Annotated in this window: 52 protein-coding genes (2 of these 52 running past the window's edge); 22 read left to right on the top strand and 30 right to left on the bottom strand. The window is 58.2% G+C overall.

Annotated elements, in window-relative coordinates; genetic code table 11:
- The 3 genes from udk to AB5Y71_RS11675 form a co-directional block, all read left to right on the top strand.
- A protein-coding gene (gene udk, locus AB5Y71_RS11685; RefSeq protein ID WP_005345570.1) for a uridine kinase crosses the window boundary here: on the top strand, positions 1-461 show its 3' portion. 184 nt of this gene lie to the left of the window's left edge; the window shows 461 of its 645 coding nt (coding positions 185-645); its start codon lies off the left edge, out of view; its stop codon occupies positions 459-461.
- A gap of 63 nt (positions 462-524) precedes the next feature.
- Complete coding sequence (gene dcd, locus AB5Y71_RS11680; protein WP_005336719.1) at positions 525-1,106, top strand: dCTP deaminase; 582 nt, start codon at positions 525-527, stop codon at positions 1,104-1,106.
- Between the two features lie 377 nt (positions 1,107-1,483).
- Complete coding sequence (locus AB5Y71_RS11675) at positions 1,484-2,953, top strand: inorganic phosphate transporter (RefSeq protein ID WP_005336717.1); 1,470 nt, start codon at positions 1,484-1,486, stop codon at positions 2,951-2,953.
- 131 nt (positions 2,954-3,084) lie between these two features.
- On the opposite strand, the gene AB5Y71_RS11670 is transcribed toward AB5Y71_RS11675, so the two are convergent.
- Positions 3,085-3,336: a DUF1289 domain-containing protein gene (locus AB5Y71_RS11670; protein ID WP_005336715.1), complete on the bottom strand. Its 252-nt coding sequence runs from the start codon at positions 3,334-3,336 to the stop codon at positions 3,085-3,087.
- 150 nt (positions 3,337-3,486) lie between these two features.
- Here AB5Y71_RS11670 and mltA point away from each other — a divergent pair, with 150 nt between their 5' ends.
- Positions 3,487-4,638: a murein transglycosylase A gene (gene mltA / locus AB5Y71_RS11665; RefSeq protein ID WP_019445143.1), complete on the top strand. Its 1,152-nt coding sequence runs from the start codon at positions 3,487-3,489 to the stop codon at positions 4,636-4,638.
- Positions 4,639-4,755: 117 nt separating this feature from the next.
- On the opposite strand, the gene yfaE is transcribed toward mltA, so the two are convergent.
- From yfaE to ubiG, 5 genes are all read right to left on the bottom strand, one after another.
- Positions 4,756-5,079, bottom strand: coding sequence for a class I ribonucleotide reductase maintenance protein YfaE (yfaE, locus tag AB5Y71_RS11660; protein WP_005345363.1), 324 nt, complete (start codon positions 5,077-5,079; stop codon positions 4,756-4,758).
- Positions 5,076-6,209: a class Ia ribonucleoside-diphosphate reductase subunit beta gene (nrdB, locus tag AB5Y71_RS11655; protein WP_005336708.1), complete on the bottom strand. Its 1,134-nt coding sequence runs from the start codon at positions 6,207-6,209 to the stop codon at positions 5,076-5,078. The genes yfaE and nrdB overlap by 4 nt, the downstream gene beginning before the upstream one ends.
- An 80-nt stretch (positions 6,210-6,289) precedes the next feature.
- Complete coding sequence (gene nrdA / locus AB5Y71_RS11650) at positions 6,290-8,557, bottom strand: class 1a ribonucleoside-diphosphate reductase subunit alpha (protein ID WP_005352124.1); 2,268 nt, start codon at positions 8,555-8,557, stop codon at positions 6,290-6,292.
- A gap of 622 nt (positions 8,558-9,179) precedes the next feature.
- Positions 9,180-9,875, bottom strand: coding sequence for an HAD family hydrolase (locus AB5Y71_RS11645; RefSeq protein WP_103252038.1), 696 nt, complete (start codon positions 9,873-9,875; stop codon positions 9,180-9,182).
- Positions 9,875-10,591: a bifunctional 2-polyprenyl-6-hydroxyphenol methylase/3-demethylubiquinol 3-O-methyltransferase UbiG gene (gene ubiG / locus AB5Y71_RS11640; RefSeq protein ID WP_100645821.1), complete on the bottom strand. Its 717-nt coding sequence runs from the start codon at positions 10,589-10,591 to the stop codon at positions 9,875-9,877. Before ubiG ends, AB5Y71_RS11645 begins: the two co-directional genes overlap by 1 nt.
- A gap of 198 nt (positions 10,592-10,789) precedes the next feature.
- Here ubiG and gyrA point away from each other — a divergent pair, with 198 nt between their 5' ends.
- Positions 10,790-13,537 (top strand): DNA topoisomerase (ATP-hydrolyzing) subunit A, encoded by a 2,748-nt coding sequence (gene gyrA / locus AB5Y71_RS11635; protein WP_307894915.1) that lies wholly within the window; start codon positions 10,790-10,792, stop codon positions 13,535-13,537.
- Between the two features lie 107 nt (positions 13,538-13,644).
- Here gyrA and AB5Y71_RS11630 read toward each other — a convergent pair whose 3' ends face one another.
- Positions 13,645-15,042 (bottom strand): alpha-amylase family protein, encoded by a 1,398-nt coding sequence (locus tag AB5Y71_RS11630; protein WP_368171625.1) that lies wholly within the window; start codon positions 15,040-15,042, stop codon positions 13,645-13,647.
- Between the two features lie 262 nt (positions 15,043-15,304).
- On the opposite strand from AB5Y71_RS11630, the gene AB5Y71_RS11625 reads away from it, so the two are divergent.
- A complete protein-coding gene (locus tag AB5Y71_RS11625; protein WP_005336695.1) occupies positions 15,305-15,460 on the top strand; it encodes a hypothetical protein in 156 nt (51 codons plus the stop codon).
- 171 nt (positions 15,461-15,631) lie between these two features.
- Here AB5Y71_RS11625 and AB5Y71_RS11620 read toward each other — a convergent pair whose 3' ends face one another.
- On the bottom strand, positions 15,632-16,687 hold the full coding sequence (locus AB5Y71_RS11620; RefSeq protein WP_368171624.1) for a PA0069 family radical SAM protein: 1,056 nt from the start codon (positions 16,685-16,687) through the stop codon (positions 15,632-15,634).
- A gap of 173 nt (positions 16,688-16,860) precedes the next feature.
- Here AB5Y71_RS11620 and AB5Y71_RS11615 point away from each other — a divergent pair, with 173 nt between their 5' ends.
- The 14 genes from AB5Y71_RS11615 to AB5Y71_RS11550 all read left to right on the top strand — a co-directional run bounded on the left by AB5Y71_RS11615 (position 16,861) and on the right by AB5Y71_RS11550 (position 33,819).
- Positions 16,861-17,448, top strand: coding sequence for a tetratricopeptide repeat protein (locus tag AB5Y71_RS11615; protein WP_368171623.1), 588 nt, complete (start codon positions 16,861-16,863; stop codon positions 17,446-17,448).
- A gap of 232 nt (positions 17,449-17,680) precedes the next feature.
- A complete protein-coding gene (gene thrS, locus AB5Y71_RS11610; RefSeq protein ID WP_005336690.1) occupies positions 17,681-19,609 on the top strand; it encodes a threonine--tRNA ligase in 1,929 nt (642 codons plus the stop codon).
- Positions 19,610-19,630: 21 nt separating this feature from the next.
- Positions 19,631-20,161, top strand: coding sequence for a translation initiation factor IF-3 (gene infC / locus AB5Y71_RS11605; protein WP_196783562.1), 531 nt, complete (start codon positions 19,631-19,633; stop codon positions 20,159-20,161).
- Positions 20,162-20,247: 86 nt separating this feature from the next.
- Positions 20,248-20,445, top strand: coding sequence for a 50S ribosomal protein L35 (gene rpmI / locus AB5Y71_RS11600; RefSeq protein ID WP_005336688.1), 198 nt, complete (start codon positions 20,248-20,250; stop codon positions 20,443-20,445).
- A 15-nt stretch (positions 20,446-20,460) separates the two neighbouring features.
- Positions 20,461-20,817 carry a 50S ribosomal protein L20 gene (gene rplT, locus AB5Y71_RS11595; protein WP_005336687.1) on the top strand — a complete coding sequence of 119 codons (357 nt, stop codon included), beginning with the start codon at positions 20,461-20,463 and terminating at the stop codon, positions 20,815-20,817.
- Positions 20,818-21,197: 380 nt separating this feature from the next.
- The gene (gene pheS, locus AB5Y71_RS11590) at positions 21,198-22,181 is read left to right on the top strand and encodes a phenylalanine--tRNA ligase subunit alpha (protein ID WP_005336686.1); all 984 of its coding nucleotides are present in this window, start codon (positions 21,198-21,200) and stop codon (positions 22,179-22,181) included.
- 12 nt (positions 22,182-22,193) lie between these two features.
- The gene (gene pheT / locus AB5Y71_RS11585) at positions 22,194-24,581 is read left to right on the top strand and encodes a phenylalanine--tRNA ligase subunit beta (protein WP_368171622.1); all 2,388 of its coding nucleotides are present in this window, start codon (positions 22,194-22,196) and stop codon (positions 24,579-24,581) included.
- Between the two features lie 3 nt (positions 24,582-24,584).
- Complete coding sequence (gene ihfA / locus AB5Y71_RS11580; RefSeq protein WP_005300715.1) at positions 24,585-24,881, top strand: integration host factor subunit alpha; 297 nt, start codon at positions 24,585-24,587, stop codon at positions 24,879-24,881.
- 15 nt (positions 24,882-24,896) lie between these two features.
- Entirely contained in the window at positions 24,897-28,886 is a 3,990-nt protein-coding gene (locus AB5Y71_RS11575) for a transporter substrate-binding domain-containing protein (protein ID WP_368171621.1), read from the top strand.
- Positions 28,873-30,117 (top strand): response regulator, encoded by a 1,245-nt coding sequence (locus tag AB5Y71_RS11570; protein WP_368171620.1) that lies wholly within the window; start codon positions 28,873-28,875, stop codon positions 30,115-30,117. Before AB5Y71_RS11575 ends, AB5Y71_RS11570 begins: the two co-directional genes overlap by 14 nt.
- A 3-nt stretch (positions 30,118-30,120) precedes the next feature.
- Positions 30,121-30,762 (top strand): GNAT family N-acetyltransferase, encoded by a 642-nt coding sequence (locus AB5Y71_RS11565; RefSeq protein WP_368171619.1) that lies wholly within the window; start codon positions 30,121-30,123, stop codon positions 30,760-30,762.
- Positions 30,763-30,822: 60 nt separating this feature from the next.
- Positions 30,823-31,596, top strand: coding sequence for a Sir2 family NAD+-dependent deacetylase (gene cobB, locus AB5Y71_RS11560; RefSeq protein ID WP_005336680.1), 774 nt, complete (start codon positions 30,823-30,825; stop codon positions 31,594-31,596).
- A gap of 91 nt (positions 31,597-31,687) precedes the next feature.
- A complete protein-coding gene (locus tag AB5Y71_RS11555) occupies positions 31,688-32,170 on the top strand; it encodes a hypothetical protein (protein ID WP_368171618.1) in 483 nt (160 codons plus the stop codon).
- Positions 32,170-33,819 (top strand): diguanylate cyclase, encoded by a 1,650-nt coding sequence (locus tag AB5Y71_RS11550; RefSeq protein WP_368171617.1) that lies wholly within the window; start codon positions 32,170-32,172, stop codon positions 33,817-33,819. The genes AB5Y71_RS11555 and AB5Y71_RS11550 overlap by 1 nt, the downstream gene beginning before the upstream one ends.
- Before the next feature lie 83 nt (positions 33,820-33,902).
- Here AB5Y71_RS11550 and AB5Y71_RS11545 read toward each other — a convergent pair whose 3' ends face one another.
- The 13 genes from AB5Y71_RS11545 to potA form a co-directional block, all read right to left on the bottom strand.
- Positions 33,903-34,907, bottom strand: coding sequence for a substrate-binding domain-containing protein (locus tag AB5Y71_RS11545; protein ID WP_368171616.1), 1,005 nt, complete (start codon positions 34,905-34,907; stop codon positions 33,903-33,905).
- The gene (rbsK, locus tag AB5Y71_RS11540; protein WP_368171615.1) at positions 34,907-35,839 is read right to left on the bottom strand and encodes a ribokinase; all 933 of its coding nucleotides are present in this window, start codon (positions 35,837-35,839) and stop codon (positions 34,907-34,909) included. The genes AB5Y71_RS11545 and rbsK overlap by 1 nt, the downstream gene beginning before the upstream one ends.
- 108 nt (positions 35,840-35,947) lie before the next feature.
- Positions 35,948-36,823: a ribose ABC transporter substrate-binding protein RbsB gene (gene rbsB, locus AB5Y71_RS11535; RefSeq protein ID WP_368171701.1), complete on the bottom strand. Its 876-nt coding sequence runs from the start codon at positions 36,821-36,823 to the stop codon at positions 35,948-35,950.
- Positions 36,824-36,853: 30 nt separating this feature from the next.
- Positions 36,854-37,822, bottom strand: coding sequence for a ribose ABC transporter permease (gene rbsC / locus AB5Y71_RS11530; protein WP_005336670.1), 969 nt, complete (start codon positions 37,820-37,822; stop codon positions 36,854-36,856).
- On the bottom strand, positions 37,819-39,348 hold the full coding sequence (gene rbsA, locus AB5Y71_RS11525) for a ribose ABC transporter ATP-binding protein RbsA (protein ID WP_368171614.1): 1,530 nt from the start codon (positions 39,346-39,348) through the stop codon (positions 37,819-37,821). The genes rbsC and rbsA overlap by 4 nt, the downstream gene beginning before the upstream one ends.
- A 36-nt stretch (positions 39,349-39,384) precedes the next feature.
- A complete protein-coding gene (rbsD, locus tag AB5Y71_RS11520; RefSeq protein WP_021230086.1) occupies positions 39,385-39,804 on the bottom strand; it encodes a D-ribose pyranase in 420 nt (139 codons plus the stop codon).
- 233 nt (positions 39,805-40,037) lie between these two features.
- The gene (locus AB5Y71_RS11515; protein WP_368171613.1) at positions 40,038-40,655 is read right to left on the bottom strand and encodes a glutathione S-transferase family protein; all 618 of its coding nucleotides are present in this window, start codon (positions 40,653-40,655) and stop codon (positions 40,038-40,040) included.
- Between the two features lie 180 nt (positions 40,656-40,835).
- The gene (locus AB5Y71_RS11510; protein ID WP_368171612.1) at positions 40,836-42,200 is read right to left on the bottom strand and encodes a reverse transcriptase domain-containing protein; all 1,365 of its coding nucleotides are present in this window, start codon (positions 42,198-42,200) and stop codon (positions 40,836-40,838) included.
- Entirely contained in the window at positions 42,197-42,739 is a 543-nt protein-coding gene (locus AB5Y71_RS11505) for an SLATT domain-containing protein (RefSeq protein WP_368171611.1), read from the bottom strand. Before AB5Y71_RS11505 ends, AB5Y71_RS11510 begins: the two co-directional genes overlap by 4 nt.
- Before the next feature lie 551 nt (positions 42,740-43,290).
- Positions 43,291-44,358 carry an extracellular solute-binding protein gene (locus tag AB5Y71_RS11500; protein WP_005345409.1) on the bottom strand — a complete coding sequence of 356 codons (1,068 nt, stop codon included), beginning with the start codon at positions 44,356-44,358 and terminating at the stop codon, positions 43,291-43,293.
- Between the two features lie 81 nt (positions 44,359-44,439).
- A complete protein-coding gene (gene potC, locus AB5Y71_RS11495; protein ID WP_005336644.1) occupies positions 44,440-45,210 on the bottom strand; it encodes a spermidine/putrescine ABC transporter permease PotC in 771 nt (256 codons plus the stop codon).
- Positions 45,207-46,094: a spermidine/putrescine ABC transporter permease PotB gene (potB, locus tag AB5Y71_RS11490; RefSeq protein ID WP_368171610.1), complete on the bottom strand. Its 888-nt coding sequence runs from the start codon at positions 46,092-46,094 to the stop codon at positions 45,207-45,209. The genes potC and potB overlap by 4 nt, the downstream gene beginning before the upstream one ends.
- Complete coding sequence (gene potA / locus AB5Y71_RS11485; protein WP_236322098.1) at positions 46,081-47,184, bottom strand: spermidine/putrescine ABC transporter ATP-binding protein PotA; 1,104 nt, start codon at positions 47,182-47,184, stop codon at positions 46,081-46,083. The genes potB and potA overlap by 14 nt, the downstream gene beginning before the upstream one ends.
- A 201-nt stretch (positions 47,185-47,385) precedes the next feature.
- On the opposite strand from potA, the gene AB5Y71_RS11480 reads away from it, so the two are divergent.
- The gene (locus AB5Y71_RS11480; protein WP_005351939.1) at positions 47,386-48,123 is read left to right on the top strand and encodes a hypothetical protein; all 738 of its coding nucleotides are present in this window, start codon (positions 47,386-47,388) and stop codon (positions 48,121-48,123) included.
- Positions 48,124-48,139: 16 nt separating this feature from the next.
- Positions 48,140-48,826 (top strand): DUF2987 domain-containing protein, encoded by a 687-nt coding sequence (locus AB5Y71_RS11475; protein WP_368171609.1) that lies wholly within the window; start codon positions 48,140-48,142, stop codon positions 48,824-48,826.
- A 91-nt stretch (positions 48,827-48,917) separates the two neighbouring features.
- Here AB5Y71_RS11475 and ttcA read toward each other — a convergent pair whose 3' ends face one another.
- From ttcA to AB5Y71_RS11430, 9 genes are all read right to left on the bottom strand, one after another.
- Entirely contained in the window at positions 48,918-49,826 is a 909-nt protein-coding gene (ttcA, locus tag AB5Y71_RS11470) for a tRNA 2-thiocytidine(32) synthetase TtcA (RefSeq protein ID WP_005336634.1), read from the bottom strand.
- A gap of 74 nt (positions 49,827-49,900) precedes the next feature.
- The gene (gene uspE, locus AB5Y71_RS11465; protein WP_005345417.1) at positions 49,901-50,848 is read right to left on the bottom strand and encodes a universal stress protein UspE; all 948 of its coding nucleotides are present in this window, start codon (positions 50,846-50,848) and stop codon (positions 49,901-49,903) included.
- Between the two features lie 151 nt (positions 50,849-50,999).
- Positions 51,000-51,755 (bottom strand): FNR family transcription factor, encoded by a 756-nt coding sequence (locus AB5Y71_RS11460; protein WP_005351934.1) that lies wholly within the window; start codon positions 51,753-51,755, stop codon positions 51,000-51,002.
- A gap of 68 nt (positions 51,756-51,823) precedes the next feature.
- A complete protein-coding gene (locus AB5Y71_RS11455) occupies positions 51,824-52,510 on the bottom strand; it encodes a sulfite exporter TauE/SafE family protein (RefSeq protein WP_368171608.1) in 687 nt (228 codons plus the stop codon).
- A complete protein-coding gene (gene ccoS, locus AB5Y71_RS11450; RefSeq protein WP_005336630.1) occupies positions 52,494-52,682 on the bottom strand; it encodes a cbb3-type cytochrome oxidase assembly protein CcoS in 189 nt (62 codons plus the stop codon). The genes AB5Y71_RS11455 and ccoS overlap by 17 nt, the downstream gene beginning before the upstream one ends.
- 138 nt (positions 52,683-52,820) lie before the next feature.
- Positions 52,821-55,205 carry a heavy metal translocating P-type ATPase gene (locus AB5Y71_RS11445; RefSeq protein ID WP_368171607.1) on the bottom strand — a complete coding sequence of 795 codons (2,385 nt, stop codon included), beginning with the start codon at positions 55,203-55,205 and terminating at the stop codon, positions 52,821-52,823.
- Positions 55,206-55,291: 86 nt separating this feature from the next.
- A complete protein-coding gene (locus AB5Y71_RS11440; RefSeq protein ID WP_043820362.1) occupies positions 55,292-55,792 on the bottom strand; it encodes a FixH family protein in 501 nt (166 codons plus the stop codon).
- Between the two features lie 140 nt (positions 55,793-55,932).
- Positions 55,933-56,916 (bottom strand): cytochrome-c oxidase, cbb3-type subunit III, encoded by a 984-nt coding sequence (ccoP, locus tag AB5Y71_RS11435; RefSeq protein ID WP_005336622.1) that lies wholly within the window; start codon positions 56,914-56,916, stop codon positions 55,933-55,935.
- Positions 56,916-56,937, bottom strand: partial view of a CcoQ/FixQ family Cbb3-type cytochrome c oxidase assembly chaperone gene (locus AB5Y71_RS11430; protein WP_005336620.1) — the final stretch only. It continues 158 nt past the right edge of the window; only the last 22 of its 180 coding nucleotides appear in the window; its start codon lies beyond the right edge, outside the window — the gene reads right to left on this strand; its stop codon occupies positions 56,916-56,918. The genes ccoP and AB5Y71_RS11430 overlap by 1 nt, the downstream gene beginning before the upstream one ends.

Here is a 56,937-nt window from a genome sequence, read left to right as displayed (position 1 = left end):
TCAAGACCAACTATGACCACCCCAACGCGCTGGATCACGACCTGCTGGTACAGCACCTTAGCCAGCTGGTCAAAGGTGACGCGGTTGCCATTCCCCAGTACTCCTACACCGAACACACCCGGATGAGCGAAGTGACCCCGTTTGCGCCGCGCCGAGTGATCATTCTGGAAGGGATCCTGCTGCTGACCGACAGCCGTCTGCGGGATCTGATGGATGCCTCCATCTTTATGGATACCCCGCTCGACATCTGTCTGCTTCGCCGTCTGGTGCGTGATGTGCAGGAGCGTGGCCGGACTATGGATTCCGTGCTCAAGCAGTACCAGAAGACGGTACGTCCGATGTTCCTGCAGTTTATCGAGCCGTCCAAACAGTATGCCGATGTGATCGTGCCCCGTGGTGGCAAGAACCGCATCGCCATCGACATGCTCAAGGCGCGTATCCGCCACATGTTGATCGGTTAAGATGAAACAAGCCGGGTGATGCCCGGCTTTTTTAAAAGCACAATTTGTCAGGAGAGTCGCCCAATGCGTCTGTGTGATACCGATATTGAACGCCATCTGGATGAAGGCAAGATCGTCATTGAGCCACGGCCCGGGGTAGAGCGGATCAGTGGTGTCAGTGTCGATGTGCTGCTGGGTAACGAGTTTCGGGTGTTTCGCGATCATACCGCGCCCTATATCGACCTGAGCGGCCCGAGCAGCGAGATGGCCGATGCCATCGATCGGGTTATGAGTGACGAGATCCACATCCCCGATGGTGAAGCCTTCTACCTGCACCCGGGTCAGCTAGCGCTGGCGGTGACCTACGAGTCCGTCACCTTGCCTGCCGATATCGTTGGCTGGCTGGATGGCCGCTCTTCACTGGCGCGCCTGGGTCTGATGGTGCACGTGACCGCGCACCGGATCGATCCGGGTTGGTCCGGTCGTATCGTGCTGGAGTTCTACAACGGCGGCAAACTGCCGCTGGCGTTGCGTCCGAAGATGAAGATCGGCGCCTTGAACTTCGAGATGCTCTCGGGCGTCGCGGCCCGTCCCTACAACAAGCGGGAAAATGCCAAGTACAAGAGCCAGCAGGGCGCCGTTGCCAGTCGCATCAATCAGGACTGATAACTGGCAACACGGCAACGATTCAAGGGAGCACAAGGTGCTCCCTTTTTGCATCTGGAATCAAACGGATATGGGGTTGATGGTGCTGGTCGGATGAGATTGGCGGGGTAGGGACGTTTTATCACCACTTTCGCCCTTTTTTCTGTCATAAAAGCGTCATAAAAATGAAATTATTGGCTTAATTGTCAGCTATTTTTGCCCTTTCCCGCAATCATTGGTGGCTTTAATTAATCGATGGCAAGCCGCATGAAGACTGGCTCTAGGATATTTTTTTCCAAAAAGCTCTTTTTTTTTATGGCTGAAATATTTCAATGGTGGCTATGGTGTTGGCCGCCATCTGGCATAATCCGCCGCAACTCATAAACAGGCTTTTTTTTATGTTTGAAATGTTTAGTGGTTTGGGTTTGTGGTGGTCAATCGGTTTGGTATTGGCCGTTTTTTTTGTGCTTGCCTATGAATTTATCAACGGCTTTCACGATACCGCCAACGCGGTAGCAACGGTTATCTATACCAAGGCGATGCCAGCTCACCTGGCGGTCGTTGCATCGGGGATCTTCAACTTTTTTGGCGTCATGTTCGGCGGTCTGGGTGTGGCCTATGCCATTGTCCATCTGCTGCCCATCGACCTGCTGCTTGGGATGGACTCCACCCAAGGGTTGATCATGGTCTTCTCCTTGTTGTTTTCCGCCATCGTGTGGAACCTGGGCACCTGGTTCTTCGGGATCCCGGCCTCCAGTTCACATACCTTGATCGGTTCCATTCTGGGGGTAGGCGGTGCCTATGCCTGGATCACCCATAAACCGGTGACAGAAGGGATTAACGTGGGCAAAGCAATCGACATCATGCTTTCCCTCATCATCTCTCCCACCATCGGCTTCATCATCGCGGCGCTGCTGCTGCTGGCGATGAAGCGCATCTGGACCAGCAACAAGATCCACAAAACGCCGGAAGAGCGCCAGCTGGTGGATGGCAAGAAACACCCGCCGTTCTGGGCGCGTCTGACCCTAGTGGCCTCGGCCATGGGCGTCAGCTTCGTGCACGGCTCCAACGATGGCCAGAAGGGTATCGGTCTGGTGATGCTGGTGCTGATCTGTATGGCGCCTGCCTATTTCGCACTGGACATGAACAGCCGTGCCTATGATCTGGACCGGACCCAGGATGCCAACCAGCGCATCATGGAGATCTACCAGCGCAACCAGTCCGCTCTCTCTGGCGTTATCAACTTCTCTGCACCGGCAACGGCTCAGGAAGAGCTGATGACCCACTGCTCCGCCGATGGCGTGCTGCAGGCGATGGCCACCCTGGATGCCCGTCTGGGTGCCGTGCGTACTTATGACCAGATGAGCCTGACCGACCGCCGCGAAGTGCGTCGTCTGCTGCTCTGTATCGATGACACCGCCCGCAAGGCTGCCAAGCTGCCGCTGCCCGCCAAGGAGCTGACCGATCTGGCCAAATGGCGCAAGGATCTGACCGCGACCGCTGAATACGCACCGACTTGGGTGATCGTTTCCATCGCGCTGGCGCTGGGTTGCGGCACCATGGTGGGCTGGCGTCGTATCGTTCATACCGTGGGCGAGAAGATCGGCACCACCGGCATGACCTACAGCCAGGGCATTGCGGCCCAGATCACGGCAGCAACCTCCATCGGGGTCGCTAGTCTGACCGGTATGCCAGTGTCCACCACCCACATCCTCTCTTCTGCGGTGGCGGGGACCATGGTAGCCAACAAATCCGGCCTGCAGAGCCAGACCATCAAGACCATCCTGATGGCCTGGGTGCTGACCCTGCCGCTGACCATGTTGCTCTCCGGCGGCCTGTTCATCGTCAGCCACCATCTGTTTGGTTGATCTGCCGCGCTCATAACGCGCATCACAATGACAATGCCGTTCGGTCGAAAGATCGGGCGGCATTTTTATATTCGGGATAGGTCGTGTCTTGTGAGCGCAGGAATATGGCTTGCAGGGATGTTAGGAGCGGGTCAGAAATCCCAGCCAGATTGCGGTATTGGTTCGGGTTGATCGCCTTCGCGAGCCTTGCGCCGCGCAGCCTCGACCCGGCGTTTGCGATCCCGGCACAGGCGCATCACCTCTTGTTGCTGGGCAGGGGTCATGGTGAGCCAGTTGAAACGCTCTTCGCGATTGCGCAGGCACCCCTTACAGTAGCCTTTGTTGTTCACTTCGCAGACCCCGATGCAGGGGCTCTGCAGCGGGAAGATTTCGAGCTGTTCCATCCATCACCTCGCACATCCTGTCACCTTGTTATAACCCAGCGGATCCCCTTTGGAGAAATCCTGCTTCAAGTGATTGATGTCATTTGCTTTCCCCCTGCAAATTTGGCATCTTCCCCGCCGAGCATGGCTCTTGGCGTTATATGAGGACATATGAACAAACACGCGTACTGGCTGACCGCCGCAGTGCTGGGACTGGCCGGTTGTGCGGGCAACTCTGACAAAGCAGAAGTGCCCAAAAAACAGACCGACAACAGATGCTTTCTTAACTGCGAGGTGCCGGAAAATCTGGGCAAGCAGTATCTGGACGGGACCTTGCCAGAGGATCTGGTGAGGGTGGAGCGGGTCAATAGCCGTGCGCGTGCCGACTACAGCAAGTTTGGCCCGCAAAGCAGACTGGTATTGGAGCGCTCCGGCAAGATGACCCGCCGTTATGGCGAGCTCTATCACCAGCTCTCCCGCTGGGTCGCGGGCGGCGGCAATCCTGCCGACATCACCCGTTACGGTATCAGTCTGGCCCAGTTGGGCGGTGCTGATCGCATGGGTAACGTGCTCTTTACCGGTTACTACTCGCCGGTGCTGGAGGTGCGCCACCGCCCGGATGCCAAGTACAAATATCCCATCTATGCCATGCCCAAATGTGGCGGTCGCTGTCCGACCCGGGCCGAGATCCATCAGGGGGCCCTGGCCAACCGCGGGCTGGAGCTGGGTTACAGCAAATCCCTTATCGACAACTTCCTGATGGATGTGCAGGGCTCCGGCTTTGTCCATTACGGAGATGACGATCGGCTGCAATATCTGGGCTACAGCGGCAAGAACGGCCACGGTTACGTGAGTATCGGTCGGGTACTGATCGACCGCGGTGAAGTGCCCAAAGAGCAGATGTCGATGAAGGCCATCAAGGAGTGGGCCAACCGTCAACCGGAGGAGAGCGTCAAGGAGCTGGTGGAGCAGAACCCCTCCTATGTCTTCTTCGAGCGCCGCCCTACTAATGATGTGATCGGCGCGGCCGGTATCCCGCTGCTGCCGCTGGCGGCCGTCGCTGCCGACAAGACCCTGTTGCCGATGGGTACCCCGATCCTTGCTGAAGTTCCCTTGCTCGACAAAGAGGGTAACTGGACCGGCAAGCACCAGCTGCGGCTGTTGATTGCGCTGGATGTGGGCGGGGCGGTGAAGAAGGGGCACCTCGATCTCTACCACGGTATGGGTGAGAAGGCCGGTGTCGCGGCCGGTCACTACAAGCACTTTGGCCGGGTCTGGAAGCTGGGTCTGCACCATGGGCCGACTGCCGCCCCCTGGTTGTAATCCTCTGAGGGGGTGGGCGTCTGTCATCGGGCGCCCGAGCAATGTGAAGAGACAAAAAAAGCCGTCGGATTGCTCCGGCGGCTTTCTATTTTGTGCGAGTGGCAGCTGGTGGTTGCGTCAGCTTTTCTGGATATCCAGCCGGATGGCGCCGACCGGTTTGCAGCAGCAGGGGAGGCACTCCCCTTGGGCGACAAATGCCAAGGGCACCGCAGGATAGTGCACCTTGCCAGCCATCAGCGGAGTGCGGCAGGCGCCGCAATAGCCGCTGCGACACTGGAACTCCACATGATGACCGTGGCGCTCCAGGGTCTCCAACACGCTTTCGCCGGGATGGGCGTGCAGCACGGCACCATCCCGGGTATGTACCCGTGGTGCCACGACCGCATGCTGTTCGGCAGGTGCGTGCGGGGCAGGGGTCAGCGTGTTGGTGGCGTCACTCACAGCTCGAAATCACCCAGGTCATCGGCATTGACTTCGCTGTCGATCTGACCGACCAGATAGGAGCTGACCTCTACCTCTTGCGGGGCGACCTGCACGTTATCGGATGACAGCCACGTGTTGATCCAGGGGATCGGGTTTTGCTTGGTGCCGGCAAAGGCTGGCTGCAGGCCGACTGCGCTCATGCGCAGGTTGGTGATGTACTCCACATACTGGCAGAGGATGTCCTTGTTCAGGCCGATCATGGAGCCGTCCTGGAACAGGTACTCGGCCCACTCTTTCTCCTGAATGGCCGCTTCCTTGAAGATCTCGAAGCAGGCCTGTTCGCACTCGGCGGCGATCTCGGCCATCTCCGGGTCATCCTGGCCGGTGCGCATCAGGTTCAGCATGTGTTGGGTGCCGGTGAGATGCAGCGCTTCGTCGCGGGCGATCATCTTGATGATCTTGGCGTTGCCTTCCATCAGTTCACGCTCGGCGAAGGCAAAGGAGCAGGCGAAGCTGACGTAGAAGCGGATTGCTTCCAGCGCGTTGACACTCATCAGGCACAGATAGAGCTTCTTCTTGAGCTCGCGCAAGGTGATGGTCACCTCGCGGCCCGCGACGGTGTGGGTCCCTTCACCATGCAGGTTGTAGAGGGCGGTCGCTTCGATCAGGTCGTCGTAGAAGTGGCTGATGGAGCCGGCGCGCTTCAAGATCTGCTCATTGGTCACGATGTCGTCGAACACCTGGGCGGGGGTGTTGACGATATTGCGGATGATATGGGTGTAGGAGCGAGAGTGGATGGTCTCCGAGAACGCCCAGGTCTCAATCCAGGTTTCCAGCTCCGGAATGGAGACCAGCGGCAGCAGGGCCACGTTGGGGCTGCGACCCTGAATGGAGTCCAGCAGGGTCTGGTACTTCAGGTTAGAGATGAAGATGTGCTGCTCGTGGGGCGGCAGGGCCTGATAGTCGATGCGATCACGGGAGACATCCACCTCTTCCGGGCGCCAGAAGAAGGAGAGCTGCTTCTCGATCAGCCGCTCGAACACTTCGTGCTTTTGTTGATCATAACGGGCTACGTTGACCGATTGGCCAAAAAACATCGGCTCTTTGAGCTGGTCGTTTTGGGTTTGGCAGAAAGTTGAATAGGCCATGGTTACCAGAATATGTGAATAGAGAAAACAGGAGAGCGGGAGCTTCATGCTCCCGCCCGGTTATCAGTTCTTGCCGTGACTTAGATTTTGCAAGCCCCGCCAGCGCAACCGTCATCTTGCAGATCGGTCTGGGCATCGTCTGCACCATCACGGGTGTTGTGATAGTACAGGGTCTTGAGGCCGTATTTGTAGGCGGTCAGCAAGTCCTTGAGCAGCTGTTTCATCGGGACCTTGTTGCCTTCGAAACGGGCAGGGTCGTAGTTGGTGTTGGCGGAGATCGCCTGATCCACAAACTTCTGCATGATCCCGACCAGCTGCAGGTAGCCGTCAACGCTCGGTTGCTTCCAGAGCAATTCGTATTGATCTTTCAGGCGATCATACTCGGGCACCACCTGTTTGAGAATGCCGTCTTTGGAGGCCTTGACCGACACCAGACCGCGTGGCGGCTCGATGCCGTTGGTGGCGTTGGAGATCTGGCTGGAGGTCTCGCTCGGCATCAGGGCGGTCAGGGTTGAGTTGCGCAAGCCCACGGACTTGATCTCTTCACGCAGACTTTCCCAATCCAGATGCAGCGGCTCGTTGCACAGCGCATCCAGATCCTTCTTGTAGGTGTCGATGGGCAGGATGCCCTGGGCATAGGTGGTCTCGCCAAACAGCGGGCAGGGGCCGAACTCGCGGGCCAGCTGCACGGAGGCTTTCAGCAGGTAGTACTGGATGGCCTCGAAGGTGCGGTGAGTCAGCGCCAGACCGGAGCCGTCGGAGTAACGGGCACCGTTTTTGGCCAGGTAGTAGGCGTAGTTGATGACGCCGATCCCCAGGGTGCGACGACCCATGCTGCCCTTCTTGGCGGCGGCAATCGGGTAGTCCTGATAGTCGAGCAGGGCATCGAGGGCACGCACGGCCAGATCGGCCATCTCTTCCAGATCTTCCAGCTTCTCGATGGCACCGAGGTTGAAGGCGGAGAGGGTGCACAGGGCGATCTCGCCACTCTCGTCGTCGATGTTGTTGAGCGGCTTGGTCGGCAGCGCAATCTCGAGGCAGAGGTTGGACTGGCGTACCGGCGCCACGCTCGGGTCGAACGGGCTGTGGGTGTTGCAGTGATCCACGTTCTGGATGTAGATGCGACCGGTACCGGCACGCTCTTGCATCATCAGGGAGAAGAGGTCTACCGCTTTCAGGGTCTTCTTGCGAATGGCCGGATCCTGCTCGTACTTGACGTAGAGCTCTTCGAACTTGTCCTGATCGGCGAAGAAGGCATCGTACAGACCCGGTGCATCGGACGGGGAGAACAGTGTGATGTCACCGCCCTTGATGAGGCGCTGGTACATCAGCTTGTTGATCTGCACGCCGTAGTCCATGTGACGAACACGGTTCTCTTCCACGCCGCGGTTGTTCTTCAGTACCAGCAGGCTTTCCACTTCAGTGTGCCACAGCGGGTAGAAGAGAGTGGCCGCACCGCCGCGCACGCCGCCCTGGGAGCAGCACTTCACGGCAGTCTGGAAGTATTTGTAGAAGGGGATGCAACCGGTGTGGAACGCTTCGCCGCCACGGATGGGGCTGCCCAGACCGCGGATGCGCCCCGCGTTGATGCCGATACCGGCGCGCTGGGAAACGTAACGCACGATGGAGCTGGCGGTGGCGTTGATGGAGTCCAGGCTGTCGTCGCATTCGATCAGTACGCAGGAGCTGAACTGACGGGTCGGGGTGCGCACGCCGCTCATGATCGGGGTCGGCAGGGAGATCTTGAAGGTCGATACCGCGTCATAGAAGCGCTTGATGTAGTCCAGACGGGTATCTTTCGGATACTTGGAGAAGAGGCAGGCCGCTACCAAGATGTAGAGGAACTGCGGACTCTCGTAGATCTCACCGGTGACGCGGTTCTGGACCAGATATTTGCCTTCCAGCTGTTTGACTGCCGCGTAGGAGAAATCCATGTCGCGCCAGTGATCCAGATGGGTGTTCAGCTCTTCGAATTCGGCCTGGGTGTAGTCTTCCAGCAGGTGCTTGTCGTACTTGCCCATGTCCACCAGACGAGCCACGTGCTGGTAGAGGTGGGGCGGTTCGAACTGGCCGTAGGCCTTCTTGCGCAGGTGGAAGATGGCCAGACGGGCTGCCATGTACTGGTAGTCCGGGGTCTGCTCGGAGATGAGGTCAGCCGTTGCCTTGATGATGGTTTCGTGAATGTCGGCGGTACGGATACCGTCATAGAACTGGATGTGGGATTTGAGCTCTACCTGGGAGACCGACACGTTGTCGAGCCCTTCGGCGGCCCAGTCCAGCACGCGGTGAATTTTATCCAGATCGATGGGTTCTTTGTGTCCGTTACGCTTCGTCACAAACAAGTTCATTGGCTGATGACCTTCAGTTGATTCCCGAAAAACCATCGCACAATGGCGCTACTCAGGCTCCGGCGGTGTGCGGGAGTTGGGTAGAGATTGTGCGATGAATCACAAGATGTAGTGTTATTTTAAGTTCGAGCTACAAGATAGTGAGGTCAGCCCGCCATTGCAATGTGTGGATAAGTGACGAGCTGTGGATAAATTGTGAGTCTTGCCCCATCAGTTAGTGACCGCTCACAGTGAGCGGGTTTTCATTCGTCCGCTCCGCTAAATGCAAGTCTCCTGATCGAAGATGGAAAATTTAAATAACTTTTTTTGCTTGCGAAACGGGGGGCTTTTTACTAGCAAACGGCGGCTGATTATCCCTTATGCAACAAGGGTCAAAAGCTGTCCAGTTGTCGTAGCCGCGGGCTCAGCGTGGCAAGGGCTTTGCATCAGATGACGGTGGTTTGTGGCCGCTTTGTGACGGCTGCGAGCTTGTCAAATGGGTATCCAACAGGCAGAAAGCTGCCTTTATTATCCATGAATAGACGAGTAATGGTGGCGCAGGACGCAGGAGCGTAAAGGAAAGATGCAAGGGGCGGAGAGTTTCTTCGCCCCGTTATCGCATATCAGCCGGTAAGGCTGCGCGTTACGCTTTGGCCGTCAACTCATAGCGCAGCCAGTGGTGCAGGGCCTGCACGGTGTCGAATTGCAGATCGGCGCCCCACTGGGCGGGATCTTCCTCATCATTGAGATAGCCCCAGCCAGCGACGGCCGTACGCATGCCAGCATTGCGGCCCGCTTCGATGTCCCGCACATGATCCCCCACATAGAGGCAGTGAGCTGCTTCGACCCCCAGCTTCTCACAAGCAAAGAACATGGGGGCGGGGTCGGGCTTGCGCACCGGCAGGGTATCGGCACTGACCGTCACGCCGCAGCTGGCAAGCTCTGGCAGGGCTGCCAGCAGTGGCTCGGTGAGAAAGCCCGGCTTGTTGGTGACGATACCCCAGGGGAGCTGTTTCTCGTCGAGCCACTCGATAAGGTCCACCATTCCCTCATAGGGGCGGGTACCGACGCAGAGATTGGCCGCGTAGTAGTCGAGCAGGGCATTGCGCAGGCGGGTGGCCCCCAGCTCTTCAAGCAGTTCGTCGCCGAGGCCCGCTTTCAGCAGCCCGAGCGCTCCGTGAGAGGTGGTCTGACGAATAATATCGTCAGAGAGCGGCGCAAAGCCTTCGCTGATCAGTACATGGTTGACGGCGGCACCCAGATCCGGGGCGGTGTCGAGCAGGGTGCCGTCCAGATCGAACAGCACACCGCGCAGGGGCAGAGGGTGAGAGGCGCTCATCAACCTTGCTCCGGGCGGACAAACTCCACCATATAGTTGACGTCGACATTCTTGCCGAGCTTGAACTGGTTGGTGAGGGGGGCGTAGTGGACGCCGCTCATGTCCCGAACCAGTAGGCCCGCCGCTTCACCCATGCGACACAGTTCGGCCGGGGTGATGAATTTTTTGTGATCGTGGGTACCCTTGGGCACCATCTTCATCAGGTATTCGGCCCCGATGATCATCATCAGATAGGATTTGGGGTTGCGGTTGATGGTGGAGACGAACACCCGGCCGCCCGGGCGCACCAGGGTAGCGATGGCGCGCAGCACGGAGGCGGGGTCCGGCACATGCTCCAGCATCTCCATGCAGGTGACTACGTCATACTGGCCTGGCACTTCGGCGGCATGGGCTTCGGCGGTGATCTGGCGATATTCGAGCTCAACACCCTGCTCAAGGGCGTGCAGGCGGGCGACGCCGAGGGGTTCCTTGCCCATGTCGATGCCGGTGACCTTGGCACCACGGCGGGCCATGCTTTCGGAGAGAATGCCGCCACCACATCCGATATCGAGAATGCGCTTGCCAAACAGACCGCCACTTTTGTCGGTGATCCAGTCAAGGCGTACCGGATTGATTTGATGCAGGGGTTTGAATTCACCTTCCATGTCCCACCAGCGGGAGGCGATGGCTTCAAACTTGGCGATTTCTGTCAGATCGACATTGGCATCACTGTTCATTTTTCGAAGATCCTGTGGCAGGGCGCCCGCTTCTGAGTCATGGGCGCAATCTATTGTCCTGGCGGGCATTATAACGGACGGACTTTGTCACACCAGCCCGATCTGATACCCGATTTGTGGCTTAAGGTATTTGGCTCAGTGTGTTACCATGTCGCGCTGTTTAAGCCAAAGAACAACTAATTAGGGATAAGGCTTTCTATGAGCGATCTGGCCAGAGAGATCACGCCGGTCAACATCGAAGAAGAGCTCAAGAGTTCCTATCTTGATTACGCCATGAGCGTGATCGTAGGACGAGCTCTGCCGGATGTGCGTGATGGCTTGAAACCGGTTCACCGCCGCGTTCTGTTTGCTATGAACGAGTTGGGGAACGACTGGAACAAGCCCTATAAAAAATCGGCCCGTGTGGTCGGTGACGTAATCGGTAAATATCACCCGCACGGCGATATCGCTGTGTATGACACCATTGTCCGGATGGCGCAGGATTTCTCCATGCGTTACATGCTGGTCGATGGTCAGGGCAACTTCGGTTCAGTCGACGGCGACAGCGCCGCGGCGATGCGTTATACCGAAGTGCGGATGGCCCGCATCTCCCACGAGCTGCTGGCTGATCTGGACAAAGAGACCGTGGACTGGGTGCCGAACTATGACGGCACCGAGATGATCCCGGCGGTCATGCCTACCAAGGTTCCCAACCTGCTGGTCAACGGTTCCTCCGGTATCGCGGTGGGCATGGCGACCAACATTCCGCCTCACAACCTCACCGAGATTGTCAATGGCTGCCTGGCGCTGATCGAAAACGGCGACCTCACCATTGACGAGCTGATGACCTACATCACCGGCCCGGATTTCCCCACCGGCGGCATTATCAACGGTCGTTCCGGCATCGTGCAGGCGTACCGTACCGGTCGTGGCTCCATCTATGTGCGGGCCAAAGCTGAAGTGGAAGTGGACGAGAAGACCAGTCGCGAGACCATCATCGTTCACGAGATCCCCTATCAGGTGAACAAGGCTCGACTGATCGAGAAGATCGCCGAGCTGGTCAAAGAGAAGAAGATCGAGGGCATCAGTGCCCTGCGCGATGAGTCTGACAAAGACGGCATGCGCATCGTTATCGAGATCAAGCGCGGCGAGTCCGGCGAGATTGTGCTGAACAATCTCTACAAGCACACCCAGATGCAGACCACGTTCGGCATCAACATGGTGGCGCTCGATAACAACCAGCCCAAGGTGATGAACCTTAAAGAGATCCTGGATGCGTTCCTGCTGCACCGCCGTGAAGTGGTGACTCGCCGGACCGTGTTCGAATTGCGCAAGGCGCGGGATCGGGCGCACATTTTGGAAGGTCTGGCGGTTGCGCTGGCCAACATTGATCCCATCATCGAGCTGATCCGCCACAGCGCGACCCCGGCCGACGCGAAAGCGGGCCTGGTTGCCAAGGGCTGGGAACTCGGCAACGTGGCCGCCATGCTGGAAAAAGCGGGCGACGACGCGGCACGGCCAGAGTGGCTGGAGCCGGAGTTCGGTATCCGTGAAGGTCAATACTTCCTGACCGAACAGCAAGCCCAGGCCATCCTTGACCTGCGTCTGCACAAGCTGACTGGCCTCGAGCACGAGAAGATCCTGGAAGAGTACCAGTCTCTTCTGGATCTGATTGCCGAGTTGCTGCACATCTTGGCGAGCCCGGCTCGTCTGATGGAAGTGATCCGCGATGAACTGCTGGCCGTGCGCGAGCAGTATGGTGACGAGCGTCGCACCGAGATCAGCATGTCCAGTGCCGAGATCAACATCGAAGATTTGATCACCCCGGAAGATGTGGTGGTTACCCTGTCTCACCAGGGTTATGTGAAGTATCAGCCGCTCTCCGACTACGAGGCCCAGCGCCGTGGTGGTCGTGGCAAGTCGGCCACCCGGATCAAGGAAGAGGACTTTGTGGAGCGTCTGCTGGTGGCCAACACCCACGACACCATTCTGTGCTTCTCCACCCGTGGCAAGGTCTACTGGCTCAAGGTTTACCAGCTGCCGGAAGCCTCCCGTGGCGCCCGTGGTCGTCCGATCATCAACCTGCTGCCGCTGGAAGAGGGTGAGCGTATCACCGCTATCCTGCCGGTGAAGGAGTATGACGCCGAGAAGTATGTGTTCTTCGCCACCGCCAACGGTACCGTGAAGAAGACCAGCCTCTCTGACTTCAGCCGTCCGCTCTCCTCCGGTATTCGTGCCATCAACCTCAAAGAGGGTGATGAGCTGATCGGGGTGGATATCACCGATGGCAGCAACGAGATCATGCTCTTCTCCGATGCGGGTAAAGTCGTTCGCTTCGCGGAAGGCAGCGGTCGCGCCGATGCCGATGTCAGCGATGACGTTGAAACCGACGACGATGCCGGCAATGACGATGATGGCAGCGACAACGGCGAAGGTACCGAAAGCAAGGGCACCTTCAAGGGCGTGCGTCCCATGGGTCGTACCGCCGCCGGTGTCCGTGGCATCAAGCTGGGCGCCGGTGACAAGGTGGTTTCCCTCATCGTTCCGCGCGGCGAAGGTGCCATCCTCACCGCCACCGAGAACGGTTACGGCAAGCGGACTGCGTTGGCCGAATACCCGACCAAGAGCCGTGGTACCCAGGGCGTTATCTCCATCAAGGTGGATGAGCGTAATGGCAAGGTGATCGATGCGATCCAGGTCGAAGATACCGACCAGATCATGCTGATCACCAACGGCGGTACCCTGGTGCGTACCCGTGTTGCCGAGGTGAGCGTCATTGGCCGTAACACCGGCGGTGTCCGTCTGATCCGTACCGGTGAAGACGAGACCGTAGTCGGTCTGCAGCGCATCGCCGAGAGCGACGAAGACGAGAACGAGGCGCTGGCCGTTGACGGTGAGGTATCTGAAGGTACCGATACCGCGACCGGCACTGATGCGGTCGATGCTGGGGAAGCGGGCGACGAGTAATCGTCACCGGTTACCCGAGCAACGTCTCTGAGCAAAAAGAGCGACCCTGGTGGTCGCTCTTTTTATTTGTCTGCTTTTTATGACTCTCCGCTGATCTTACGGCTGGGTCACTCCTGCAACCACATTCTGGCGCTGCGGGCGGGAATGGTAACCCGTACCCACTGGCTCTGCACGTTGACTACGGCCCCTTGGTCGAGCACGTCACGATAGTTGCGATACCAGTTCATCTCGAATTTGGCGGTATCGAGCCAATACTCCTGCTCATAGTCGCACTTGTTGATGCCGACCAGCCCCTGCTTGCCCCGTTTGAACAGCACAAAGCAGTCACCGCTGCCGACCAACTGCATGGGTTGACCCTGCACCGCATTGTGGAAGCGGATCATCCCCTTGAGATCGGCGCGCTGGTAGTAATCCTGCCAGCGCAGTCCATCCTTGGCCTGGGTCTCGCCGTGATCCGAATAGACCAGCGGCGAGCCACCATCGCGGCCGAGCAGGTAGGCGTAGGCCAGCTTCTCGTCAGTCTGGCTTAAGATCTGATAGCGGAAGCCGTCGTTGGTGGGGATGTCGTGGGTCACGGCAAAGGTGACGGCGCGACTGCCCGGCAGCGCCTGACCATAGGCGCCCGGATCCGCCAGCAGGTTCATGCTGCCACCGTAACTGAAGGCACCGCGCAGGGAGGCAAACAGCGGAAAGTCATAGGCACCCTGGCCGCTGCTGTCGAGGTAGGGTTTGAGAAAGCGCTCGTAATCGGTGCTGCCTGAGCCCCCAGTGGTGATCACCTCGCCAAACACGTGCATCCCCTGTTTGATTTCGGGGGTGAACACGGCATTGATCTGGTAATCGCTCATGTGTTTGACCGCATCGACCCGAAAACCCTTGATCCCCATCCCCTTGAGCGCCTTGAGATAGGCCTGTTGCTGGCTCACCACCCAGTTGTTGGGATCCAGGTCCGGCAGTCCCTTGTCACCGGCACCGCCACAGAGTCGCCAATACTGGACATGACCCGGATCGCTCCAGTCATTGATGCACCCTTCGGGATGAAAATCCTGACCGGAGAGGAGGTTTTGCCCCAGATCGCCAAACAGTTTCTGGCGCTCGAAATAGGCCGGGTTGCTGGCGTAGCTTTGCAGCAGCTCGTTGCCGGGATAGTTGAGATCGCTGCGTTTCCAGCTTTCGTTGGCCATGTGGTTGAGCACCACATCGGCATAGACGGCGATGCCACGCGCCTTCATGGCGGCGATCAGCTGCTCGAGATCCTGCTTGTTGCCAAGAGGGGAGTCGACAAGGCGCAGATCCTGCGGCTGGTAACGGGCCCACCACTCGTTGCCTGATGACTTGAGAGGCGGCGAGATGAGTACCTGTTTGTAACCGGCCGACTTGATAAGGTCGGCTTTGGCGGTCACTTCACTGTACTTCCAGTTGAAGGCGTGCAGTATGACGTCGGCGTGCGCCAAGGGGGCGATCAGCATGCCTGCGATCGCCCATATTCCCGCTGTGTGTTTCATTATTGTGTCCCTGTTTTTATAGATGCCTGAATGGGCAAGCTAGCTTTGGCGGGAACAGGGTGGGCTGCAATCCACAACCTGCAGATTTGTGACCGCTTTCAGAGTGATTTCGCCGATTATGTGAGCTATTTCGGCTTTTCCCTGTCACGGCCAGTTGCCTTTTTACAAGTGATTTTTTTGTCATTTCCCTGTCATTCCCAGCCGCTATCCTGCCGGGCGAGTGGTGCGTTGTTGCCATCACCTTCACCGTCAGGAGCTGCATATGACCAGTTGGATCACGTGGGAAATTTGGTGGAGCCGGGTATGGGGCGAGTCAGAGGTGCCGCAGTATGAAGAGGATGAGCACGAAGTGGCCCATGAACCCTCGCGGCTGCCGGTTGAAATGGTGCAGCAGGGTCGGGATCAGCGCGCAGGATAATGCGTTAGCCCTCTCTTTACCGTGTAGCGCTTTCTTGTCGCGACATGGCTACTTCGTTGGAAAATTCTGAAAAGCGGGGTTTCCACAGGATGTGTTGCGGCAGGCCTTCCTCTCGACCTCTTGGCAGGCAAGGGCTCTGTGCCTGATGTGTGAAGGGCGTGAGCAGGGGGATTAGAAGAGCGACAGCTGCTCCCCGGGGCGGATAAACCCATCCAGCCTGAGCTGAATATGACGTTTGCCCAGATCGAGGCGCTTGCTGATGAGGCGAAAGCGCTGGGCCAGCAGATCGGCAAAGTGCCCCTCACCGCGCATGCGGGTACCGAAGGCGGTACTGTTGAGCCCGCCACCGCGGCTGGCTCGCAACTGATTCAAAATAGCCTCCTTCTGGCCCGGATAGTGGGTATCGAGCCAGTCCCCAAATAGCGGAGCCAACTCGTGGGGTAACCGCAGCAGGATGTAATCGGCGCAACTGGCGCCAGCCTCGGCGGCCGATTTGATGATCTGCTCCAGCTCCGGTTCATTGAGCCGCGGGATCATGGGGGCGGCCAGTACCCCCACCTGCACGCCAGCGTTGGCCAGCTTCTCGATCACTTTCAACCGGCCGGCGCCCGTGCTGGCGCGGGGCTCCAGCTGTCGCCGCAGGGTTTCGTTCAAGGTCGTCACCGACACCATTACCTGACACAGTCCCTCTCTGGCCAGCTCGGTCAACAGATCGAGGTCGCGCAAGATCATGGCGCTCTTGGTAATGAGCCCGACCGGATGGCGGTGGGCCAACATCACTTCCAGCAACTGCCGGGTGAGGCGATAGCGCTGCTCGATGGGTTGATAGGGGTCGGTATTGGCGCCAATGAAGATGGTCTGTGGCTGATAGGCCGGTTTGGCAAACTCCAGGCGAAGCAGGTCGGCGGCATTGCGTTTGGCAAACAGCTTGCTCTCGAAATCGAGGCCGGGGGAGAGCTCCAGATAGGCGTGGCTGGGTCTGGCATAGCAGTAGATGCAGCCGTGTTCGCACCCCTGATAGGGGTTGATGGAGCGACCAAAGGGGACATCCGGCGAGCTGTTGTAGCTGATGATGCTGCGTGCATCGATCTCCCGCACCTCGGTGCCAGGCACAGAAGGAGTAAAGGCGGCATCCCAATCGGACGATTGCCAGCCGTCATCAACCGCTTCGACAAGGGGGCCGCTAAAACGGTGATCGATATTGTGGGGGCTGCCTCGTCCTGCCATGGTGTGCACTGATACTGTTTATAAATACAGTTATTTTGCAGGTGCACCGGATAAATGACAACTACTGCTGAGCGACCGGGTGCAAAAAGGGTTGTCGCAGGGATCTCTTGCTTGATCGCAACGCTACATTTCGTTTACATAGACGAAATGAGAACTGGATCACGGAAATCATCATGAGCCCCACCACTTCCCGTTGGCTATTTATCGGTCTGATTGCGCTGGTTATCTGGCGTCAGCTTCCGCTCTCCACCGAGCAGGAGATGGCTGCCGCCAACCGTGCCTGGCGTACCGGTCACTTCGATGAGGCGACCCGGATCTGGTCGCCACTGGCCGAGCAAGGCCAACCTCGGGCACAGGCACTCATGGGCTGGAGCCATGAGGTGGGGCAGGGGAGCGAGCAGGATATCCATCAGGCCATCAGCCTCTATCGCCAGTCGGCGCAGGCAGGGGATCCCTTCGGCCAATATCGGCTGGCAGAGCTCTATCTGCGAGGTGTCGGGGTCAAGCGAGATCTGCGCCAAGCCTTCCACTGGATGGATCAGGTTGCCCGCAATGGTGATGTCCCGGCCATGCTGAAAGTCGGCGTTCTTCATCTGATGGGGGTCAGCGGCAGGGTCGATCTGCCTCAGGCGAAACAATGGCTCTATCAGGCGGCACAAAAGGGCAACAAGCTGGCGCTTCAGGTGCTGCAAGAGTTGGCGCTGGCCGAGGAGGGGAGCAGTGACTTTGACTTCAATTGGCAATCTCTGCTTGGTGAATAGTCGGCAGGCGACTCATTTGACTGTAGAAAATATCTGCAAATCCGATACAGCACGCCCAACTTCTGGTAGCATGGAGCCGTTTTGGCTTGGTTTGTCACGTTAGACACGCTGTTTGCGTGTCAGGCCGTCTTCGCAAAGTGCTGTGGAGAACCAGAACATCACCTTTTTGAATCTCTTTTCCATCCCGCATGTGACCTTTGGTAGGGGTCACCACTGTATAAGGAAACACATAATGCCAATCATTACTCTGCCTGACGGCAGCCAACGTCAATTTGCCCACTCTGTTTCCGTCATGGATGTGGCTGCGGACATCGGTCCCGGTCTCGCCAAGGCGTGCATTGCCGGTCGGGTAAACGGTGAACTGGTGGATGCGTGCGAGCTGATCGAAGCCGATGCTGCGCTGGCCATCATCACCGCCAAAGACGAAGAAGGTCTGGACATCCTGCGCCACTCCTGCGCCCACTTGCTGGGTCATGCTATCAAGCAACTCTGGCCCCAGACCAAGATGGCCATCGGTCCTGTCATCGACAACGGCTTCTACTATGACGTTGATCTTGACCGTACCCTGACCGATGAAGATCTGGCTGCCCTGGAAGAGCGCATGCTGGCGCTGGTAGCCAAGGATTACGACGTCATCAAGAAGAAAGTCTCCTGGCAAGAAGCGCGCGATGTATTCGAGGCGCGCGGCGAGTCTTACAAAGTCGAAATCCTGGATCAGAACATTGCCCGTGATGATCAGCCAGGTCTCTATCATCACGAAGAGTACATCGACATGTGTCGCGGCCCGCACGTGCCCAACATGCGTCACTGCCACCACTTCAAGTTGCTGAAGATGTCCGGCGCCTACTGGCGTGGCGACTCCAACAACAAGATGCTGCAGCGTATTTACGGTACTGCCTGGGCTGACAAGAAGCAGCTCAAGGCCTATCTGCAGCGCCTGGAAGAGGCCGCCAAGCGCGACCACCGCAAGATCGGCAAGCAGCTCGACCTGTATCACATGCAGGAAGAAGCACCCGGTATGGTGTTCTGGCACAACGATGGCTGGACCATCTTTCGTGAGCTGGAAACCTTTATCCGCGGCAAGCTCAAAGAGTACGACTATCAGGAAGTGAAAGGTCCGTTCATGATGGACCGCGTTCTGTGGGAGCGTTCAGGTCACTGGGAGAAATACGCCCAGGCCATGTTCACTACCCAGTCCGAAAACCGCGAGTACGCCATCAAGCCGATGAACTGCCCGGGTCACGTACAGATCTTCAACCAGGGTCTGAAGTCCTACCGCGATCTGCCGCTGCGTATGGCCGAGTTTGGTTCCTGCCACCGCAACGAGCCGTCCGGTTCCCTGCACGGTCTGATGCGGGTGCGCGGCTTCACTCAGGATGACGCTCACATCTTCTGTACCGAAGAGCAGATCATGGAAGAGGTCTCCGGCTGTATTCGTATGGTCTATGACGTCTACGGTACCTTTGGCTTCGAGAACATCGTGGTCAAGCTCTCCACTCGTCCCGAGCAGCGTATCGGCTCCGACGAGATGTGGGATCGCGCCGAGAAAGCGCTGGCCGAAGCGCTGGAGCTAAACGGTCTGAAGTACGATCTGCAGCCGGGTGAAGGGGCGTTCTACGGTCCCAAGATTGAATTTACCCTGCACGATTGCCTTGATCGTGCGTGGCAATGTGGTACCGTGCAGCTCGACTTTGCCCTGCCTGGTCGTCTGGGTGCCACTTATGTGGGCGAAAACAACGATCGCCACGTACCTGTGATGATCCACCGGGCCATCCTGGGTTCTATCGAGCGCTTCATCGGTATTCTGACTGAAGAGTACGCCGGTCTGTTCCCGACCTGGTTGGCACCGACTCAGGCTGTGGTCATGAATATCACGGACAATCAGGCCGATTATGCGGTGAAAGTAGCCAAAGCATTGAATGATGCGGGCCTTCGCGCAAAAGCGGACTTGAGAAATGAGAAGATTGGCTTTAAAATCCGCGAGCATACTTTGAAGCGAGTACCTTTCATGCTGGTCTGCGGCGATAAAGAAGTTGAAGCCGGTAAGATTGCAGTACGGACTCGTAAAGGGGCTGACCTGGGCACTTATCCTGTTGAAGAGTTCATCGCTCTGTTGACCCAGGAAGTTCAGACCCGCGGACAAAAGAAAGTGGAGGAATAAGCTATAAAAGGCGGAAAAAAACTGGGCAAGCAACCGCAAGCCCGCGCTCACCGGATCAATGAAGAGATCCGTCTGAAAGAAGTTCGTCTGACTGGTCTGGATGGTGAAGCCATTGGCATCACCTCCATTCAGGATGCTCTGAACTTGGCCGCAGAGGCCGGAGTTGATCTGGTAGAGATCAGTCCAAATGCTGAGCCGCCCGTTTGCCGGATCATGGATTACGGCAAATTCCTCTACGAAAAGAGCAAAACAACCAAAGAACAAAAGAAAAAGCAGAAAGTCGTCCAGGTCAAGGAAATCAAATTCCGTCCTGGCACTGACGAAGGCGACTATCAGGTAAAACTACGCAACCTGGTTCGCTTTCTGGAAGACGGGGACAAGGCTAAGGTCACCCTGCGCTTCCGTGGTCGTGAAATGGCCCACCAGGATCTTGGTATCAAGGTTCTGGAGCGCGTCAAGAACGATCTGGAAGAGTTGGCCGTAGTCGAGTCGTTCCCGAAAGTCGAAGGCCGTCAAGCTGTGATGGTCCTCGCACCTAAGAAGAAATCTTAAGGCCCACAAGAAATTGACTCATGGGGCTTGCCCCATGAGTTGGTTCGCCTTGCGATTTTGTTGTCACTCACAATGCGGAGTATGAAATGCCGAAGATGAAAACCAACCGGGGTGCTGCAAAGCGCTTCAAAAAGACTGGCTCGGGTCGCTTCAAGTGCAAGCACAACCACCTGCGTCACATCCTGACCAAGAAGAGCAGCAAGCGTAAGCGTCAGCTGGGGCCGAAATTCATGGTTTCTGCTGCCGACCACAAACGTGTTGTCGCTTGTCTGCCGTACGCATAAGGGGGGATGTGAAAAATGCCAAGAGTTAAACGTGGTGTGACTGCTCGAGCTCGTCACAAGAAAGTAATGAAAGCCGCCAAAGGTTACTACGGCGCCCGTTCCCGTGTTTACCGCGTAGCGGTACAAGCGGTAACCAAAGCTGGTCAGTATGCCTATCGTGACCGTCGCCAGAAAAAGCGTCAGTTCCGTCAGCTGTGGATTGCGCGTATCAACGCTGCAGCCCGTCAGAACGGTCTGTCCTACAGCCGTCTGATCAACGGTCTGAAGAAGGCTTCTATCGAGATCGATCGCAAGATCCTGTCCGATATCGCTGTTCACGACAAAATGGCTTTCACCGCCCTGGTTGAAAAAGCTAAAGCAGCTCTGGTTTAATCCAGTTCTGTTATAAACGCTAAAAGGAGGCTCAGGCCTCCTTTTTTGTATCTATAACCATCTGTTTTACATCACTATTTCCTTTCTCTCATCCACGTTTTGTTCGCTTTTTGCACGAGTTATAGATTTCTCTACATACAAAGCGATATGTGCGAGATGACCTGTTCTACAACTGGTTTATATGCCAACAAACTAGATGTTTGTTCCATTATTTCAGGAGTGGTGGTGAGTCGATGAGACTCGCTTGATATAACAAAATGATTTGTAGGGAGAAAAGCCCACCTTAACTATGGTCAGCGAAGGGGCTTTTTTTGTATTATTCCCCTCTTGACCTTATTTAGCCTAAAGGCTCCTGTACCGGGAGTGGTGACGAGGAAGACATGCAACAGCTTGAAGAAGTAGTCGGCCAAGCCAGAGCCGAAATTGAGGGCGTGAGCGATATCGCTACCCTCGACGAAATCCGGGTCAAATATCTGGGTAAAAAGGGCTTTTTTACCGAGCAGATGAAGGGCCTGGGGGCCTTGTCTGCCGAAGAACGTCCCGCCGCGGGCGCCGTGATCAACCAGGCAAAACAACAGGTTCAGGATGCGCTGAACGAGCGTCGTGAAGCACTCGAAGTTGCCGTGCTGAACCAGAAGCTGGCAGCCGAGACCATCGACGTCAGCCTGCCGGGTCGCCGCATCGAGAATGGCGGGCTGCATCCTGTAACCCGCACCATCGAGCGCATTGAGCGCCTGTTTGGCGAGATGGGCTTCAAGGTTGCCCGTGGTCCCGAGATTGAAGATGGCTTCCACAACTTCGATGCGCTGAATATTCCGGCTCATCACCCGGCGCGTACCGATCACGATACCTTCTACTTCAATCCTGATCTGATGCTGCGTACCCACACCTCGGGCGTGCAGATCCGCACCATGGAACATCAGCAGCCGCCGATCCGCATCATTGCACCGGGCCGCGTCTATCGTAACGACTACGACATGACCCACACCCCGATGTTCCATCAGGTTGAAGGTCTGCTGGTTGACGAGCATGCCAGCTTTACCGAGCTGAAGGGCATCCTGCACGACTTCCTGCGCAACTACTTCGAGGAAGACCTGACCATTCGCTTCCGTCCTTCCTATTTCCCGTTCACCGAGCCGAGCGCCGAAGTCGACGTGATGGGCAAGAACGGCAAGTGGCTGGAAGTGCTGGGCTGCGGCATGGTTCACCCGAATGTACTGCGTTCGGTCGGCATCGATCCGGAAAAATACTCCGGCTTTGCCTTCGGCATGGGCGTTGAGCGCCTGACCATGCTGCGTTACGGGGTTAACGACCTGCGTGCCTTCTTCGAAAACGATCTGCGCTTCCTCAAGCAGTTCAAGTAAGGGCGAGAGAACATGAAATTCAGTAAATCCTGGGTGATGGAGTGGGTCCGCACCGAGTTGAGTGACAACGCACTGGCCGAGCAGATCACCATGGCCGGTCTGGAAGTGGACGCCGTGGAAGCGGTTGCCGGCCAGTTCAACAATGTGGTCGTGGGTGAAGTGGTCGAGTGCGCCCAGCATCCTGACGCCGACAAGCTGCGGGTGACCAAGGTCAACGTGGGTGAAGCCGACCTGCTGGACATCGTCTGTGGCGCGCCGAACTGCCGTCAGGGCCTCAAAGTGTGCGTGGCCAAAGTAGGGGCGACCCTGCCGGGTGATTTCACCATCAAGAAAGCCAAGCTGCGTGGCCAGCCGTCCCACGGCATGCTTTGCTCTTTCAGTGAGCTGGGTATCGACGTTGAAGCCGATGGCATCATCGAGCTGCCGGCCGATTCTCCCATCGGTACCGATATTCGCGACTACCTCAATCTGAACGACGTATCCATCGATGTGGATCTGACTCCGAACCGTGCCGATTGCCTCGGTATCGCGGGTCTGGCCCGTGAAATTGGCGTGCTCAACAGCGTGGACGTGGTCGAGCCGACCTGGACACCAGCCGTTGCCACCATTGATGCAACTTTCCCGATCCGGGTTGAAGCGCCGGCTGATTGCCCCCGTTATCTGGGGCGCGTCATCAAGGGGCTGAACCTGCAGGCTCAGAGCCCGCTCTGGATGCAAGAGAAGCTGCGCCGTGGCGGCATTCGTTCCATCGATGCCATTGTCGACATCACCAACTACCTGCTGCTGGAATACGGTCAGCCGATGCACGCCTTCGATCTGGCTACCCTGGAAGGGGAGCTGGTGGTGCGTCGCGCCCACACCGATGAGCCGATGACCCTGCTCGACGGCAACGAAGTGAAGCTCAAAGAGACCACCCTGGTGATTGCCGATGCCAAAGGCCCTGCCTGCATGGCCGGTATCTTCGGTGGCAATCGCACCGGTGTTTCCGAGACCACCACCGACATCCTGCTGGAGTGCGCCTTCTTCGCGCCGCTCTCCATCACCGGCCGTGCCCGTGCCTACGGTCTGCACACCGACTCTTCCCATCGCTTCGAGCGCGGGGTGGATCCGGAGCTGCAGGCCAAGGTGATGGACAGAGCCACCCGTCTGCTGCTGGATATCTGCGGCGGTGAAGCCGGTCCGGTCATCGAGGTCAAATCCGATGCCCATCTGCCGAAAGCGGCACCCATCAAGCTGCGTCGCACCAAGCTCGACAAGGTGATCGGTATCAGCGTGGCGGATGCTCAGGTGGTCGAGATCCTGACCCGTCTGGGTATGCAGGTAACCGTTGACGCTGACGGCTGGACCGCGTTGGCCCCCTCCTGGCGTTTCGACATCGCCATCGAGGAAGACCTCATCGAGGAAGTGGCCCGCATCTACGGCTACAACAACATCCCTAACCTGAAACCCGCCGCCTCTCTGGCGATGGTGGAGCAGGCAGAAGGGCAGGTGACCTTGAAGCGCGTGCGCGACCTGCTGGTTGACCGCGGTTTCCAGGAAGCGATCACCTACAGCTTCGTCGATCCCAAGACCCAGCAAACCCTGTTCCCGCAGAGCGATGCCATCGTGCTGCCGAACCCGATCTCGGTCGAGATGTCCGCCATGCGCGTCTCTCTGTTCCCGGGTCTGGTGCAGGCGGTGGTTTACAACCAGAACCGTCAGCAGCCGCGTGTGCGTCTGTTTGAACAGGGTCTGCGTTTCATCAAGGATGAAAGCGCCGAGAACGGCATCCGTCAGGAGCCGATGCTGGCCGGTATCATCACTGGCAACCAGAGCGACGAGCACTGGGATATCAAAACCCGCGCAGCCGACTTCTTTGATTTGAAAGGGGATCTGGAAGCGGTGCTGGACTTGACCGCCGAAGGGGCCACCTTTACTTTCGAGCGCACCGAGCACAGCGCCCTGCACCCGGGCCAGAGCGCAGCCATCCTGCGCAATGGCGAGATCATCGGCCACATCGGCGTGATCCACCCGAGCCTCGAGAAGAAGCTGGGCCTCAAGAGCCGCGCGGTGATGTTTGAGCTGGAGCTGGATAAGCTGACCCCGGCCAAGGTGCCGGTTGCAGCCGAGGTTTCCAAGTTCCCGGCGAACCGTCGCGACATCGCCGTCGTGGTCGATCGTCAGGTTCTGGCAGGTGATGTGCTTGCGGTAATTAAAAAAGTTGGCGGAAATCAGGTAGTTGGAATAAACTTGTTTGACGTATACCAGGGTGCTGGTATGGCAGAGGACAAGAAGAGCCTGGCCATCAGTCTTGTATTGCAAGACACCCAGCGCACCTTGGAGGAGAAAGAGATTGCCGAGACCGTAGACAATGTCGTGCGGGCCCTTGGTGAAGAGTTGAATGCATCCTTGAGGGATTGATCTATGGCGCTTACCAAAGCCGACATTGCAGAGCACCTGTTCACCCAGCTCGGGATGAGCAAGCGTGAAGCCAAAGATATGGTGGAAGCCTTCTTTGAGGAAATCCGACAGGCGCTAGAGCGTGGTGAACAAGTCAAGATTTCAGGCTTCGGTAACTTTGACCTTCGTGAGAAGAATCAGCGTCCCGGACGCAACCCCAAGACGGGCGAGGATATTCCTATCAGCGCCCGCCGCGTGGTGACCTTCCGGCCTGGCCAGAAGCTCAAGGCCAGGGTAGAAAATGTTGAACCCAACGAGTGATAAAAAGCCAGGCAGATGCCTGGCTTTTGTATTCAGATGACCAAATTCCCCGTTTTTCTTCTGGGTGCCGTGCTGGCACTGCCATTGCACGCCAAGTCTTTGCAGACCACAGTGCTGCCGTTGGCGCCGGCGACCCAAGCTTATGTAAATTCACTGAGTCAGCTTTCGCTCTGCTATCCTGCGACGCTTCCTCCACCATACCTGATGGCCGAGGGGGGACTGCTCAAGGATCGTCTCGCCCGGTTGCAGGAGCTGTTCCCGGTTCCCCTCGTGCTCAAAGAGTTGCCCGATTGGCAGACATTGCGCAACGGGCTCGCAGAGGGTGACTGTGACATCATTCCCTATGTCGGAACCCGCAAGAAGGCCGTGGAGGGCATGCGGTTAAGTCGTCCGATGATGGAGACCGATGCCGCCATCCTCTACAAGGGTGAAAATCTCAAACAGGCCCGCTTTCTGGTCTACTCGGTGGCAGACTCAGCCCGCCTGCTGCACGAGCTCTATCCCCAGGCACGCATTATTTCCCTAAAAAGCGGAGAGAAGGTCTACGACGCGCTGCAGAGTGGCAAGGGTGATGCCTATCTGGGGGACTATCTGCAACTGCGCTATCTGATGCGCGAGTTTCCTGCCGATGGTTTGCGCCTGCGCCGCCTGTTTGGTGAGGATCGGATAATCAGCTATCGCCTGATGATGCGTGATCAGCCTGAGTTGGCCAATCTGGTGGACACCCTGATCCGTCATATGCCAGCCGGTACTATCTATACCGATCTGGCTCGCTATCTCGATCAGGGATCGCTATATGTCAACCAGCCCCACTTCAGCGATACCGAGCAGGCCTGGTTATCCGGCCGCGGTCGCACCATTCGCCTGGTGGTCAATCCCGAGTTGATGCCCTATAGCGGCGTCAATGATCTGGGGGAGGCGAAGGGGTGGAGCGCGGATGTGCTGCGCTGGGTCACCCAGGAGACCGGCCTGAAATACAAGCTGGTGCCTGCCGTCAGCAAGGCGGAGGCCGTAGAAAAGCTGCGCCGTGGTGAGGCGGATATGATGGCCGGCTTGCCGGAATCCCCATCATTGACGGATCAGTTCATTTTCAGTCGGACGATCTCCACCAACCGGTTTGCCTTGATCAGCAAGCGCAAGCTGGCTGCCGATCGCATCATCCAACTCAAGCGGCAGCGTATTCTGGTGCCGGAATCCCTCTACGATCCCTCCTTGCTCGCCCTGCTCGGTGATCAGGAGTGGGTTCGCACCGACGGCCTCGAGCAGGGGCTTGCAGCGATCAAACAGGGCAAGGCTGACGCCATGCTGAGCGAGCTTTATCAGCTGCAATATCCCCAGCGTACCAACTTGCTGGAAGGGCTCGATATCGAGGAGCTGGAAGATCGCTTCAGTCTTGGCTTTGCCATCAACAAGAGTCAGACCGAACTGGCCGGGGTGATGGATCGCAACCTGATGGCACTGACCAGCACCCAGATCGACGAACTTAACCAGCGCTGGCGCCGCTTGCTCGTTGTGCAACAGCCCGGCGTGAGCTACGCCGCCTGGTTTGGCTCCATCGCCATGGCACTGCTGATCAGCGGTATCGTCATCGGCGGGATCTGGCGTTCCCGCCAGCAACTGGCGAGGGAAGTGGCCCAGCGTCACGCCGCCGAGAAGGCGCTGGCCATCGAGAGCGAGCTGCGGGAAACCATGTTTCAGGCGTTGCCGGTGCCCGTCTATCTACGCAATAGTCAGGGCAAGGTGATCAAATCCAATAAACAGGGGCGACGTCTGGCCCTGCGCTATTCGCAGCAGTTGATGCTGCCGCCGGTGCAGCCCCAGAAGAGTGAAGGGGAGCTGGTGCTGGGGGAGCAGGTCTTCGCCTATGCCCAGCATCCGCTGCGGCTGGACAAGCAAGCACCTGCCACCGATCTTATCGCCCTGTCGGATATCAGTGTGCTGCGTGAGCAGGCCCGTTTTTTGCGTCAGGCAGAGCGCCGCCTGCGCGCCCTGACCAATACCGTTCCCGGCGTGGTGCTGCAGTTTATGTTCGAGCAGGGACGGGTAGGGGGGATCGAGTTTATCAGCCGGGGCTGTTACGAGCTGCTGGGGCTGGCGAGTCAGCAGATCCGTCGTGAGCCCAAACGGGTGCTCATTATGCTGGAGCGCGAGGATCGCCGTCGGGTAAGCCGTGAGATGTTCGCCATGCTGCAGGCAGGCAAACCCTTCGCATTCACCATGCGCTATCACCATCCGACCAAGGGTCTGCGCTGGTTGCAGCTCTATGGCCGTGGCCGCAGTCAGCCGCAGGGTTGGCGGATCTATGCGGTGATGCAGGATGCCACTACCAGGGTCGAGCAGGATCAGGCATTGCAGCACTCCCATGAGCAGGCGCAACAGGCAGTTCTGGCCAAGGGGCGCTTTCTGGCCGCCATCAGCCACGAGATCCGCACGCCGATGAACGCCATGCTCGGCTTGCTGGAGTGGCTGGCCAGTACTCCTTTGTCGAGAGAGCAGGATTCGGCGCTGGCACGGGTACGTCAGGCGGGGGATGAGCTGCTCGGCCTGCTCAACGATGTGCTCGACTTTAGCCGCAACGAAAACAGCAAACTCTCCCTCTCGCCGCAACCCACCGATTTTGCCGAACTGTGTGAGCACGTGGCGGCAGTGCACTGGACCAAGGCGCGGGCCAAGGGGTTGCAACTGCGCCTTACGTTGGACCCGGCTCTGCCAGCCCTGCAGACCCTCGACCCTCACCGGGTACGGCAAGTGCTTCACAACCTGCTCTCCAATGCCATCAAGTTCAGCCTGCGTGGGGAAGTGGTGCTGTGGGCCGAGGTGGTCGCATCGACCTTGCGCTTTGGTGTAGATGATCAGGGACCGGGGATCACCGCCAAGATGCGCACCACGCTCTTTATGCCGTTCGAGCAGTTTGCCGTTGAAGGGCAGCTGCGGGCGCCGGGCACCGGTCTTGGTCTGGCGATCTGCAAGCAGTTGATCGAGCAGATGGGTGGTCTTATCGATGTCGAGGGGCGCGTCGGTGGCGGTAGCCGCTTCTATTGCGAGTTGCCGCTGAAGCGGGTGCAGCAGGAGCCGGACTGGCAGCCCAATGTGCGGCAACTGGCACTCTCTTTACCCCACGATGAGGCGCAAGCGCTCTCGCCCTGGCTCAGCCGCTTGGGGATCGCCACCGTCAGCAACGCCGTTGATACGCTGCAAGCGGAGGTGGACAAGAAGGGGCTCTACTATTGGGCCTGGCAAGGGGAGTCCTGGGTGCCCGGGACCATCATCACCCTGCTGCAGCCACGGCTGACCCCGGATCAACCGGTCGCTGGCACCCAGCCAGGGCTTGGCATGCGGGTACTGCTGGTTGAAGATCACGATGTCAATCGCGAGCTGATCAGCCTGCAACTGGGGCAACTTGGTGCCAGCGTCATCACTGCTGCCAACGGGCAGCTAGCGCTGGAGATGCTGGCACAACAGGAGGTGGATTTTGTGCTGACCGATCTGCAGATGCCAGTGATGAACGGGGCCGAGCTGTGCAGGCAATTGCGCCAATCCGCTCGTTGGGCCCGTCTGCCGGTCTATGTGATCACCGCAGATCTCAGTGATCAGGCGGCAAGGGAGCTGCAATCCTGCGGTTGCGATGGCCATCTGGACAAGCCGGTCGCCCTCAAGGAGTTGGCGACCTTGCTGCGCCATATTGCCAAAGAGGGGAGCAATGCTGTCGCCCCGACACCGGTTGCCTCGCTGCTGACCGATGAACTGGCCGCCCTTTATCTGAAGGCTACCCGTGATGATTTGGCCGAACTTGAGCGTTGCAGCACAGAAGAAGATGAAGTTGGCGTGAATGCTGCTTTACACAAGTTGAAGGGGGCCGCCAGAATGGTAGGGGCGACTGCGTTGGTGGCGGTCATTGAAGAGTGGCAACAGGCGCCCCATCCGATGCTGCAAGCCAGATTGAACCGGGCACTGGATGAGTTCAGCCAGCAGTTTTCAAAGAGGGCTCAAGATGATCATCACTGATGAAGAATTACTGGCGTTGCTCGATTCGGAAGAGCATGAGGCGGCAGGATTTTGCCCCATTGTGCTCTATGCCCTCGACAGCACCGCCCATGAGTTGGCCAGCACCATGACATTGCCCTCCTATGTCACGCTGCACCGTACCCGACCGGATGCCTGCTGGCAGTGGGAAGGGTTGTTTGCGGCAGGTGCCATTGCCCTTTACGACCCCGCCGCTCATCAGCAGGCGGACTACTTCCCCCAGTTGCAGCAGCATGAGGGGATTTACGCGATTGGCGAGGATTGGCTGGGGGGGCTTGCCGCCAGTTACCGTAAATGGTGCAACTGGCTGGCCGCTAACAAGGTACTGCTGCTCGAGGATCACCCGTTTCAGGGGATGCAACTGCAACAGACCATCGTCGGGTTGGGGCTCTCCTGTCAGTGGGTACAGGATGAATCGGCCTGTCTTGCGGCATTGTCGGCGGGCGACATCAGCCTGCTGGTGTGCGATCTCAGCTTGGTGGAGCAAGATGCCATCAGTCTGCTGATGAACCAGCCCCAGTTGCAGGAGGCCGGGCTGCCCATTGTGCTGCTTTCGGCCCATGAGCAGACGCTGATCGACGGTGCCCGCCGCCTGCTGCACGATGCCGGTTTCAACATTCTGGCTGCACTGGCCAAGCCGCTTGATTGCGACGAGCTGCTCAGGTTGCTGCGCCGACTCTATCTGGGCCCGCTGCGTCAACAGCGCTTGAGCGGCCAGCGCCGCTCCATCCGCCGGTGGCAGGGGGAGGTGCAGGGTCAGCTTGGGCTGCTCTCCAGTCCCGCGACACCTCATCCGGTCTGGCTGGCGGTAACGGGTTTACCCAGCCGCTGGGAGGCGCTCAAGGATTGGCTGACGGAGCAGTCGCGTACCCCAGCCGAACTGACCCTGCTGATCCACCGTCGTGACCACCTGCTCGGCAATGCCGATCGCTTCGCGCTGGTGCTGCAAGCCAGTCTGGCGGGGAGCAAGCTTGCGCTGCTGCTCGATAACAGCCAGCATCTGCCATTCGATCTGCTGGAGCGTCTGCCGCTGCAAGCCTTGCTGCTGGGGCAGGGGATCTTGCCGGAGATGGAGTCCTTGACCGGTGACTCCCTGCTGGGACGCTTTATGGCCAGGGTTCGGGAGCTGGGGATCGCCGTCTATCTGGATGATCCTTACAACCTGCTCGACGTCGAGGTGTGGCGAGAGCGCGGTATGACGGGGCGCTGGTAAGCCATGCCGCGCTACCTCTGCTGGCCCATGCACCGGGAGCGCCTTGGCAAAGGGCTGGAGGGCTGGCCCCATCCGGTTTCCCGGGCCGCGCTGCCACTGGCGATGCAGGTCTCCGAGGTGCCGTGCTTGCTGCGCGAGCTGCATGGGGTGGCGCCTGCCCGTATGCTGGCTGCTTACGATGCATTGAGTGAAGAGAGCATCTATCTGCGCTTTATGCGTCCGAAACGGACACCGCCACCGGAACAGGTGGCCCAATTTCTCAATTACCATCCCGAGCAACAGATTTCGCTGTTGCTGACCGATCTGGCTGGTGAGCCGCTGGCTCAGGCGCAATCAATCCGTCGTCGCCTTCATCCCGATCGGGCGGAGTTTTCTTGCATCGTGGCGGATCACTTTCAGCACAAGGGGGCGGGGCGACGGATTCTACTGGCGCTGGCGCTGCTTGCCAGGGCGGACGGGATCCGGGAGTGGACGGCGGAAGTGCTGGCCCAGAACCGGCCGATGCTGACCCTGCTCAAGCGCCTTGGCTTGCCGCTGACCCTGGTGACCGGACGGGAGATGGTCTTTGTCAGGCTGGATCTGTCGGTACTGGATGCCTGGTTGCCCGTGCCGCCAGCGGCGCCGCTTAAGACCAAGGGCGAATAGTGACACTTTTTTCCCTGTGCTAAGGTCACATTTATTGTGCGGGGATAGACGGAGCAGCTTATGGCGCAGTCATATAAACATATCGTGATCCTGACCGGAGCGGGGATCTCTGCCGAATCCGGCATCAAGACTTTTCGTGCCTGCGACGGTTTGTGGGAAGAGCACAAGGTCGAGGACGTGGCGACCCCCGAGGGGTATGCCCGGGATCCCGAACTGGTGCTGCGCTTTTACAACTCCCGCCGCAAACAGCTGCAACAGCCTCAGGTTCACCCCAATCCGGCCCACTATGCGCTGGCCCGCCTCGAGCGACTGCTGCCCGGTTCGGTGACGCTGGTCACCCAGAACATCGACAATCTGCACGAGAGCGCTGGCAGCAAGAACCTTATCCATATGCACGGCGAGCTGCTCAAGGCCCGCTGTCCCGAATCCGGTCAGGTGATCGAGTGGCGCGGTGATCTCCATCAGGACGAGCTCTGCTCCTGCTGCCAGTTCCCTCAGCCGATGCGTCCCCATGTGGTCTGGTTTGGCGAAATGCCGCTCGGGCTGGATCGGATCTATAGCGCGCTTGCCCAGTGCGATCTCTTTATCTCCATCGGCACCTCTGGCGCCGTCTATCCGGCCGCCGGGTTTGTCCATGAAGCGGGATTGAACGGGGCGCACACCATAGAGCTCAATCTCGAGCCGAGCGAGGTGGGTAGCCAGTTTGACGAAAAACGCTATGGCCCTGCCTCCCTGCTGGTGCCCGCCTATGTCGATGAGTTGCTGGAGGCGTGCGGCATTCATCAACCGAGGCAAGTCGAGGGGCACAACTGGATGGAGATGCGCGGTCCCTGAGCTACTGTTCGACGGGACAGTTGCAATGGTTCGGTGAAATCGCCACACTGGCAACCATTTAAAAAATGGGACGCAGTTGGCGCAAATTACCATGACCGCAGTCAAGCAATGGATCGCTTTTTTTCTCCTGGTGCTGGCCAGTGCCAGTGCCAGTGCATCGGCCTCCATCCCCCTGATGACCCTGATACTGCCAGATGGCCAGCAGGTGAACCTCGATGAGGCGGCTCTCTCCGCCTTGCCACAGACCGAATTCACCACCACTACCCCCTGGACTCAGGGCGCCCACCACTATCGCGGGCCGACCCTGTCTGCCGTGCTGGCGGCGCAAGGGATCCCGGATGCTCGCAAGATTGCCGTTTCGGCCCTCAACGGTTATCAGCAGGTGGTGGATCTGGCCCTGTTCGACGGCGTGCCGCTGACCCTGGTGCGTCAGGAGGACGGCAAACCGCTGACCCGGCGCAACAAGGGGCCGCTCTGGCTGCTCATCCCGTTCACCACCTATCCCAAGCTGGACGTGCCAGCCATTCACAACTGCATGGTGTGGCAGGTGACCCGCATCGAGATCGTCGATTGATGGGGCTATCCCGCCAAAATCTGCTGTTGGTTGCGGTGTCGCTGCTGTTTCTGCTCTCGTCGGGCAGCAGCCTCTATCTGCAGTATCGGCAGGAGCAGCTGGTCGATACCTTCTACCGCAATGTCCACTGGAACATCAGCCAGGTAATGCTCGAATCCCAGCGTTTCCTCTACGACCTGCAGCTCTACCGGGCTGGCAGACTGTCGATGGAGACCCTGAGCCTCGATTACGATCTGCTGTGGAACCGGCTCGACATCTTCCTCATCAGCAGTGAAACCGCCGAGATGCGCCAGCGGCACGGGCTCGGCAAGGTGCTGGCCACCCTGTTCGAGCAGATCAAGCAGCTCGAACCCCAGATGGAGGCCGGTGCGCTGCGCGAGGGGGCTGAGCTTGCCCGCTTGCAGGAGGCGATCGCCAGCCAGACCCGTCTCATCGAACAGATAGGGGATCAGATCCTCTCCGGCCAGGAGCGGGAGCATTCGGTCAGCCAGATCCGCAACAGCCTGTTCTGGCTGCAGATCTGGCAACTGATCCTGTTGCTGACCGGTGGCGCTCTGGTCGCAGCCCTCATTCGCGCCAATCTGGCGAACCGTCGGCTTGCCCTGCTCGATCCCCTGACCCAGCTTGGCAACCGCCGTGCCCTGCAGGAGCAGCTCTCTCGCGCTCTGCATGCTGATGATGTGAGCGCTTTGGTGGTGCTCGATCTCAAGCGCTTCAAGCAGGTCAATGATCTGCTGGGTTATCAGGTCGGTGATCGGCTGTTGCAGATGGTGGCCAACAAGCTGCAGCAGGCCCATGGCAGCCACGCTTACCGGCTCGGCGGAGATGAATTTGCCGTGGTGTTGACCAAGGCGAATGATGCACTGGAAACCGCCATTCATGAGCTGGTGGATCTGCTCCATTTCGAGTTCGTGACCCGAGAGTGCAGCTTCGATCTGGCCTGTCGGCTCGGGGTTGCCAAGGCCCAACAACAGGATGCCGCCCGGCTGCTGGATCAGGCCATCCTGGCCCTCAACCAGGCCAAGCGTAGCCAGGAGGGGGCGATCAGCTGGTTTGAGCCCGCCATGCTGCAGCAGTTGCAGTTGAGTCAGCAGCAGCTTCATCAGCTGCGAGAGTGGCTGGCGGGGCGCGAGCCTGCACCGCTGCGAGTGGCATTGCAGGCGCTGACGGACGGACAGGGCAACGACATGTGGCAATTGGCGCTTGAGTGGCGTGAGCTGGGGGCGCCTTGCCACATGCGCTGGCTGCAGGAGTGCGGCGTACTGGGGCCCGTGTTGGCCCGTGTGCTGCAAGCGCACGAGGCGCAGTATGCCGATGGTCGGGCACTGCTGGTCCCGCTCGACAACCAGGCCCAGCTGACCCATTTACTGGCCTATCTGCCGGAGGCTTCCCGTACGCCGCTGGTGTTGCTGATACCGACGCTGCAGCCGGATGGTGCCCTGCTGTCGGGATTGCGGCAGCAGGGTTGTACTCTGGCGCTCAGAGAGATTGGCAGTACCACCGCGGCGCAGCTGGCAGCAGGCTGGCCTGTCCGCTACTGGTTGCCGCAGGGTGATGAAGATGGCGAGTTGCTGCAACCTCTGGCCAGACGATTGGGGCTGGTGCCACTGCAAGTGCTGGCAGCCAGGGAGACCCGGTCGCTGGCCTGAGGGCAAAAGCGGTATTGCACGGCAGAGATAAAACGAAACAAGGCGACCTCGGGGTCGCCTTGTTCGTTTATTGCCCCTGAAAATCAGGGCCAGGGGGCGCAGGATTGCCTGATCACCAGGTCAGGGTCGACGGTGATCAGGTGATTCTCCACCGCTTCGCCGTTGATCCGCGCCAGCAGGCGGGTGACGGCGAGGCGCCCCAGCTCCTCTTTGGGCTGGTTGACGGTGGTGAGCGGCGGCGACATAAATTCGGCCAGCGCCACATTGTCATAGCCGACGATGGAGATATCCCGCGGGATCACCAGCCCCGCCTGATGGGCGGCACTGATGGCACCCATCGCCATCATGTCGTTGCAGACAAAGAGGGCGGTGGGACGCTCGGGCAATGCCAGCAGACGGGTCATCGCCTGATGGCCGCTGGCGCAGTCAAAATCACCCTCCTGGATCCACTCTTGATTGATCGTGAGACCCGCCTCCTGCAACGCCTGTTCAAAGCCAGCTTGGCGCTGGTTGGCGGGGGCGCGGCTGTGGGGGCCTGTGATGCAGCCGATGGCGGTATGGCCCAGCTCAATCAGATGGCGCGTCGCGAGATAACCACCGTGGAAGGAGTTGTCGGCGATAAGATCCACATCCTCGCTGACCAGCCCCCAATCCATCACCACCACCGGCAGGCTCTTGAGCCAGTCGAGCTGATTGAACACCTCTTGTTGGCCTTCGCTACACATGATCAGCAGGCCATCGACCCGCTTGCGCAGCATCATCTTGAGGTAGGAGAGAGCCGTCTCGGCTTGCCCTTCGGTGTTGCCTAGCATCAGGTTGTAGCCCTGCTCGAAGCAGTAACGCTCCACCCCGCGCACCACCTCGGCAAAGAAGGGGTTGCTGGAGGTAGTGACCAGCATGCCGATACTGTTGGTCTCCTTCACCTTGAGGCTGCGGGCCACCAGACTCGGGGCATAGTTGAGATCGCGCATGGCGGCGAAGACCCGCTCGCGGGTCTCCTCGGCCACAAAGCGGGTCTCGTTGATGACATGGGAGACAGTGGTGGTCGAGACCCCCGCCAGCGCCGCCACCTCCTTGATATTGGCCATCAGTGTCCCTGCGCAGTCTGCTCAAGCAGGAAGGTGTCGACCTCCTGCTTGCTCGGGATGGAGCTCTGGGCGCCGAACCGGGTGACGGAGAGTGCCGCCGCCCCGTGGGCAAAGCGCACCGCGCTGTGGAAATCGGCACCGGCCAGTTCCGCCGCCAGCAGGGCGCCGTTGAAGGTATCGCCCGCGGCAGTGGTATCCACCGCCTTGACCCGAAAGCCCGGGATCAGCTGTTGCTGCTGTGCGTTGCTGCAGTAAACCCCTTGTGCGCCCAAGGTGATCATCACGTCCGCAATCCCCATCTGGTGGAAGCGGGTTGCCGCCTCGCGGGCGCTCGCTTCATCGGTGACTTTGACGCCGGTCAGCAGCTCGGCCTCGGTCTGGTTGGGGGTGATAAGGTCGACCAGTGCCAGCAGTTCGCTTGAGAGCGGACGGGCGGGGGCGGGGTTGAGCACCACCCGGGTGCCATGGGCGCGGGCCAGGCGGGCAGCTTCGTGGACGCTCTCCAGCGGCACTTCCAGCTGCAACAGCAGGGTGTGGGCGTCGGCGATCATCGCTTCGTGGTTTTTCACCACGGCAGGGGTGATGGCCCCGTTGGCTTCGGCGGAGATGCCGATGCTGTTCTCCCCCTCATCGCTGACATAAATGATGGCGATGCCTGTCGGGAGCTTGGGATCGAGCTCGACGGCGCTGACGTCGATGCCATCTTTGGCAAAGCCGGCTTTCATCTGGTGGCCGATGGCGTCATCACCGATGCGGGCGATAAAGGAGACGGGGGCGCCAAGGCGGGCGGCAGCGACTGCCTGATTAGCCCCCTTGCCACCGGGCACCACCTGATAGCTGTGGCCGGTCAGGGTTTCACCCGGGCGAGGAAAGTGGGGAACGCGCAGCACGTGGTCTGCATTGACACTGCCCAGAACGACGAGACGATTCATGTTGACTACTCCTGATGCATCTTGGCTTGAACACAGTGATTGAGTGAGCCCAAGCCGGGAGGCACCTGAACGAGAGGGAAAAGGGGAGGCGAACCTCCCCTCGAGAACTTACTTGCTGACCACTTGCAGCGGTACCGGAATGGATTTCTCCACCGGCTGGCCCTTGAGCACCTTGTCGGCAGTCTCGACGCCGATGGCACCGATCAGGGCAGGCTGCTGGGCCACTGTGGCGGCCAGTTTACCCTTGGTAACGGCGGCTTTGCCATCGTCAGTGCCGTCGAAGCCGACGATCATTACCTCTTTGCCGGCAGCCTGCACGGCGCGGATGGCACCCAGCGCCATCTCGTCGTTCTGGGCAAAGACGGCTTGAACGGTCGGGTGGGCAGCCAGCAGGTTTTCCATGACGTTCAGACCCTTGGTGCGGTCAAAGTCGGCAGGCTGGGAAGCCAGCACCTGCAGCTTGTTGGCCGCCACGGCCAGGGCAAAACCTTCGCCACGGTCGCGGGCGGCGGAGGTACCGGCAATCCCTTCCAGCTGGATCACCTTGGCGCCGGTACCCAGTTTTTCGGTGATGAAGTCACCGGCCAGCTTGCCGCCTGCCACGTTGTCGGAGGCAATGTGGGCCTTGACCTCACCCTGCGCAGCGCCGCGGTCCAGGGTCAGTACCGGAATGCTGGCGCGGTTGGCCAGACGGATAGCGTTGCCGACCGCTTCGGAGTCGGTGGGGTTGATCAGGATGGCGCCGACCTTGCGTACGGTGAGATCTTCCATGTTGGAGAGCTCTTTGGCCGGGTCATTCTGGGAATCCAGAACCACCAGCTCATAGCCAAGCTCTTTGGCTTTGGCTTCGGCACCCTCTTTCATGGTGACGAAGAAGGGGTTATTGAGGGTGGAGACCACCATGGCCAGGGTTTGATCGGCGGCCTGGGCGGTCCCCAGCACGGACATGATGGCGGCAGCGAGCAGGGTATTGAGCTTTTTCATCATTTCATTCCTTGTGTGTGGCTTGTCTTATCAACGATTGCTTTTGTTATCGATCATCACGGCAAGCAAGATCACGCTGGCCTTGGCGATCATCTGGTAATAGGAGGATACGTCGAGCAGGTTGAGGGCGTTATTCAGGAAGCCGATGATCAGCGCCCCTATCAGGGTACCCATGATGCGGCCCTTGCCGCCCATCAGGCTGGTACCACCCAGCACCACCGCAGCGATGGCATCCAGCTCGTAACCCATGCCCGCTGTCGGCTGGGCAGAGGAGAGGCGAGAGGTAACGATAAGCCCTGCCAGTGCCGAGAGCGCACCGCACAGACCATACACCGCCAGCTTCACCCGATCCACATTGATGCCGGAGAGGCGGGTAGCGGACTCGTTGCCGCCCAGCGCGTAGATGTAGCGACCGAGACGGGTGTGGTTGAGCATGAACCAGGCGAGCAGGAAGACGATGGCCATCAGCCAGATGGGCACCGGCAGACCGAACAGGTAACCGGTACCGAGCCAGGCGAAGTGATCGGCGCCGTCACTGAAACCGGTGGAGATGGGGCGACCCTCGGTATAGACCATGGTGATGCCGCGCAGGGCAGTCATGGTGACCAAGGTGGCGATAAATGCCTGCACCTTGCCCTTGGCAATGATAAGACCGCTGACGCCGCCAAGCAGGGCACCGGCCCCCAGAGTGAGGGGCACCACCAGCCAGATCGGCAGCTCCATGGCGACCATGGTGGCGGCCAGCGCGCCGCACAGGGCCAGTACCGAGCCGACCGACAGATCGATACCGGCGGTGAGGATAACCAGCGTCATGCCGACCGCCATGATGGCGTTGACCGAGGTCTGGCGCAGGATGTTGAGGAGGTTGTCGGCGGTGAAGAAGTTGGGGCTCAGAAAGGAGACCACACCAATCAGGACCAGCAGCGCGACCAGGGATTTGTTCTCGATCCACCACGCCTTGCTCATGACGCCACGGCGGGAAAGGGTTTGGGTTGTCATTGGGATGCCTCTTGCTCTGCTTGCCACTGTTTACCGACTGCCGCCGCCATCAGCTTCTCCTGATTGGCATCGCGGGTGTTGAACTCTGCGCTGATGCGCCCTTCGTGCATCACCATGATGCGATCACTCATGCCGAGCACTTCCGGCATCTCGGAGGAGACCAGAATGATGCTCATCCCCTCCTTCTTGAACTGGTTGATCAGCTGATAAATTTCCTTCTTCGCCCCCACGTCGACGCCGCGGGTCGGCTCGTCGAGGATCAGCACCTTGGGCCGGGTCAGCAGCCCCTTGGCGATGGCCACCTTCTGCTGGTTGCCGCCGGAGAGCAGCTTTATCAGCTGATCCTGACTCGGGGTCTTGATGTTGAACAGGCGCACATAGTCGCTCACCGCCTGCCGCTCGGCCTTGCCGTCAATCTTGCCGTTGCTGATGAACTCGTCGAGGGCGCACAGACTCATGTTTTCGCGCACCGACAGCTCCAGCACCAGTCCATCTCCTTTTCGGTCTTCGGAGATATAGGCGATGCCTGCGGCCAGACCATCGGCCGGGCTTTTGGGCACCAGAGCATGACCGTCAACTTGCACTTCACCGGTGCTGATGGGGCTGGCGCCATAGATAAGCTTCATCAGCTCGGTACGGCCGGAGCCCATCAGGCCGCTAAAGCCCAGAATTTCTCCCTGACGCAGGGAGAAGCTCACCCCGCGCACGCCGGGACCGGCCAGCTCTTTCACTTGCAGGCTGACGGGGCCAAGCTCGCGCTCAAGACGCGGGTACTGCTCTTCCAGCCGGCGGCCCACCATCATCTCGATGATCTTGTCTTCATCCAGATCGCTCACCGCCTTCTCGCCAATCCACTTGCCATCGCGCAGCACAGTGACCCGATCGCAGATCTCGAAGATCTCCTTGAGGCGGTGGGAGATATAGACGATGCCGCAGCCTTGTTCGCGCAGCTCGCGGATAACCTTGAACAGCTGCTCGGTTTCGGTATCGGTCAACGCATCGGTGGGTTCATCCATGATGATGACGCTGGCATCAAACGACAGCGCCTTGGCGATCTCCACCATCTGCTGTTCGCCGATGGAGAGATCCCCGAGTCGGGTATCCGGCCCGTGTTTGACGCCAAGTCGCGCCAGCAGGCCGCTCGCCCGTTCGCGCAGCTGTTTGTGGTCGATGCTGCCAAAACGGGTACGCGGTTCGCGCCCGAGGAAGATGTTGGCGGCAATCGACAACTCCGGCAGCAGGTTCAGCTCTTGGTGGATGATGCTGATCCCCTGATCCTGAGAATCGCGCGGCCCCTTGAAGTGGACCGACTGACCGCGGTAGCTGACGCCGCCCGCATCGGCCTGATAGATACCGGTCAGCACCTTCATCAGGGTGGATTTGCCGGCACCATTTTCACCGAGCAGGGCCATCACCTGGCCCGGATAGACCCGCAGACCCGCTTCGTCGAGGGCGCGCACACCGGGGAAGGTCTTGACGATCCCGGTCAGCTCCAGAATGGGTGAGAGGGGGGAGGTTGTGCTCATTTGCAGCTTCCTTGAAGAGGCCTTCTTTGAAGAATGTCAGAACGCCACACCGGCGCAGAGGATCAGGTTGGCGTAGGGAGTCACCTCGCCGCTGCGCACGATCGCCTTGCTCTGGCGGGAGCGGGTTTTGAACTCCTCATGCAGACAGTATTCGATGGCGATGGGCTTGCCCTGGGCGGCTGCGTGAGCCTCAAGCTGATCGACCAGCGCCTGATGGGCGGCGGGGCTGATCTGCTTGATCTCGCTTGCCATGATCACCTTCTCCACCACCAGATCGGTGAGCAGGGCGGTCAGCACGGTTGCAAGGCTGGGCGTCCCCGCCATCAACGCCAGATCGATCCGCTCCGGCCCTGCCGGAATGGGCAAGCCTGCATCGCAGACGGTGATCTCATCGGTGTGACCCATCTGTGCCACCAGAGCACTCAGGGGAGCATTGAGCAGTACGCCTCGTTTCATACAGCACCTCATCAGGCCTTGGCCCGTCAATCTGTGAACCGCTAGGCAACCGGTTACGCAACCGGTTGCGTCATGGCGCAAAGATAGGCCTTTTACTAAGGAAGGGCCACGGCAAAACCACGGAAATGTGAAAACGATCTCAAAGGCGGGAGAAGAAGTGCAGGGGAGGAGGTAGGAAGGGTGTCAGCAGAGCCCTGACACCCTTGTTATTCATCGAGCTATTGATTTTATGGTTAGTTGGCCAGTGCCTTGGCGACCGCCGGACGGCTCAGCATGCGCTGATAATGAGCGGCAACCTTGGGGAATTCACTGATCTCGACCCCATCGCTTTTCAGCCAGCCCGCGACCACGAACAGATAGATATCCGCCACACTGAACTGCTCGCCCAGCACCCAGGGGCCTGCCAGATAGTGCTGCTCAATCTGGGCAAAGCCATCGCGCATATTGCTGGCGACTTTCTGTTGCATGGCGGCAATGGCCTGCTCGTCATCGGCCCAGCGGCTGCCACGGCGACCGTGGGCGTGGGAGACATGCACAGTGGAGGCTAGGAAGCTGTTGACCTCCTGCATGCGGGCCAGCAGGAACGGGTTGTCCAGCGGCGCCAGCTTGGCATTGGGGAAGCGCTGCGCCACATAGAGCAGCAGGGCCGGGGTCTCGGTCAGGATGCCCTGCTCGGTGACAAGGGCAGGCACCCGCCCTTTGGGGTTGATGGCAAGATACGCAGGGTCACGTTGCTCCCCTGCGGCGAGGTTGACGAGACGGGGTTGGAACGGGGCATTCGCTTCCAGCAGGGCAATCTGCACGGCCATGGCACAGGTGCCGGGAGCGAAATAAAGGGTCAGATCGGACATGAATACTCCTGATTGGCTCAGGCCACCCGCGATATTGGCGAAAGATTGCTTCGCGGAGCACTACGGGCAGTCATGAAAAAAGAGAGGGGGCAACGTTTGCCCCCCGACCAATCTACACCCCTAAGGGACGATGAAAAAGTGCAGAATTAATCGGCTCTGATCATCTGGTTTTAGGTGAAGTTAGGATGTATGAGCAATATCTTCCTCTAACTCACGGACAGCTTTAGCTACTTTTATGGAAAAACGTCGCTCTACCTCAGAGTTGGTTAGTTTCTTCGCATCATTGCCAAGCCAAAGTGCAAGAATATCTCGTTTTTGACTGACATCAAGGCAGTCGAAATTAGGAATGTAATGGTGTCTGTCGGTTGTTCCGCGCTGTAGCTCATAAAATGTCTTAATTAGAGATTTTGGTTGAATCTCGCCATTGGGACAGAAGCGTTCAGTGAGTTTTTTAATTGTATGATTGATGGCGCGAAGTTGCGATGTTGTAGTAACTTGCGAAAAGTATGCTGCCCATCCAAGGCGCTTTCCTTCAAAAATACATCCCGTAATCCTAAGATTTAGTTTCCACTTACAGTAGGCAAGAGCTCGCTGTTTATCAATGTCGCTTCTAGATATAGCTAATTTATGTTTGTACGCAGTGAAAATTTTTGCAATAGATGACTCAAATCTGAGGACGCTTTCACGGCGAACCATAATATCACCATTCTCTACTTGATATCCTAGAAAACTAAATGGTTCAGTGAGACTAGCAACTTTGGATTTCGAATCTAAGCCAAACTCGTGTGGATTGAGTTTTAGTGATTTTAATGCCGAGATTAATTCTGTTGCAATAGTATTGGCTTGTCCTTTTGGCGTTAAAATAAGGATGTCGTCTACATATCTTTTATACCAAACACCTTTTCGAGACTCGAAAACTGAATCGATTTTTTGGAGAGATATCTCAGCTAAAATATTCGATATAGCCAAACCTTGAGGAACTCCTACTGTAGACCTGGTTGCGCCTTTACCTCCTTTAGATTCAGGCACGGTTGGAGTTTTTACTGCTTCGAGAATTAAATGTCTAATCTCATTTTTTCTTATTTTACCTTTTATGGCTGAAATGATTAATTCATGAGGAATGGACGGATAGAAGTTCTTCAAATCAATTTTGGCATATTCTTGATAGGTGTCAGAGGTTAGAGCAACTTTTAATGAATCAATGACCCTTTGTGGAAGGCTTAGCTTAGCTGTTGGAAATATATCAGAAAGACATTCGCATAATGCCCGCAGAACAATTCTATCTCTTGCTGTGGGTATCGATATTTTCCGTGGGTTGGAATCAGCGCCTTTTAAAATAAGCTTTTCCTTGTATGCCGTAAAATGATACGTTCCTTGTTTTGTTTTCTGAACAATATGCTCAAGTTCTTCATCTAGTTGATTATTAAGATTGGCGGGTCTGGTACGGTCTAACCCTATTGCTCCGGAGTTCTTTATTTTATCCGTGTATATTTTACGTAAACTATTCTTAGAAAAATATTTTTTGAAGCTGATAGCTGCACTCATACAGACCTCCAAGTGTAGACGGCTATGATGAGTGGTAGAATGTAAAGAGTTACTGTAATTAATATGCGAAGAGTTAGCCACCCATATACATGGAGCACTTCTATTTTTGTAGGGTGTCTACTTGTTAGCCCCTTGATAAAGACGCGAGCTATCTTGTCATCTATTTCTTGGTGGTTTTCTGACTCAGCTAAGAGCTCGTAGTATTTATTAATTTGGTCTTTGGTGGGGACGGAATTTGTAGGTATATCTAAGTATAGCTTCTGCAATTGTAGATAATTCGTGCGCATGAGCATGGCTCTGACACGAAAATCCCGATTAGTAACAGTCAGGGATACACCAAGTAGCGCAATCGCAAGAATAGTGGCCAAGATATCGGTGTTTGAACCAAGAATCATACTATGTCTGATGGTAAGCACACCTAATGTTGCACTGAGAATGGCATACCACATCAATAGTAGCTGAGAGTGAAAATCCAACCAGCTTAAGCGTTTGTTAGCTTGAATTCTTGCTTTATAAGTAAACCAAATGTTATCGCGCAAACTCTTCTCCATTTTAAGGGAAGAAAGGGCAGGGGGATTTGAGTAACATTGAACATCCCCAAAGGGGATCTGCGAGAGTAAGCGAAGCATGCTTAAACCCGAACAGTCGAAACTGTTATTTATTAGAACTACCCTCATTCATATGAGAGGAAAAACCTGCCCTTTCCAAGAAGCATCTTACAATGTCATCAATAATAGTTAAAGTTGTCCGTGTCACAATTGACTAATCACCCTATAAAAAACTACGGCTGATATCATTGACTTGTCAGTTCAGTAGGAGCACCTCAGAACCGCAGATTCGATTAGCGAAGCGCAATCGGACGTTCGCGGTTTCGATAATACTGCACAGTCATTCCCCATCAACGCATCTATTGTGCTTATCTCCCCCACAAATGAGGCAACTCATATTGGTTGCCGTGAATCGAGGTTCTCCGTACCTCTCGGTGTTAAAGACTATTGCGTTGAGAAACCGTGCAGGTTGTGAAAAAGAGAAGGGGACAAATATTGCCCCCTTTATCCATTACGCCCGTCAGGGCCGATTAACCGCCGATTTAACCGGCCTTGGCCACCATGGCTTTCAACTGCAGGAAGTATTGCTCGTAGAGGCGGGAGGCATCCCCCACATCGGACTGGAACTCGCCCTTGCGCTTGATCTCGTCGCTCGGGAAGACCATGGGGTTGTTGCGAAACGCCGGGGTGAGCAGGGGAATGGCATCCTTGACTGGAGTGGGGTAGCCAATCGCCTCGGCCACCTTGGCGGCCACATCGGGGCGCATCAGGAAGTTGATCAGGGCGTGGGCCTCTTTCACATGCTTGGCCTTGGCCGGGATGGCGAGGTTATCCATCCAGAGCACGGCGCCTTCTTCGGGGTAGGTCATCTGGATGGAAGGGTATTCGCGCTGGGCGCCGTAGGCCGAGCCGTTCCACAGCATGCCGATATTGACCTCACCGGCGATAAAGGGGTCGGCCGGGTTGTCGGAGTTGAACGCCTTGACGTTGGGCATCAGCTTTTTCAGGTATTCGAACGCTTCGGCAATTTGCGCCTTGTCTTGAGTGTTGGGGCTGTAACCCAGCTGCACCAGCGCGATATGGAACACCTCGCGGGCATCGTCCATCAGCAGCAGGCTCTCTTTCCACTCCGGTGCCCAGAGCTGCTTCCAGCTGGTGACCGGCTGCTCGATAATGTCGGTGTTGGTGCCGATCCCGGTTGCGCCCCAGATATAGGGGATGGAGTAGCGGTTGTCCGGGTCGTACTCATGGTTGAGCAGGGTGGGGTCGAGGTGCTTGAAGTTGGGCAGCTGGGCGCGATCCAACGGCTGCAGCATCCCCTCTTTGGCCATTTTCGAGATGAAGTAGGTGCTGGGCACCACCACGTCATAGCCGTCGCCATGGGTTTTCAGCTTGGCGTAGAGGGTCTCGTTGGATTCGTAGGTGGAGTAGATCACCTTGATGCCGGTCTCTTGCTGGAACTGCTCCAGCAGGCCATCCGGCACATATTCCGACCAGTTGTAGAAGTAGACCACCTTGTCGTCGGCCGCGTGAGCGCTCTGGCTCAGCAGCGGGGTGGTGAGGGTGAGGGCGGCTGCCAGCAGGGCGCCGGCCTTGTGTTGGATTGTCATCAACAACTCCTTGGGGTTATGGGGCCTAGCGGCCCACCGTGACAGAGTTCGCCAAAGGTGGCGGGGACGAAACGGGCAGGGTTAACCCTGCCGTTTACGCAGTAACAGTTGCGCCAGCAGCACCATCCCGAGGGAGGCGACCAGCATCAGGGTGGCCAGGGCATTGACCTCGGGAGAGACCCCCACCTTGACCATGGAGTAGATCTTGAGCGGCAGGATCTCGTAGGCCGGGCCGGTAACAAAGGAGCTCACCACCACGTCGTCCAGCGACAGGGTAAAGGAGAGCAGCCAGCCCGCCATCACCGCCGGCAGGGCCAGCGGCAGTATGATGCGGCGCAGGATGATCCACTCGCCAGCCCCCAGATCCCGCGCAGCTTCCAGCATCCGCACATCAAAACCGCACAACCGCGAGTAGACGGTGATCACCACAAACGGCAGACAGAAGGTGATGTGGGCGATCAGTAGCGACCAGAAGCCGAGCGCAATGCCGGTCACCACAAACAGGGTCAGCAGCGAAATAGCCATCACAATATCGGGGGACATCATCACCACGAACAACATGCCGCTCACATACTGCTTGCCGCGAAAACGGTAGCGAAACAGCGCCACGGCGGTGAGGGTGCCGATCAGGGTGGCCGCGGTGGCGGTGAGGGCGGCGATGGTCAGGGAGTGCTGGGCCGCCTGCATCAGGCTGGCGCTGGCAAACAGCTTCTCATACCAGCCCAGGGTGAAGCCGCGCCAGTCGATGCCATATTTCGACAGGTTGAAGGAGTTGGCGATCAGTACCCCGATGGGCACATAGAGATAGCCAAACACCAGCAGCAGGAACAGAGCCTTCAGTGCGCGCATCATGCCAGCTCCCCCTTCTTGCTGAGTAGCTTGCCCGCCCGCCAGTAGCAGTAGACCAACAGCGCCATCAGCACCGTCAGCATCACGCTGATGGCGGCGCCAAAGGGCCAGTCACGGCTGTTGAGGAACTGGGTCTTGATCAGGTTGCCGATCAGCAGGTGCTTGGCGCCACCCAGCAAGTCGGAGACATAGAACATCCCCATGGCGGGCAGAAACACCAGCAGACAACCGGCGATGATGCCGGGCAGGGTGAGGGGCAAGATGATCCGCACCAGCCGCTGCCAGCCGTTGGCGCCAAGGTCTCGCGCCGCCTCCAGCAAACGGCCATCCAGCTTCTCGATGCTGGAGTAGAGCGGCAGCACCATAAAGGGGAGCAGCACATAGACCAGCCCGATGATGACGGCCACCTCGGTATACATCATCTGCAGCGGTCGCTCGATAAGCCCCAGATCCAGCAGCCAGCCATTGATCAACCCCCGGGTGCCGAGCAGCACCTTGAGCGCATAGGTGCGGATCAGGGAGTTGGTCCAGAACGGTACCACCACCAGAAACAGCAGCAGCGGGCGGATACGCGCTGGCAGATGGGCCAGCAGCCAGGCAAAGGGGTAACCCACCAGCAGGCAGATGATTGTGGCGAGCAGCGCCAGCCAGAGGGAGTGGAGCAGCACCTCGAAATAGCGCGGGTCCAGCAGCCGGCCATAGTTGCTCAGGGTAAAGAGCGGCGCGATAAGCTCGGACTCATCCCGGGTCAGGAAGCTGACGCCGATGATCATCAGGTTGGGCAGGAAGACAAACAGCGTCAGCCAGCCGAGGATCAGCGCGATGGCCGTGTTGCGAAAGCCGTTGTGGGCAAAGCTGTGCGCTACCCGCAGATTAGTGAGGCTCATAGGGCAGCACCACCTCCCAGCTGTCGACCCAGTGGATCGCCACCTCCTGACCCAGACGGTAGTCAAAGTCGGGGTCATCCTCGTCGAAGAACTCGGAGATAAGCAGTTGTTTGCCACTTTCGAGCTCGATCACCGAATCCAGCGTCGCCCCCTTGTAGTTGCGCTCGCGGATATTGCCCCGCAGCGCGCCGCTCTGATCGTCATCCTGATCGAGAATGCGCAGATCTTCCGGGCGCAGCAGCACTAGTACCTTGTCGTCTGGCTGGAATGGCAAGGTGGTATGGAGCAGGCATTCGCGCCCCTCTACCTCGGCCTGCCAGATACCGGGCTCGCGCTGGCTGATCAGCTTGCCATCCATCACGTTGATCTCGCCAATAAAGCGGGCCACGAACAGGTTGGCTGGCGACTCGTAGATATCGCGTGGGGTGCCGCGCTGGATGATCTTGCCGCCCTCCATCACCAGGATGCGATCAGACATGGTGAGCGCCTCTTCCTGATCATGGGTAACGAAGACAAAGGTGATGCCAAGGCGACGCTGTAGCGCCTTGAGCTCGCTCTGCATCTGCTTGCGCAGCTTGTAGTCGAGTGCCGAGAGGGATTCGTCGAGCAGCAGCAGGCGAGGCTTGTTAACCACGGCGCGGGCGATGGCGACCCGTTGTTGCTGACCGCCGGAGAGCTGATCCGGGCGGCGGTTGGCCAGCTCGGTGAGCTGCACCATGGCGAGGGTCTCCTCGACCCGCTGACGGATCTCGCTGGCCGGTACTTTCTGCATCTCGAGGCCAAAGGCGACGTTTTCAAACACCGTCATATGGGGGAAGAGCGCATAGCTCTGGAACACGGTGTTGATGTGCCTGTGTTCGGCGGGGATATGGGTGATCTCGTCACCGGCCAGATGGATGGTGCCACTGTCGACCGATTCGAGCCCGGCCAGCAGGCGCAGCAGGGTGGTCTTGCCACAGCCGGAGGGGCCCAGCAGGGTAAGAAATTCACCATCGTAGATTTCAAGGTCAAGGTCACTCAGGATCACCTTGCCATCGTATTTTTTGCTGATCTTGTTCAGCGCGACAATTACCTGTGGATTGTTCATCATCCGCCAGTCTCACCCCAGCCAGTGGCCATCGTGTTGAAAGAGGGCCGCATTCTATGCAGCCGACACATGAAATTAAAGGCTTTTTGGCCCGAATTAGCCGCAAGTGCGCAGGAAAAACGGCTACGAATAGCAGACCAAATCGCTATAATGTGCCACCTGATTTGGTCGTTTTCGATATTGGATAGTCAATTGAGTAATAAAATGCGTATTGGCGGCTCCCTTGAGCAGTCTCTGAACCAGGGCTACCGCCTTGATCTGAAAGGGGTCATCCAGGAGGGATGGCAACAGACCCGCCGTACCGGATTTGGCCTGCTGCTGGCGATTGTCGGGGTGACGGCGATCTGGATCCTGCTCAGCAATGTGCTGCTGTTGCCCTATCTGGGGGATGACAGCCAGATGAATGTGGCCATGGTGCTGAGCCTGCTGATGACGGTGGTGATGGCCCCCATGACCAGCTCCCTCGATATGCTGGGGTTGCAGCAGTCGGTCGGGGTGCGCGCCCGTGCCAACCAGGTGTTCGACTTCTTCCGCCACTTTGTACGCCTCGGCATGTTGAGCCTGCTTGGCAGTCTGCTCACCAGCCTGTTTGGCCCGCTATTCGATCTGCTGGGATTGCCCGCCGTACTCTCATTCATTCCCTCGGCCCTGATCGGCATGGGGCTGCTCTTTACCGTCCCTTTGGTGCTGGAGCGCGGCCTGACGCCGCCCCAGGCCATTCTGGTCTCTCTCAAGCTCTTTGCGCGCGGCTGGCCCAGCATTGTGTTGTTCCACGGCGTGATGACCGCGCTCTTCTTCCTGGCTCTGATCCCCATGGGGTTGGGGCTTATCTGGGTGGCACCGCTCTATTTCAACTGCAAGGGGATCCTCTATCGGGATCTCTGCGGGGTGGGGGTAGAGGTTAACGAGGTGACAGAAGGCCCCAACCATTTCAATGCATGATGCAAAAGGATGTTGAATGACCCGTCGATATGGAGTGACCCAAGCCTTGCGCCTGAGCCTGCTGGCCACGTTCTTGCTGCCTGGGCTGGTGTTTGCTGAGCCGGTGCTGGATCTGCAATACAGCACCTTCTACAGCCAGATGAAGACCTTTGCCAAAGGGGAGTTTGGTCACGCCAGACTGGGGTTTTATCTGACCGATCCGCAAAATGGCCAGCGCTGTGGCCTCACCTTTGCCCGGGTTGCAACCGACAGTAAGGAGGTCGCGGGCGAGGTAACAATCGATAGCGAACTACGCCTGCCTTTTGATGAGGATCTCAACCTCGACAAGGGGATCGTGACCGTTGGCCTGAAAGAAGAGCACGCCACTTGCGATATGACGGTACAGGTGATGGCCGATGCGCCGAACGGACCCGAGCTGCCGCTGGCCGAGCTGGCGGCCCGTCAGCAGCAGATGCAGTCGTTGCTCGACAAGATGGCGGGCATGGTCGGCAAGCACTTCCTGCCGAAGATGGAAGGGGTACGGATTACCCTGGTGCAGCAGAGCGGAACAGCTTATCTGATTGATGGTGCCCGTCAGGAGGCGCTGCCCTGGCAGGAAGGTCACCTGCTGCTGAGCAATGAGCAACTGGCCGCGTTCGCCACTGGGCAACTGCGTTTGCAGGGTGACGTGTTGCGACTGACCCCCTGGTTGCACAAGGGCTGATACCGATGGTGCTGTCACGTTAATCCAGAAAGCAAAAAGGAGCGATGTTCGCTCCTTTTTTATTGCGTGGCGTTTGCCCTATGAGCACGGCTTAGCGCACTTCAATCACATCCAGCATGTCCATCTCGTCGATATCCAGCAGCGGCGCCTTTGGCATCTCGGGCGGATCAAACGCCTTGTCGCCGCCATCGATGATGCCGGAGTCACGGTTGATGCTCTTGAAGTCAAACAACTTGTGGTCGAGCAGGTGGCTCGGGATCACGTCCTGAATGGCGGTGAACATGGTCTCGATACGACCGGGGAAGCGGCGATCCCAATCCTGCATCATCTGCTTGATGGCCTGACGCTGCAGGTTCTCCTGCGAGCCGCACAGGTTGCACGGAATGATGGGGAAGGCTTTGACGTCGGCGTAGCGGATCAGATCCTTCTCTTTGCAGTAGGCCAGCGGGCGGATCACCACGTTCTTGCCATCGTCGCTCACCAGCTTGGGCGGCATGGACTTGAGCTTGCCACCGTAGAACATGTTGAGGAACAGGGTCTCGAGGATGTCGTCGCGGTGGTGGCCAAGGGCAATTTTGGTGCAACCCAGCTCTTGGGCGGTGCGGTAGAGAATACCGCGGCGCAGCCGTGAGCAGAGGGAGCAGGTGGTTTTGCCTTCCGGTACCTTCTCTTTGACGATGGAGTAGGTATCTTCCTCGACGATCTTGTACTCGATACCGAGGGAATCCAGATACTCGGGCAGCACATGCTCGGGGAAACCGGGCTGCTTCTGATCCAGGTTGACGGCAACCAGATCGAAATGGATGGGGGCGCTGGCTTTGAGGCTCATCAGTATGTCGAGCATACCGAAGCTGTCCTTGCCGCCTGAGAGGCAGACCATGACCTTGTCGCCCTCTTCAATCATGTTGAAGTCGGCAATGGCCTGACCCACGTTGCGCCGCAGGCGCTTCTGCAGTTTGTTAAAACTGTATTTTTCTTTGGCGTTCAGCTCTTCTAGCATGCTCGTAAAACCCGGGACACAAATAAGCGCGTTATTATAGCCATGTCCCGGGGGAGGGCAAGGTGCCAGGCACCTTATGATTGATTGCGACGACTGTCGACCGGGCAGCTGTAGTCCGCCGGTTTGAGGATCAGGATGTCGCAGGAGAGGCGGTCAATCACATGCTCGGCGGTATTGCCGAGCAAAGCTGCAGAAAGCCCGGTACGCCCGACGCAGCCCATGATCATCAAGGTCGCCTTGAGCTCTTCGGCCATATCCGGCAACACCTCTTCCGGTAGTCCCTCTGCTACCCGGGTCCAGAGATGACCGATCCCGAACTTGTCGGCATGGCTCAGCAGCAGGCTTTCGTGGTGTTTGCGGATCGCTTCGTTGTAGGCGTTGGGGTCAAACTCCGGCAGCTCGATGGCCACGTTGACCGGGGTGCCCGGGTAGGTGTTGACCAGATAGAGGTTGGAGCCCAGCAGCTCGGCGATGTCGCTTCCCTCTTGGGTGATCCGTTCGTTGAGCAGTTTCTGATCCGGGTCGTCACTTGAGCAGTTTATGGCGGCGATGATGTTGCCGCCCCGTTGCCAGTGACCCTCCTTGACCAGCAGCACCGGACAGGGGCATTTGCGCAGCAGGTGCCAGTCGGTGGGGGTAAAGATGAAGGTTTGCAGGAAGCTGTGGTGGTGAGTGGCTTTGACCACCAGATCGTGGCGCTGCTCCAGCACTTCCTGAATGACACATTCGAAGGGGCGATTGTGCCAGACCACCTTCACTTCGCATTCGATCCCCTGTGCCCGATAGGGGGTCAGGATCTCGTCCAGCCACTCACGTCGCTGTGAAATGACGCCGTCGCGCATCTCTTGCCGCTCGTCCACCGAGAGCATGGCAGTCATTTCATACGAGAAGTCATAGATGGTGAGCAGCAGGGTCAGATGGGCGTTTTCGTCCAGCTCGGCGACTTTGACTGCCCGTTCGAGGGCGATTTGACGCTCCTCTTCTGGATTGATAACCACCAGAATATTCTGATATTTGACCATCTTCTCCTCCTTGGAAAAGTCCAATGACAGCAGAATCTTAGCCATTACAGCTTAGCGCAGGAGGAGGGTATGGGGAACGTACCGGATCACATTCCAGAGGAAAGGATCCGGCAGGGAAAACAGGAAAATAGCGGGAGGGTAAGCGGAAAAATCAGCCGCAGGGCGGACGAGTTGCACCGGCCATCATGCCAAGGGCGACCTGATCCAGCACGGTAATGTATTTGCCTTTGACGCTGATGAGACCGGACTTCTGGAAGCGGCCGAGCAGACGACTGATGGTCTCGACAGTCAGACCCAGATAGTTGCCAATGTCACCACGGGTCATGGAGAGACGGAACTCCTTGGCGGAGAAGCCGCGCTCGGAGAAGCGTACCGACAGATTGTGCAGGAAGGCGGCGAGGCGCTCTTCAGCATTCTTCTTGGAGAGCAGCAGGATCATCTCCTGATCGCCCATGATTTCGCTACTCATCAGACGCATGATCTGCTGGCGCAGTTTGGGCATCTTGCCGGAGAGATCATCCAGCACTTCAAACGGGATCTCGCACACCATGGCCGTCTCCAGCGCCTGAGCGAAGGAGGGGTGGGCCTGCTTGTTGATGGCATCAAAACCGACCAGATCGCCAGCGAGGTGGAACGCAGTTATCTGCTCATCCCCTTGCTCTGTGATGGTGTAAGACTTGATGGTCCCGGAACGGATGGCATAGAGCGATTTGAACTCATCGCCAGCCTTGAACAGCTCTTCACCCTTCTGGATCGGCTTCTTGCGCTCGATGATGCTGTCCAGCTGATCAAGCTCGTTGTCGTTCAGAGTGAAGGGAATACAGAGCTGACTGATGCTGCAATCCTGGCAATGAATTGCACAGCCACCGCTCTGGATACGTCTGCCAGGTTTCTTTTCCGGGATCATAGGCTCATACGAATAATTGATTTATATCAAACAAGTTTACCATCAACTCATCCGTTTTGGATAGGGTTTCAAAAGGAAGCAATGCCAATCCAGAAGGTATGCACCCCGAACAAAATGAGCAGCAGGGCACCGCCAAGGCGCAAACTGCGCAGGGTGAGCCAGTATCTCAGGCGATCGGCAAGCCCGCCCAACGCAAACAAGGTGGGCAGGGTGCCGAGGCCAAAAAAGAGCATGATGAGCGCCCCGCCACTGGCCGAACCCGCCGCAGCGCTCCAGGTCAGCATGGAGTAGACCAGCCCGCAAGGCAGCCAACCCCACACCATGCCAAAGGGCAGTGCCTGCACAGGCGAGGTGAAGGGGAGAAACTTGCCCGCCAGCGGTTTGATACGGGGCCAAAGTCTGGCGCCGAGCTGCTCCAGCAGCAAGATCCCTTGCCACCAGCCCGCCAGATAGAGGCCAAGCGCAATCATCAATAGCGCCGCCACCAAGCGTAAGCCGGCGATGGCGTGTTTGCCAGCCCCCAGCTCGCTGGTGGTGGCGAGCAGGCCGCCCACCAGAGCACCTGCAATGACATAGCTCAGGATCCGGCCGAGGTTGTAGTTGAGCAGATAGGCGAGCCGCCCCCAGAAGTGCTGTTTGTTGGCTGGTATCGCCATGGAGAGCGCGGCGGAGACGCCACCGCACATGCCAATACAGTGGGCAGAGCCTGCCAGTCCGACCAGCAGGGCGCCGGCCAGATCAAGGTTGTGGGTCATGGTCAGCAGGCTTTACGGGTTTGTGGGCAGGTTGCTCTTCGTCAAACAGGATGTTGGAACCCTGCCGGTCGAGATCTTCAAACTGCTCGGAGCGAATGGCCCAGAAGAAGACGACCCCGGCGATGATCACAAACAGGATGGCGATGGGGATCAGGACAAAAATTATATTCATGAGAGGTACCTTGGCGTTCATCCTTGGCAAGCGTCCCCTATGGTAACCCTGTTCGGGCAGGGGGCCAGCCGCTATCAGTGAGAAATGTGGCCTGCATCGGAGGCAGGCCACATTTTCAGCTATTTTCCGCCACCGGTCTCATCGGTTGAGGCGCATGGAGTTGGTCACCACGATGAGTGAACTGAGCGACATGCCCGCCGCCGCCAGATAGGGGGGCAGCCAGCCGCAGGCCGCCAGCGGCAACACCAGCAGGTTGTAACCGATGGACCAGGCGAAGTTCTCGATGATGATCTTGCGGGTACGCATTGCCAGCACTCTGGCCTCGAGCAGTCGGCTCAGGTCATCGGCCAGCAGGATGGCATCGGCGCTGTTTTTCGCCAGATCGGTGCCACCAGCCATGGCAAACGAGGCGTGAGCGCCAGCCAGTACCGGGGCGTCGTTGATGCCATCGCCCACCATGATGCTGATATCCCCTTGGGCTTCCCGGGCCTTGAGGTAGGCCAGCTTGCCATCGGGTGAGACCCCCTTGACCAGCTCATCCACTCCCAGCTCGCGGGCAATCTCGTCTGCTTGCAGAGAGCTGTCACCAGTCAGCACGGTAGTTTGCAGACCTGCTGCCTTGAATGCCGCGATCAGCGCCCTGGCATCGGGGCGCAGGGTATCTTCCAGATTGAAGCGGGCCAAGACCTGCTGCTCGTCGGCCAGATAGATAGCCAGACCGCGGCCGCGTTCTTGCGCCGGATCCAGCCCAAGCCAGCGGGCACTGCCGATGCGGTAGCGTACGCCATCCACCAGCGCTGTGATGCCGTGACCGATGACCGGGGTGATCTCGCGGGCGGATGGCAGCACACTGATACTGTCGGCAGGTAGCCGGAAGGCGCGAGCTATGGGGTGCTCGGATTGTGCCTCCATGGCCCGGGCGATGGCGAGGCAGTGCGTCTCGTCCATCTCTGCCAAGGTGGTGGTGCCGGTCAGACTGATCTCACCTGTGGTCAGGGTGCCAGTCTTGTCCATCACGATCCGGTTGGCCTTGGTCAGCACGTCCAGCACATGACCGCGGCGCAGCAGGATACCGTTGCGGGTCAGATTGGCGGTGGCCGAGGTCAGCGCCGTCGGGGTGGCCAGCGACAGGGCACAGGGGCAGGTGGCAACCAGCACGGCGAGGGTGATCCAGAACGCCTGATCCGGTTGATGGAAATGCCAGAAGGTCCAGACCGCAGCGGCAATGATCAGCAGCACCAGAATAAAGTGGCGTGATAGCTGATCTGCCATCTGGGCGATGGCTGGTTTATCATCGAGGGCGTGATCCTGCAGCCGCATGATCTGGGCGATCCGCGACTCTTCGATACGGTGGCTGACCCGGATCTGCAGCGGGGCATCCGTGTTGATGGTGCCGGCATAGACCTGATCACCGCGCTGTTTGAGCAGGGGCAGCTGTTCACCGGTCAGCATGGATTCGTTGATGCTGGCTTGTCCTTCGACAATGATGCCGTCCGCCGGCAAGGTGGCGCCAGCCAGCACACGTACCCGATCGCCGAGCTGCAAGGTCTTGGCCGCTACCTCATGTTCCCCTTCATCATCGATGCGGGTCGCCATGATGGGCACCAGTCGCGCCAGGTTGGAGCTCGATTCCGACGCCTTGCGCCGGGCCCGCAACTCGAGAAAGCGCCCCAGCAGCAGGAAGAAGACGAACATGGTGATGGAGTCGTAATAGACCTCGCCGGTATTGAACACAGTGGCCCACATGGAGGCAACAAAGGCACCAATCAGCGCCAGCGACACCGACACATCCATCGACAAGTGACCCTGTTTCAGGCTGCGCCAGGCACCCACGTAAAAGGGCTGGGCCGAGTAGATCATGATGGGGGTGGAGAGCAGCAGGCTTATCCACTTGAAGTAGACCATGAACTCATCTTCAACGCTGATGAAGAGATCCATGTAGAGGGCCACGGCGCACATCATCACCTGCATTGAGCCAAGCCCCGCCAGTGCCAGCCGGAACATATAGCTGCGCACCTCTTTGGCGTAGAGCGCCTCCTGTTGATGGGTCTGGAACGGATAGGCGCGATAGCCGATCTGGGCAAATCCCTTGAGGATGTCACTCAGGGAGAGCTGGTCCGGATCCCACTTGATGCGGGCCCGGTGGGTGGTGGTGTTGACGTTGATGTAGTGCAGGCCGCCAAGGGTCATCAGGTGGCGTTCGATCAGCCAGGCACAGGCGGCGCAGGTGAGCCCTTCTACTGTCAGCTGGATTTCGCGAAGGGTACCGTTGTCGGTGACAAACTCCTGTTGTACTTCTGCCAGATCGTAGTGGGTGAGGGCGGCTAGCTCCTCGGGTACCAGATCCCCCTTGGTACCGGGGGCGGTACGGTGAGCGTAGTAACTGGCGAGGCCGCACTCCATGATGGTCTCTGCCACCGCCTGACAACCGGGGCAACACATGGGGCGAACAATCCCCTTTATCTCGAGGGAATAGCCACTATTGGCGGGTACCGGCTCGCCACAGTGAAAACAGGGAGTCATGCGCTATGCCCCCCTGAATGCAGAATGCAAGCAGCAGGGGCGGTGGCGATAACCGGCTCGCCACAGTGAGAACAGCCGGTCATGGCTTAGCGTCCTTTCGGGTCGAGTTCGACAGGGGCCAGGGTCGGCAGCTGGACGGTCTCTTGCAATCGCCACTCGTGGTCAAAGGCATCGACCCGAATGTGCCACTTGCCGACCAGCGGCTTGTCGAAATGGAGGCGATAGGTGCCGCTCGCATCGGCGGTGATCATGTGTTCGCTGTCCTGACCGGCCAAGGTCGGGTGGAACAATGAGAGATAGAGAGCTTGCCCGGCAGGAATGTCACCGCTGATGGGTTTGAGGGTCAGCTCGTTGCCGTCAACTTCCAGCCCAAAGCGGATATTGAGGGCTTCGGAGCGGTCAAACTTGCTCAAGTCCTGATTGATCTCTTTCCCTTGTTTGTAATAGTCCTCGGCCACCAGATTGACCCCATCCTTGCTGGCGATGATGGCGGTGGCGATGCTGCCGACAACGGCGGCAGTGGGGAGGGCGATGATAAACCAGGGCCAGAATTGGCGATACCACGGTTTGGATAGAGGTTGGGTCATGATTGCTACTGCCATGAAACGAATGATTAACGTGGAAGATGGTTTTTACGCAACACAAGATAACAAAAAGCCTCGAGGAGTCGAGGCTTTTTGCTGTGTAATCACGTGTTTATCACATGTTACAACGTTACGGGCGAACCTTATTTGGCAGACTGTTGATGAGACAGGCTGTAAACGTAGGAGGCCAGCAGGTGAACCTTGTCCTCACCCAGAATATCTTTCCAGGCTGGCATCACGCCGTGACGACCGTGGGTGATGGTTTGTACCACCACTTCGCGGGAGCCACCGTAGAGCCAGGTGTTGTTGGTCAGATCTGGCGCACCGACGGCGATACCGCCCTTGGCATCGGCCCCGTGGCAAGCTGCGCAGATGGCAAAGCGTGCTTCACCTTTCTTCGCTTCCACCAGGTCGACCTTGCGACCGGAGAGGCTCAGCACATAGGAGGCCACTTCCTGAACGCCATCTTTGCCGAGGATTTCACCCCAGGCAGCCATGATCCCCTGACGACCGCCCATGATGGTGGTCTTGATTTGATCAGGCTGGCCGCCCCATTGCCATTCGCTGTCGGTCAGGTTCGGGAAGCCGCGGCCACCACGGGCATCGGAGCCGTGGCACTGGGAGCAGTTCTGCAGGAACAGACGCTGACCCACTTTCAGGGCTTCCGGATCCTTGGCGATCTCGGTGATGGCACGATAGGTTTTGCCATCCGCTTCATAGGTGAGTTCACGGAACTTGGCGCCGTAGATCTCGTCAGCCTTGGCGACCTCGCGGTCATACTCCACCGCGCGACCTTCAGCCTTGGCCGATTCGGTTGCAGCCTTGGATTCGGCCAGCGAGCGCACGTCCTGGTTGGAACTTTGCCAGCCCAGCAGACCTTTGAAGTTGCCAAGTCCCGGGAAGGCGACCAGATAGACCAGACCGGTGACGATGAAGAAGAGGAACATGTAAGTCCACCACTTCGGCAGCGGGTTGTTGATCTCCTCGATGCCATCGAAGGAGTGACCCATCGATTTGCCTTCTTCAACACCCATCTTGTCCTTGCGGCACCACATCAGCAGCAAGAAGCAGCCGAGGATGGTTCCCAGACTGATGACAGTCACAAAAATGCTAAACAGAGTGCTCATTATTGTTTCGCTCCTGCGTTC

Origin of the sequence: Aeromonas sp. R9-2, assembly GCF_040908025.1 — a bacterium.
Lineage (GTDB): Bacteria > Pseudomonadota > Gammaproteobacteria > Enterobacterales > Aeromonadaceae > Aeromonas > Aeromonas veronii.
The sequence above is the reverse complement of the archived record's forward strand: the minus strand, read 5'-3'. Positions and strand labels throughout refer to the sequence as shown.

What these genes read in the sequence shown, in the direction of transcription:
- dcd (WP_005336719.1), top strand. Translation starts at nt 525, where the DNA reads ATGCGTCTGTGTGATACCGATATTGAACGCCATCTGGATGAAGGCAAG.
- AB5Y71_RS11675 (WP_005336717.1), top strand. Translation starts at nt 1,484, where the DNA reads ATGTTTGAAATGTTTAGTGGTTTGGGTTTGTGGTGGTCAATCGGTTTG.
- AB5Y71_RS11670 (WP_005336715.1), bottom strand. Translation starts at nt 3,336, where the DNA reads ATGGAACAGCTCGAAATCTTCCCGCTGCAGAGCCCCTGCATCGGGGTC.
- mltA (WP_019445143.1), top strand. Translation starts at nt 3,487, where the DNA reads ATGAACAAACACGCGTACTGGCTGACCGCCGCAGTGCTGGGACTGGCC.
- nrdB (WP_005336708.1), bottom strand. Translation starts at nt 6,209, where the DNA reads ATGGCCTATTCAACTTTCTGCCAAACCCAAAACGACCAGCTCAAAGAG.
- nrdA (WP_005352124.1), bottom strand. Translation starts at nt 8,557, where the DNA reads ATGAACTTGTTTGTGACGAAGCGTAACGGACACAAAGAACCCATCGAT.
- AB5Y71_RS11645 (WP_103252038.1), bottom strand. Translation starts at nt 9,875, where the DNA reads ATGAGCGCCTCTCACCCTCTGCCCCTGCGCGGTGTGCTGTTCGATCTG.
- ubiG (WP_100645821.1), bottom strand. Translation starts at nt 10,591, where the DNA reads ATGAACAGTGATGCCAATGTCGATCTGACAGAAATCGCCAAGTTTGAA.
- gyrA (WP_307894915.1), top strand. Translation starts at nt 10,790, where the DNA reads ATGAGCGATCTGGCCAGAGAGATCACGCCGGTCAACATCGAAGAAGAG.
- AB5Y71_RS11630 (WP_368171625.1), bottom strand. Translation starts at nt 15,042, where the DNA reads ATGAAACACACAGCGGGAATATGGGCGATCGCAGGCATGCTGATCGCC.
- AB5Y71_RS11625 (WP_005336695.1), top strand. Translation starts at nt 15,305, where the DNA reads ATGACCAGTTGGATCACGTGGGAAATTTGGTGGAGCCGGGTATGGGGC.
- AB5Y71_RS11620 (WP_368171624.1), bottom strand. Translation starts at nt 16,687, where the DNA reads ATGGCAGGACGAGGCAGCCCCCACAATATCGATCACCGTTTTAGCGGC.
- AB5Y71_RS11615 (WP_368171623.1), top strand. Translation starts at nt 16,861, where the DNA reads ATGAGCCCCACCACTTCCCGTTGGCTATTTATCGGTCTGATTGCGCTG.
- thrS (WP_005336690.1), top strand. Translation starts at nt 17,681, where the DNA reads ATGCCAATCATTACTCTGCCTGACGGCAGCCAACGTCAATTTGCCCAC.
- rpmI (WP_005336688.1), top strand. Translation starts at nt 20,248, where the DNA reads ATGCCGAAGATGAAAACCAACCGGGGTGCTGCAAAGCGCTTCAAAAAG.
- rplT (WP_005336687.1), top strand. Translation starts at nt 20,461, where the DNA reads ATGCCAAGAGTTAAACGTGGTGTGACTGCTCGAGCTCGTCACAAGAAA.
- pheS (WP_005336686.1), top strand. Translation starts at nt 21,198, where the DNA reads ATGCAACAGCTTGAAGAAGTAGTCGGCCAAGCCAGAGCCGAAATTGAG.
- pheT (WP_368171622.1), top strand. Translation starts at nt 22,194, where the DNA reads ATGAAATTCAGTAAATCCTGGGTGATGGAGTGGGTCCGCACCGAGTTG.
- ihfA (WP_005300715.1), top strand. Translation starts at nt 24,585, where the DNA reads ATGGCGCTTACCAAAGCCGACATTGCAGAGCACCTGTTCACCCAGCTC.
- AB5Y71_RS11575 (WP_368171621.1), top strand. Translation starts at nt 24,897, where the DNA reads ATGCCTGGCTTTTGTATTCAGATGACCAAATTCCCCGTTTTTCTTCTG.
- AB5Y71_RS11570 (WP_368171620.1), top strand. Translation starts at nt 28,873, where the DNA reads ATGATCATCACTGATGAAGAATTACTGGCGTTGCTCGATTCGGAAGAG.
- AB5Y71_RS11565 (WP_368171619.1), top strand. Translation starts at nt 30,121, where the DNA reads ATGCCGCGCTACCTCTGCTGGCCCATGCACCGGGAGCGCCTTGGCAAA.
- cobB (WP_005336680.1), top strand. Translation starts at nt 30,823, where the DNA reads ATGGCGCAGTCATATAAACATATCGTGATCCTGACCGGAGCGGGGATC.
- AB5Y71_RS11555 (WP_368171618.1), top strand. Translation starts at nt 31,688, where the DNA reads ATGACCGCAGTCAAGCAATGGATCGCTTTTTTTCTCCTGGTGCTGGCC.
- AB5Y71_RS11550 (WP_368171617.1), top strand. Translation starts at nt 32,170, where the DNA reads ATGGGGCTATCCCGCCAAAATCTGCTGTTGGTTGCGGTGTCGCTGCTG.
- AB5Y71_RS11545 (WP_368171616.1), bottom strand. Translation starts at nt 34,907, where the DNA reads ATGGCCAATATCAAGGAGGTGGCGGCGCTGGCGGGGGTCTCGACCACC.
- rbsK (WP_368171615.1), bottom strand. Translation starts at nt 35,839, where the DNA reads ATGAATCGTCTCGTCGTTCTGGGCAGTGTCAATGCAGACCACGTGCTG.
- rbsB (WP_368171701.1), bottom strand. Translation starts at nt 36,823, where the DNA reads ATGAAAAAGCTCAATACCCTGCTCGCTGCCGCCATCATGTCCGTGCTG.
- rbsC (WP_005336670.1), bottom strand. Translation starts at nt 37,822, where the DNA reads ATGACAACCCAAACCCTTTCCCGCCGTGGCGTCATGAGCAAGGCGTGG.
- rbsA (WP_368171614.1), bottom strand. Translation starts at nt 39,348, where the DNA reads ATGAGCACAACCTCCCCCCTCTCACCCATTCTGGAGCTGACCGGGATC.
- rbsD (WP_021230086.1), bottom strand. Translation starts at nt 39,804, where the DNA reads ATGAAACGAGGCGTACTGCTCAATGCTCCCCTGAGTGCTCTGGTGGCA.
- AB5Y71_RS11515 (WP_368171613.1), bottom strand. Translation starts at nt 40,655, where the DNA reads ATGTCCGATCTGACCCTTTATTTCGCTCCCGGCACCTGTGCCATGGCC.
- AB5Y71_RS11510 (WP_368171612.1), bottom strand. Translation starts at nt 42,200, where the DNA reads ATGAGTGCAGCTATCAGCTTCAAAAAATATTTTTCTAAGAATAGTTTA.
- AB5Y71_RS11500 (WP_005345409.1), bottom strand. Translation starts at nt 44,358, where the DNA reads ATGACAATCCAACACAAGGCCGGCGCCCTGCTGGCAGCCGCCCTCACC.
- potC (WP_005336644.1), bottom strand. Translation starts at nt 45,210, where the DNA reads ATGATGCGCGCACTGAAGGCTCTGTTCCTGCTGCTGGTGTTTGGCTAT.
- potB (WP_368171610.1), bottom strand. Translation starts at nt 46,094, where the DNA reads ATGAGCCTCACTAATCTGCGGGTAGCGCACAGCTTTGCCCACAACGGC.
- potA (WP_236322098.1), bottom strand. Translation starts at nt 47,184, where the DNA reads ATGATGAACAATCCACAGGTAATTGTCGCGCTGAACAAGATCAGCAAA.
- AB5Y71_RS11480 (WP_005351939.1), top strand. Translation starts at nt 47,386, where the DNA reads ATGCGTATTGGCGGCTCCCTTGAGCAGTCTCTGAACCAGGGCTACCGC.
- AB5Y71_RS11475 (WP_368171609.1), top strand. Translation starts at nt 48,140, where the DNA reads ATGACCCGTCGATATGGAGTGACCCAAGCCTTGCGCCTGAGCCTGCTG.
- ttcA (WP_005336634.1), bottom strand. Translation starts at nt 49,826, where the DNA reads ATGCTAGAAGAGCTGAACGCCAAAGAAAAATACAGTTTTAACAAACTG.
- uspE (WP_005345417.1), bottom strand. Translation starts at nt 50,848, where the DNA reads ATGGTCAAATATCAGAATATTCTGGTGGTTATCAATCCAGAAGAGGAG.
- AB5Y71_RS11460 (WP_005351934.1), bottom strand. Translation starts at nt 51,755, where the DNA reads ATGATCCCGGAAAAGAAACCTGGCAGACGTATCCAGAGCGGTGGCTGT.
- AB5Y71_RS11455 (WP_368171608.1), bottom strand. Translation starts at nt 52,510, where the DNA reads ATGACCCACAACCTTGATCTGGCCGGCGCCCTGCTGGTCGGACTGGCA.
- ccoS (WP_005336630.1), bottom strand. Translation starts at nt 52,682, where the DNA reads ATGAATATAATTTTTGTCCTGATCCCCATCGCCATCCTGTTTGTGATC.
- AB5Y71_RS11445 (WP_368171607.1), bottom strand. Translation starts at nt 55,205, where the DNA reads ATGACTCCCTGTTTTCACTGTGGCGAGCCGGTACCCGCCAATAGTGGC.
- AB5Y71_RS11440 (WP_043820362.1), bottom strand. Translation starts at nt 55,792, where the DNA reads ATGACCCAACCTCTATCCAAACCGTGGTATCGCCAATTCTGGCCCTGG.
- ccoP (WP_005336622.1), bottom strand. Translation starts at nt 56,916, where the DNA reads ATGAGCACTCTGTTTAGCATTTTTGTGACTGTCATCAGTCTGGGAACC.